The sequence below is a fragment of the Thalassospira xiamenensis M-5 = DSM 17429 genome, assembly GCF_000300235.2.
Taxonomy (GTDB): Bacteria; Pseudomonadota; Alphaproteobacteria; order Rhodospirillales; family Thalassospiraceae; genus Thalassospira; species Thalassospira xiamenensis.
Genome location: NZ_CP004388.1, coordinates 4,495,954 through 4,553,624 on the forward strand (window position 1 = coordinate 4,495,954; position 57,671 = coordinate 4,553,624).

The window sequence follows — 57,671 nt, forward strand, 5'->3', positions numbered from 1 at the left end:
TTCAGTGCTTGACGGGCAGGGTTTTCAAGACAAATACAGAGGCGACGGTTCCACATGGAACGGTCGCCCTTTTTTTACCTATGTGTGTGACAGCAACACCGCATATTTCAGACTTCAACGACAAAAAAGGAAGCCCGTAATGGTGCTCAAGGGAACACGGACCGAGGAACTTCTGCGTGCGGCATTCGCATCTGAAGCACAGGTCAATCGTCGTTATCTTTATTTCGCGCAGCAGGCTGATATCGAAGGCCATCCGGAAATTGCCGAAATGTTCCGCGCCACCGCCGAAGCCGAAACTGGCCATGCCTTTGGCCATCTCGAATTTCTTGAACAGGTCGGGGACCCTGCAACCGGGCAGCCGATTGGTACCACCAGGCTTAATCTTGAAGCCGCATTTGCCGATGAACAGAACGATGCCAGATCCCGATATCCCGAAATGGCCCGTATTGCGCGCGAAGAAGGTTTTAACGATATTGCCGACTGGTTTGAAAGCCTTGCGCGTGTCGAAGATGCCCATGCCGCCCGAATGGAACGCGCCCTGGCATCTTTTGGGACTGTTTCCGAACCGGTGGAATAAGGTTGAAGACAATCCGACGATGCCTTTACAGAAATAGCGCCTTTCTGCTTCTGGTGATGTTAATGGCACCGCTTGCGGCCAAGGCACAATCGTCGGTGGACCTTGACGATATCCTGACCCATGCGGGGCGTTTGGAGCCCTTGCAGGCCGTGATTATCGCCCACCGTGGTGACGTGATCGCGACGCAGGGCTACCATGGTAGTTCCCCCGATCAGGCGGCCAATATCAAATCCGCATCGAAATCGATTATTTCGGCATTGGTTGGCATTGCCATAGAACGTGATGTTTTGACCGGTACGGATCAGAAAATCGCCCTCTTGCTGCGGGATCAGTTACCTGCCGATCCCGACCCCCGACTGTTTGATATTACCATCGGGCATCTTTTGTCGATGCAGGCCGGCCTGGGGCGGACATCGGGGCAATATTACGGTCAGTGGGTCGCGCAATCGAACTGGGTGCGTGCTGCTCTTGCCCGCCCGTTTGCCGACGATCCGGGTGGTGACATGCTGTATTCTACCGGCTCAAGCCACCTGCTGTCGGCCATCCTGACACGCCAAACCGGAAAAACGACGCTGGAACTGGCGCGTGAATGGCTGGGGCCATTGGACGGTTTTGCTATTACCGCTTGGGATCGCGACCCTCAGGGTATTTACTTTGGTGGGAATCAGATGGCGATGAGCACCAGATCGCTTCTGGCTTTTGGCGAACTTTACCGGAATGGCGGGCGCACCGCGGATGGCAGACAGATCATCACGCAAAGCTGGATCGATCAAAGCTGGCAGCATCGGACAAATTCACGCTTTACTGGCGATGAATACGGTTATGGTTGGTTTATGCGCGATCTTGCCGGGCAGGATGTGGTCTATGCGTGGGGATATGGTGGGCAGATGCTTTACATCGTTCCTAGCCTTGAATTGACCGTGGCGATGACATCGGACGAAACAAAACCCTCGGCCCGAACCGGATACCGCGATCAGCTGCATGGCTTAATGGCCGATATCATCGACAGGATAGAAGCAGATACAGGCTGATCGCGGTGAGCGGACTTTTTACTGAGCCGCAATCCGTTCTGAAAGGTATTCGGCGGTGTGTCTATTGCCGGTGATCGGTCCGCGCAAAACAACATGCGGATGACCAAGCGAATTGCGTTCAACATGCCCATCAACCTGATACACATCACGCAAAAGATCACGATCAATCACATTGGCGCATTCGCCAAATGCCACCATGCGGCCATCGCGAATCGCCATGGCGTGATCACAATATTGCAGCGCATGGTTCAGATCGTGGATCGCGATCAGGACGATTATTTTCTGGCGCTTGGCGATATCGCGCATGAAAGACAGGACCTCCATCTGACGATGCAGATCAAGGGCTGAGGTCGGCTCGTCCATCAGCAGGATTTCGGGTTCACGCACCAGCGTCTGGGCAATGGCAACTAGTTGGCGTTGACCACCACTAAGTTCGCCCAGATTGCGGGCGGCCAGATCAGAAATCCGAAGGGCGGCCAGAATATCGTCAATCCGGGCCAGTTCATCGGTCTGAACGCGCAATGACGATCCCTGTTTGGCGGCAAGGATAACCGACTCGTAAACAGAAAGAACCGCGTTTGATCCGGTGTCCTGCGGCATGTAGCAAATCGTGTTGCGGCTATAATTCGCCGTTTCGACATGCACTTTTCCGCCACCTTTGGCAAGACCGGCGACCCGTTTGAACAGGCTTGATTTGCCCGCTGCATTCGGGCCGATGACGGCAATTACGTCGCCCCCCGTCAGAACCGGTGTACTAACACCGGAAACCACCTCGGCGCGGCCATAACGGGTGCCAAGGTCTTCAAGACGAAGTGTTGTTACCATGATTTTCTCCGGCTTGCGAAAATCAGCGAGAAGAAGAACGGCACGCCGACAAGCGCGGTAATTACCCCAATGGGCAGGATCGCGCCGGGGACCAGAAGTTTTGACAGAACCGACGTCGCCGACAGGATCAACGCCCCGCACAGGACGGATGCCGGCAGGAAGAAACGCTGATCCTCGCCCACCAGCATGCGGGCGATATGCGGCCCGACCAGACCGATGAACCCGATGGTCCCGACAAAGGAAACCGGGATTGCCGCCAGCATACTGACCAGCAACATCGTCTTCAGGCGCAACGACTGGACATTTACCCCAAAACTTTCCGCCTTTGCATCTCCTAACCGAAGAGCGGTCAGTGCCCACGCCTGGCGGGTAAACAGCGGAAGGGCGATGGCAACCGCTATGGCCGTGATGGCAACCTTGGACCAGGTCGCCTTGACCAGACTGCCCATGGTCCAGAATACGACCGCGGCCAATGCCTGTTCGCTGGCGAGATATTGCAGCAACGCCAGAAGCGCGTTGAAGGTAAAGACCAGCGCGATCCCCAGAAGGACGATGGTTTCAACCGTGACACCGCGCATACGGCTGAAGAAATGAATGATCAACGCGGTCGCCATAGCCATCAGAAAGGCATTGATCGGAATAATGAATTCGACAAAAGCCGGCAGGATCGCGACCCCGAGAACCAGTGCCAAGGCTGCACCGAAACCGGCCGCAGCCGAGATACCCAGCGTAAACGGGCTGGCGAGCGGGTTGGCCAGGATGGTTTGCATTTGCGCGCCTGCGGTCGAAAGGGCCGCACCCACGGTCAGCGCCATCAGGGCGACCGGCATGCGAATTTCCCAGATCACGACGCGCAACTGATCGCTGGCATCCGACGGGTTCAGCAGTGCGAAAATCACATCAGCCAGCGGATAATTGGCCGGGCCGGTTGCCAGATCAACAGCAAATGACAGGAACAGCGCAATTGTCATGCCGCTCAGGATCAGGATACGACGCAGGGAACGCGCCTTGTAATGCGCGCTCCCTGCCATAACGGTGGTTTGATCGGAGATCATGGAAATCAGTTCTGATCGCTGATGGAAATGAAGTAACCCGGCTGATAATCGATCGGTAGAAATCTTTCATGCAGTTCGCGGAATGATGCCTCCGGTTCGATATCGGCAAACAAATCCGGGTGGAACCATTTTGCCATTTGTTCGATCACCACGAACTGATAGGGGCTGTTATAGAATTGATGCCAAACGATGTGGATATTGTTGTTTTTGGTCGCCTTGATATCCCGGAATGCCGGGCGTTCTGTCAGGCCAATCAATTTGCGTTTGGCTTCTTTCATGTCAGCTCCGGGACCAACAGGAACCCAGCCCATGCCGGGTGCATATGCTTCCCAGTCACCGCCAGTACCGACAAATTGGTCGGGGTTGCTGGCAACAACCTGTTCCGGGTTAATTGTACCGAAAGTGCCCGGAATGATATCGGCTGCAATGTTTTTGCCACCGGCAAGTTCAACCATTTTACCGAAATTCTCATTACCAAACGACATGCAGCATTCGTCGGAATAGCCGGCGGCACGTTCGATGAAGACGTCGGGTATTTTGGGGTTGGCCTTGGCAAGGCGATCAGTGACCAGTTTGATATGATCGGCGCGGAATTTGATGAATTCCTCGGCGCGCGTTTCCAGACCGGTTAACTGACCAAGAATGCGCATACTGGTTTCCGTGTTCTTCATCGGTGATTCACGGAAGTCGATATAGACCAGCGGAATACCTACAGCAGCGAGTTTTTTGTCAAGGCTGGCATCATCGGTCGCACCCTTTGCTTCAAGGTTCATCACAATGACATCAGGTTTAAGCGATATGGCCTGTTCGACATCGAATGTCCCATCCTTGATACCGCCAAACGTCGGCAAGCTATCAATTTCCGGATACTTTGCTGCATATATGCCGTAACCTTGCGGATCGGCTTTTTTAAGATCATCGCGCCAGCCAACGACTCGCTTGAACGGCGCGTCGGTATCAAGCGTCGCGAGGCCATAAATCAGACGACCTTCGCCAAGAATAAGCTTTTCTGCCGGAACTTTGACCGAAACTTCGCGGCCTGCCACATCGGTGATCGTGACGGTTTCTGCTGCGTGAACGGTCCCCGCGACCATTAACGCAACGGCAGCAATAGCGCCAAAAATTTTCATCCCCGTACCCTTATTTAGGATTGCCTGACCGCGGCATTATCATTTATTGAGAATGCAAATCAATACTTTTCGCAATAATTGATTTTTTTATGGATTTGGTGATATTTGGCGCGGTATCTGCCGCCGTGTGATCCCCGCAAGATCGCGCGGCCTTTTGCAGAGACAGGCTATTGGGGATTCTTCGAACGATGACGACGCATTCAAGCAATTTCAATCTGCGTGACGAGATCAAGGAATACTGGTCAATGCGCGCCGACACGTTCGATCAACAGCCTGGGCACGAGATTTTTTCAGATCAGGAACGTCTGGCGTGGCACGACCTGTTTCGCCGTCATCTGGGCGACGGGACCGGCAAACGTGCGCTTGACCTTGCCAGTGGCACCGGCGTTATCAGCCATTTGATGCATGACATCGGTTTTGAGGTTACCGGGCTTGATTGGTCCGAAGCGATGCTGGAAAAGGCGCGCGCCAAATCGAAACAGCGTCAGTCCAATATCCGTTTCCTTCTGGGCGATGCGGAAAACACCCTTGAAGACGATAACAGCTATGACGCCATCGTCACCCGGCATCTGGTCTGGACGCTGGTTGATCCGGCTGCAGCCTTTGCCGAATGGTTCCGGGTTCTGAAACCGGGGGGCAAGCTGCTGGTGGTGGATGGTGATTTCGTCTCGCCCACTTGGATCAGTACGCTAAGCAAGGCGATGACGGGGTTCCTGCAATCCATCGGATTGAAGCGCGATGTTGCCGAAATCCCGCAACTCAAAACCCATCAAGATATTCTGTCGCGCGTTCATTTTTCGCAAGGTGCGCGGGCCGATGAAGTGACATCGATGTTGAAAACCGCCGGATTTGATCCGGTTGTTGCCGATTTCAACATGCGCCAGATTCACCGCGCCCAGTCAAAACACCTTACGCTTGCCAAGGGCTTGGAACGGGGAGCCCAGCACCGTTATGCCATCTGCGCGACCAAGCCGTAGAAGGTCACACAGAATTGACTGATTGCAGGCTACCGGAAAACATTGCGATGCGCCACGACATCGCATCCAGCAACGGGTGAAGCAGCGCAAGTTGCGCATCTTCCGTGTCCAGCTTAACCGTCAGGTAATTACCCTAATCAAGTTTGATGCTGATTTCGGTTTTGACCGAATTGGCAAGAAAGCAGGCCTCGTGGGCCGCGTGATGCAGTTCGGCCTCGACCTCGGCCGTCGGCGTTGCGGCGGCATAGGTGACCTTGGGGTAAAGTTCGACTTTGGTGATGACTGTTTTGCCGTCCTGCTTTTCCATGACACCTGTTGCAGCATCGACATAACTGTCGACGACGATTTTCCGGCGTGATGCGAAGTCAAGGAAGAACAGCATGTGACAGCTTGAAAGGGCCGCCACATAGGCTTCTTCGGGGTCGACATTTTCGGCGACGGAATAGGGCAGTGGCACGACATGCGGGGATGAGGATGCGGGGACTTCGACCCCGCCGTCAAATCGCCAGAGATGACCACGGCTATAGCGGCGGTCGGCAAAGTTTGCGCCGTCGCGTTGCCATGTGACTTCTGCACCGAAACTGCTCATTGAGGGGCTCCGCTTTCGGGGTGGACGACAAGTTGTCGTGATGTGATGCCGATGTGTTTTTCAATGATTTCGACGGCTTTGTTGACATCGCCAAGGCTGCATACGGCTAGCAAGTCATTATGTTCTTCATAAAACGCTTTGCGCGCCTGCGATCCTGCGGGTTGCCGGTGATAGGAACGGCGCGCTTCGCCGCGTAATTCGTCAATCATCTGCATCAGGCGACCATTACCACACGGGGCATACAGGGTCCGGTGAAACGCGATATCGAGTTCCTCAATGATCTTCGGGTCTTCTTCTTCAAAAAGTTCGTCGTTCAGGCGGATCCCCTTGCGCAGGTCGCGTTGTGTCAGATGCGGGATCGAGAGGATAAGAGCGGTTGATTCAAGTGAAATACGTATTTGCGACAGTTCGTGGGCCTCGTTGGCGCTTAAACCGTTTACTGCGAGGCTGCGGTCGGAACGTTTGGTCAGTAATCCGTTTGCCAGTAAGCGTTCCAGCGCTTGACGCACCGGCTGGCGGCTGACGCCAAATCGTTCGGCCAGCCGTTCCTGTTTCAGGATTGTGCCGGGCGAAAGGGTGCCGTTTTCGATTTCGCTTTGAAGCGTTTCTGTAATTTTATTTGGATCCATGGATCCAAAATCAAGCAGATTTGCCAAAGAGTCAAGTGGGTTCGTTGGGATGAATTCACCCGAAATTTGATGCGACAGCATCGTAAATCCCGGTCGCATTTTATTTGTATGAGGATTTAACCTGGGGCATTGTCGAGGTGGTGTGGACGTTGGGCGTTTGCCCGAGGGATGCTCAAGGGCTCCGGGGGCTAAGGGGCGGCGGCTTCGGCGGGCATTCCCTCGAGTTATTGGGCCGGGATGGCTGCGGTCAAGGTGCTGTCGGCCGGGGCGGTTTTGGAGACGAAGTCGATCACGCGATTGACCGCATTGTCGATATCCTCGTTCAGGATGCCGTGCCGGTCGGATGCGAGCATCTGGATATCCAGTTTGCTGCATCCTGTGGCGTGGCGTTTGATCAGGGTGGCACTGGCGGGGTCAACCACCTGATCGCCGTCGCCCTGCAAAATCAGGATCGGACAGGCGATATCGGGCAGACGGTTTTGCATTTCGGCAACCGCCTGGCGCAGATTGTGCAGGCCGCCAATCGGGATGTTGCGGTAATTGATATCGGGATGTTCGGATTCGTTAAGCCGGAAACTGAGCATTTCCTGTGCCGAAGGTACCCAGCCCATCAGTTTGTTCGCCCCATAAAGTAACGGCACAAACATAAGGTTGCGGTTTCGGAATTTAAGCGGTGTTGATGCCACGACGAGCCCGGCCAGTTTTTCGGGCCGGTCGGCTGCCAGAATGGCCGACAGCGCCCCGCCGGTTGAAAAGCCGACAATAATGATGTTGTCGCAAAAGGCCGACAGGATTTCATAGCCGCGCCGAACCGATGCCAGCCAGTCACCCCATGTGCGTTTTTGCAATTCATGCGGTGATGTGCCGTGCCCGGCAAGGCGCACCCCCATTACGGCATAATCGCGCGCGGCCAGCCGATCCCCAAGATTGCGAAGTTCGGCCGGAGAGGCAAGGAAGCCATGCACGACCAGAACGCCGGTGGTAAAATGTTCGTTGCCATTGGGCAGCAATAGATAGGGGCGGCTATCGGCGGTGGCGGTTTCCTGATCATTGATCGCGGCGTATTTCGGTTTTTGATATTTCGCGCGGTTCCATTGCCATGCACGGATTTCATCATCGAACCGGCGTTTGGCAAAATCGCGTGGTGTCAGATGATCGACTTCGTCCCGCGCCTTTTCAAGTGCAGTCCAGGCGGCGTTGATCGGGGCCATTTCATTGGCATAGACCATCACCGGATTGTCCATGCGGATCTGGTCAAAAGTGGCTTCTTCCTGCAATTTCGGCAGGAAGCAATATTTGCCATCAGCGCGTTCGATCAGGCCAAGTTGTACAGCGGCATCGATATATTCGCGGATCTGCGGGCATTTCAGATCAAAAATGCCAATATAATCTGCCGGGTTGCGCATGCCGCGATGCAGATGAACGCCTTCGGCCTGCTGGACATTTTTGATCGCCAGATAAAGGGTGCGGTCGAAATGGGCGATATCGACCTCGGTCACGCCATCGGCCAGCCACATCATGATCAGGCGCGATGCCAGATGACTGACATTGAGCGTGAGGTTCGAATACATCACCGCCATGCAATGATCGCGAAGCGGGCTGATATGGCGGGTAATGGCGTATTGCGTGATGCGATCCGGGATTTTTTCAAGCGTCTTGGCCGGGCGGAACAGATCATCGATGCAGGTCGCGGTTTCAACCCGATGGGCCAGCATGCGCCGATCAATCCAGTTGAATTGATGGCGTGGATCAACCGGATCGCCAAGCCGGATATCCATATCTGTGCGTTTGAACAGAAGATTGCCTTCGATGATCAGTTCTTCGGCCATCTTGGGGCTAAGCCCGCCGGCGAAAAGATCGGCACCGCGCGCCAGCAGGTTCTGATCAACGCGGAGCGGATGGAAGGTGATGTTGGCGGGAAACATCAGGGTCGGCTTGGCAAGGGCGGCTTTGAGAATTTCGGGCGTGGTATCAATCGCAGTCGCCCAGCGATCAAGTTCATCGTGTTTGCCTTTGTCCAGCAGCATCGACAAACCGGTTTTAAAACCATCGATGCAAAGTGCGAGCAGGGCCGCGCCGCTATGATGGGCGCGCCGTTGATCGGCGGAGCGGGAATAGATGCTGTAATCCGGGCGTTTGGGATGCGGTCGTTCGGCGGCCAGAACGCGCCGGTCCTTGACCATGCCGCCTTCGGGAAAGATCACCACCTTACCGCCGCGCAGGATTTCTTCGGCAAGGAACGGCAGCAGACGTTCGTAATCATTGGGCACACCGCCAAGAGCCCGCAAGTACCGAGAAAATTTGTTGTCTTCGACGAAAAACTCGCCCGACGCGATGGACCGGCAAAACACCCCGGTTTCAAGCGCGATCAGATATTGCGGGATAAAGGTTTCAAACCGGGCGAAATGGTTGAACATGAAAATGTCGCCCTGGGCCAGGTGATCGCGGTCGCCATGCATCTTGATGTTGATGTCGACCTTGGCGCGCAGTGCGGTCATGGCCCTGAGGGTCCATTCGCAAGTCTGGTTGCGGATCGCGAATTTTTCGCGCTCGATTTCCCGAAAGTTCTGATGCATGGCTGTTTCCGCCCCGAAGGCATGAATGCCGTGTTGATCGGCGTTATAATTAACTGCTGTTGTTTCCTTTAGGTCCTGATGCCTGAAACAGATATGTGTTTTCCCAACGGGTTTGAGAAGGCCAGATACACGCATCAGGCGAACAATCTGTGGCACGTATCTTTGCGTATCCCTATAATCGTTACGATACGTTAAATTACTGTTCTGTCCGGATAGCAGGCCATTTCGCCCCAAATATGGCCGTCAAATGCAACCGTCCGGTGCACCATGATCCCGCCCCGTCATGAAAACTGGAAAATCCGTGCTGCCACCAACCGCCGAGCCATCCCGGAAATCGATCTTTCAGGATCGCAACTTTGTCCTGTTTCTGATCGGGCAATGCATCACCACACAAGGACTTTGGGTGCAGAAAATCGCCATGTCGTGGTTGGCATGGTCATTGACCGGGTCGGCATTCTGGACAGGGTTGATTGCGGCACTTAATTTCGCCCCGGCTTTTATTCTGGGGCCGGTTTTCGGCGTGATGGCGGATCGGGTCAATCTGCGCAAAACGGCGGTTACCCTGAACCTGATGATGGCAGCAACCGCATTTCTGTTGATGATGCTGTCGATGGCAGGGCAAATCAACCTGTTCTGGATGGTGGTTCTGGCAGGGGCGAACGGGGTTCTGGCCAGTGCGATGACGCCTATTCGGCTTTCACTGGTGCCGGTGATTGTTCAACGTGAATTCATGAGCCGGGCGGTGGCCTATGCGGCGATGAATTTCAATATTTCACGTCTGGTCGGTCCCGCCATTGGCGGTGTCGTGATCGCGACATGGGGAACCGGGGCGGCATTCATGATCAATGCGGCGTCCTATATCCCGATGATCTTTGTTCTGGCGACTGTCAAAATCCATGTAGAACGGGCACCCGATGCCAAAAGCAAGAGGGTTCTGGCGGCCCTTGTCGACGGGGCCCATTACGCCCTTCATCATCCGATGATCCGGTCTGTTCTGGCGCTATCGTGTTTTGTCGCACTGGTCGGAACCGGGATGGTTGAACTGATGCCGGTCTTCGCCGAGGCGGTTTATGACCGCGGCGTCACCGGGCTTGGCATGCTGGCATCGGCAAGCGGGGTTGGCGCAGTTGCATCGACATTCATGTTGTCGCGGGTCAGATCCGATCCGGCCGCCTTTCAGCGGGTGACGATTATCGGGGCCTTTGCCGCCGGATGCGGCATGCTGGGGCTTGGTTTTGCACCGTGGTACGAGCTTGCCGTGGTTCTGGTTGCGATTACCGGTTTTGGTTTGACGGCGGTCGGGGTTGGGTCGCAAACCGCATTGCAATTGACGGTGGATAACAAGCTGCGCGGTCGGGTGATGAGCTTCTGGAGTGCGACAAGCTTTGGCGGGATTGCCTTGGGCGGCACGATGCTGGGTGCGATATCGGAGGCCGGACACATTCAATATACCGCACGTGGATCAGGGATATTGATTTTGTGCGCGGCGGTTTTCGGGTTTTGGCGCTTGTATCGCATTGCGACAAATAGTTCGAAACCTGCCACAGAAACGGCAAAATGATCTTGTTTTTCGGGGCTCTTTGTAAACGCTTGTTTAAAACTCGTCGGGTTAGGGTGACGGATCATTTTGCATTTCTTGGGGGAATATCGCATGCGGCTGGCGGTCGTTATCGGATTTTGTATGCTTGTATCGGGATGCTTTGCATCTGCAAGTACACCAAAACCCAATAGCGGCCTTGAAAGTGACGGCGTTTCGACCGTGACCAATGTCAGCTTGCCGTCATCGCGTCTGTTGCCATTTGCCCCCACCGACGAATTTTTGCAATGCGTGCCTTATGCGCGTGCTGTGTCGGGCATTGAAATTTATGGCGATGCCTGGACATGGTGGGATCAGGCGAAAAATACCTATAACCGGGGCAAAAAACCCGAAGTCGGTGCGGTTCTGGCGCTGAAGAAGACATCGCGGTTGAGATACGGGCATGTGGCGGTGGTTGCCGCCATCCTCGACAGTCGCAAGATCATGGTCAATCATGCCAACTGGGGCAGCGATTCGCGTACGCGGGGCAAGGTGCATTATCGCCAGCCGGTTGTCGATGTTTCGCCCAATAATGACTGGTCTGAAGTGCGGATGATGAACACGATCGGCACGTTCGGCCGGGTTTATCCGGCGCATGGCTTTATCTATCAGCCACACGAAACCGCCGAAGCCCACTAGATTTTCCGTCCTTTTCCTGCCTGCTTCCCTCTTCCCGCTTTCCTGGCCCGTTTATAAAAAAGACGAAGGCCCGACTGAGGGGCGCTTCGCCAAGGGGAACCTTGTGCGGGTGGGCCGCACAAGGTCGGGGGTTGATGTGGATATTTTCAGGCCGCCGATGCCGGAACCGGACCAAGCGCTGCAAACAGGGCGGTGTCGCAATCTTCTTCCGGGTTTGGTGTGGTCAAAAGTTTTTCGCCGTAGAACACCGAATTGGCCCCGGCCATCAGGCACATGATCTGGGCTTCGCGCGTAAGGTCGGCGCGCCCGGCCGAAAGGCGAACGGTGGATTTCGGCATGGTGATGCGGGCGGTTGCAACCATGCGGACCAGTTCAAGGGCATCGACGGGCTCGCGGTCGGCAAGCGGTGTTCCGGCCACTGGCACCAGTGCGTTGATCGGTACACTTTCGGGATGTGGCGCGAAACCGGCCAGAACATGGAGCATCGATGCCCGGTCCCGGATGCTTTCGCCCATGCCGATGATCCCGCCGCAACACAGGTCAATCCCGGCACCGCGCACGGCAGCCAGCGTATCGAGCCGGTCCTGATAGGTCCGGGTGGAGATGATCTGGCTGTAATATTCCGGGCTGGTATCAAGATTGTGGTTATAGGCGGTGAGGCCAGCCCCGGCGAGGCGTTCGGCGTGGCGGGTTTCGAGCATGCCAAGGGTCACGCAGGCCTCCATGCCGAGGTTGCGGACACCGCGTACCATTTCGATCACCGCGTCAAAGGCCGCACCATCGCGCACGCGACGCCATGCGGCCCCCATGCAGAAACGATCCGCCCCAGCAGCCTTGGCACGCGCCGCCATTTTCAAAACCATACCGGGGTCCATCAACTGTTCCCTGCCCAACTTGACCTCGCGGTGGTGGGCTGATTGCGGGCAATAGGCGCAATCTTCGGGGCAGCCGCCGGTTTTGATCGACAGCAGGCTGGCCTTTTGCACTGCATTGGGATCGTGATGGGTGCGATGGACCGCGCTGGCGCGGCCCATCAGTTCAAGCAGGGGCAGGCGATAGATCGCCTCGATCTCGTCCACCGTCCAGTCGTGACGGAGGGTTTGATCGATTGCCGGGTTTTGTGCGGGAAGGCTGTTCATCAGGCGGTGCCGCCTTTGTTGTGTTTGATGAAGCGGGTGCAGGCCGCACTGCCAAGGGCAACGAGGGCGATTTTGATGGTGTCGCCCAGAATGAACGGGGTGAAGCCATATTCAGCAACCTTTTCAAGCGGCACAAAGGCGGCAAGCCATGCCAGACCCAGAAGATAAACCGGGATCATACCGGCCATCATGATGCCAAATCGCGCCAGCGTACCGCGCCCCTGAGCAAGCGCACCGACCAGCCATGAGGCAATCAGATAACCCAGCAGATAGCCGCCGGTCGGCCCGACCATATAGGCAAGCCCGATGCCACGTTCCGGCGTTCCGGCAAAGACCGGCAAGCCAGCCGCACCCGCCGCCAGATAACTCAGCATGGTGGCACAGGCGACGCGTGGGCCGGTGGCGAGTGCAATAGCCATGATCGCCATGGTTTGCAGGGTCATTGGCACCGGCCAGAAGGGAACGGTGATTTTGGCGCTGGCGGTCAGGATGGCGACACCGGCCAGAACCATCAGGCTATATTTCATTCCTGTCGAGATGCGGGTTTCGGCCGGTTTGGAGACTGCATTGCTCATGGTGATTTCATCCTCCTCTGGATCGCATTCAAAATTATAGATAAAAAACGAATCTCATCTATTAATTACGCCGTGATCGGAGGGTGAAATCAATCCCCAAAATAGATAATCGGGTGGAATTGGCCGATGTTTGAGGAAATGTATCGTTAATATGTTGATTTATATGTTATATTTTTATCTATAAAATTGGAGATTTGCACATAAGCAGATGTCCTGCATTGCCAAAACGCAGGCAGGATCAGGTTCGGACCGTGGATTTCGGGTTCGGGAGACAGTTCTGGAAGGGGTCAGGAAAGGGTTTGCGGGCGGGTTTTGGTGCCCGGCTTGGTGCCAATCCATTTGACGTGGCGTGCAAGGGTGGCGGCGGCGACGTCGAACTGTCTTTCGCGCAGAGCTTTCAGGATGGCGCGGTGATCCTGATCGGTCGGGGCTTCCCATTCCATGCGGAAGCCGGAAAACAGGAAGCGGGCACTTGCGGCATGCAGATCGTCAATGGTTGCCAGCAGGCGGGGCATGCCGCACGGGGTCAGGATGAGGCGATGGAAGGCGCGATTGGCTTCTTCCCATGCCCGGACATCGGGGGCATTTTCGCCCGCACGGTTGATCGCCTCTGCCTCGTCGAGAATGGCGCTGGTCAGGTGCGGGGCGGCATGGCGAAGGGCGAGGACTTCGAGGGATGCGCGCATTTCAGCGACTTCGCGGACTTCTGCGATATCAAAGCTGGCAACCCGAACACCGCGGCGCGGTTCGCTGACGACCAGCCCCTGTGCTTCGAGGCGACGAAAAGCCTCGCGAACCGGCACGTGGCTTGCGCCGAATTCCTCGGCAAAATGGTCCTGCCGCAATTTCGTGCCCGGCGCGATATGCCCGGCGATGATGCGGTCAGCCAGTTCGCGGGTGATCCTGCCGGTAACGGTATTATCAATGCCACTTTTCATGATTTTATAGATAATTTGCGCGCCCGATTTTGTCGAGCACGCATATCCGTAACCGGTAAATTAATCGTGCGATATCAGGTTTAACAGTCCGGCGCACAATGTTCGTCGGGCATATCGGCGAATGCTTCGCGCAATGCCTGCGACCAGGCGTCCGAAAGGGCCTTGAACCCGGCATCTTCGGCATCAATCCGGCGATGTTCGGAGAATTGGCACGATCCATCGGGCAGGACGGCAAGATCAAGCGGCATGCCGACTGAAAGGTTCGAACGCAATGTTGAATCCATCGACAGCAATGCGGCTTTGACGCCATCGGCAATTGGCGTTTCCGGGGTGATCACGCGATCAAGGATCGGTTTGCCGTATTTATGTTCGCCGATCTGAAGATAGGGGGTGTCTTCGGTGGCCTCTATAAAGTTGCCTGCCGCATAGACCAGAAACAGGCGCTGAGCTCCGCCCTTGCGCTGCCCGCCGACCATGATCGAGGCGGAGCTGCTTTCCTTGCGCTGTTCAAGGGTGTCCTGATATTTGTGCTGAACTTTCTGCATCGCCTCGCCCATCAGTTCAGCGACGCGAAACATGCTGGGCGCGCTCAGGATACAGTCGCCCGGTTCGGTTTCCGGGTTGTCGATGGCTTCCTGCAGGGTGCTCATGACTGCCTGCGTGATCGCGAGGTTGCCCGCCGTCAAAGCCACGATGGCGCGTTCGCCGGGGACTTCCCAGGTGAACATCTTGCGATAACGCGAAATGTTATCAAGCCCGGCATTGGTTCGGGTGTCGGAGAGGAACACCATCCCCTCATCAAGCATCAAGCCCACGCAGTAGGTCATATTCTATTCTCGGGTCCGGCTATTGCTGTGATTGCGCAACGATGACTGTTACATCCAAATCCTCGTTTGCACCACCAGTATGTACACCCCGTATAGGTGTGGCACCCTGTGCATCAAGTCCAGACCCCAGACGAATATAATAATCGGTCGGGCAGCAGCGGTTTGCCGGGTCAAACCCGACCCAGCCCAGTTCGGGCAAATGCAGTTCCGCCCACGCATGGGATGCTTCGTGTGATTTGCCATCCTGATCGGCAAACAGATAACCCGATACATAGCGTGCGGGAATGCCAAGATGGCGGGCGGCCGAAATCATGACATGGGCGTGATCCTGACAGACGCCCTGACCATCGGCCAAGGCATCGGCCGCGGTGGTATGGACATGGGTGCTGCCCGGGACATAGGCGACGGCATCGGACACGGCTGCCGAAAGGGCGTGGGCCCGTTCAAGCAGGTTATCCGGGCTGGTTTTCTTTTCGACTTTGGCGGCGAGTTTGCGGATCGCGGCACTGGATTTGGTGACCGGGGTCGAGCGTAGGAACACCGCAGGAAAGGCGCGTTCCTTATGCCCGCGAAGCATGCCGGTGGTATCGGTGGTTTCGACTTCGCCGGACACAACGACATCAACAGAATCAACTGGCCCGGTTGCGGTCAGCGTGCTGATGGTGTCGCCATTGCCATCGACAAATTCGGAATTGATGACGCATCCCTCGGCCTTGATCGACCAGCGGATGATTTTCTGTCCGTCAAACAGGGACGGCGTAAGCTTTAGACTTTGCACGACATAGCGTGCCGACGGGGAAAACCGATAATGGGTGCGGTGTTCAACAGTCAGGCGCATCTTACTGGCCCCCGAAATAATAGGTTTCGGCAATTGCCGATGACAGGGTCTGATTTCGTTTGAGAAAATCAGACAGGAATTCGTGAAGGCCCTGGCTGAAAATTTCGTCCATGCGGGTTTGGGTCAGCAGGGAATATGTTTCTACTGCCAGGCTGTGCACCGGGCTTCGTTGGCCGTAATGGCGGGCCAGATGTTCCAGATGGTTGGTGATCTGTTCCGAACAATGGGCCAGCGACCGGGGGCTGAAAGGATTGAGGATCAGGAAGTGCGCGATGTGATAGGGTGAATAATCATCGCGATAAACCCAGTGGAAGGCACGCAGGGATGATGCCGCCCGCAGAACCGTCGTCCATTGGTAATTATCGACACCGTCGCCGACCATACTGGTTTCGGGTAGCAGGACATAATATTTCACGTCAAGCAATCGTGCGGTGTTATCGGCGCGTTCGATAAAAATGCCAAGACGGATGAAATCGTACCCGTCGTTGCGCAGGATTGTTGAGTCGGTCGCGCCGCGAAACAAGGCACCCTGCCGTTTGACCCAGTCGATGAATTCAGGCAGATCGGTTTTTGCAAGGTTATGCATTGCCGTTCGGCGCAATTCCATCAGGGCATTGTTCAATGCTTCCCACATTTCGGCGGTGATGGCGGTACGCATGGCGCGCGCGTTGGCGCGTGCATTTTCAAAACAGTTCAGGATCGAAGACGAATTATCGCGATTGAAGATCAGGTAATCGGCAACTTCGGCCTGACGGAGTGGCATGTCGGGATCATAGCCCTGTGCGCAGCCCGAGGCCGAGAGAACCGACGCCCATTCTGACCGGTTGCCGTCGCCGGCGGCCGGCATCAGGGCCATGCGATAGCCCATTTCCATCAGTCGGGCCATGTTTTCGGCCCGTTCCACATAACGCGACAACCAGAAAAGGTTGTCTGCTGTACGACTAAGCATGTGACTTCCCTTTCTTCTCTACTCGGCCATGATCCAGGTGTCTTTTACCCCGCCGCCCTGCGACGAGTTGACGACTAGTGATCCTTCGCGCATGGCAACGCGGGTCAGGCCGCCCGGCGTCAGCCGGATGTCATCGCCGACAAGGCAGAAGGGGCGGAAATCGACATGGCGCGGGGCGATACCGCTTTCAACGAAGGTTGGACAGGCAGAAAGGGCAAGGGTCGGCTGGGCGATGAAATCGCCCGGATCGGCCTTGATGCGTTCGGCATAGGTAGCCTGTTCTTCCTTTGTCGATGCCGGGCCGACCAGCATGCCGTAACCGCCCGAACCATGGACTTCCTTGACGACCAGTTCGCCAAGGTTTTCCAGAACATATTTCAGGTCGTCCGGGTTGGCGCATTTCCATGTCGGTACGTTATTCAGGATCGGTTCCTGCCCAAGGTAAAACCGGATCATGTCGGGCACATAGGTATAGATTGCCTTATCGTCGGCAACACCGGCGCCCGGTGCCGAACAGATCGCAACCCCGCCTGATCGATAGACATTCATCAGGCCGGGAACGCCCAGCACGGAATCGGGCCGGAAACAGAGCGGATCGATAAAGGCATCGTCGATCCGGCGATAAATCACATCAACCCGGGCGGGCCCGCGCGTTGTGCGCATATAGACGCGGCCTTCGGACACGAACAGATCCTGCCCCTCGACAAGTTCAACACCCATCTGGTCGGCAAGGAAGGAATGTTCGTAATAGGCGCTGTTCATTGCACCCGGTGTAAGGACCACGATATTTGGCTCGCGATCGCACCGTTTGGGCGCGATGCTTTTGAGCGTCTTATGGAGCATGTCCGGATAGCTTTCGACCGGTTCGATCCGTAATTTCGAAAACAGTTCCGGGAACATCCGCATCATGATTTCGCGGTTTTCCAACATATAGGAAACGCCAGACGGGGTGCGGCAGTTATCTTCCAGCACATAGAAATCATCCGGGCCGACGCGCACGACATCAACGCCGACAATGTGGCTATAGACCTTGCGCGGGGGATCGATGCCGATCACGGCCGGCTCAAACGCGGCGTTCCTGAACACCAGATCGGCGGGGATGATCCCGGCCTTGATGATTTCGGCGTTGTGATAGACGTCATACAGGAAGGTGTTGAGCGCGCGTGCGCGCTGCTTGACGCCGCGTTCGAGCTTGCGCCATTCCGTGGCGGTGAAAATACGTGGAATAAGATCGAACGGAATCAGCCGTTCCGGATCGCCACCTTCGCCATAGACCGCGAAGGTGATGCCGATTTTGCGAAAAAGAGTTTCTGCCTCTAGTCGCTTCTGCTGGAGGGTTTCGGGCCCGCTGGCCTCCATCCAGTCAACCAGTGCGCGATAAGGTTCGCGTACTTCATCGTTCATCATCATTTCGTTGAACATGCACACTCCCCTTGCTTATCCTTTGATTAAAGGCGGTGCTGCAAGGGGCGGTCAAGCATGTTCACGGTTGAAATGTTTCTTTTTTCAGCAAAAACAGGATTTGCTGAAAATATGGGCCGGGTCGTCTAACTGATTGTGCAAAAAACGGGCGTTTTACAGTTCGGTTACGGTTTTGCTGGCCGCAAAACATGGGTGTGATCGGCAGCATACAGGCGGGAATCGGTGAAATCCTTCCGCCCAAAGACCCCGCCCACCATGATGAGAGCCGTCCGGGTGATACCACTACCTTTGACCTTGGCGCGGATATCGCCAAGCGTCCCGTGGATGAATTGCTGATCGGGCCAGGTGACGCGATAGGCGACAACAACCGGGCAATCTTCCCCGTAATGCGGGATCAGATCGCGAACGACATTGACCAGATTATTGATCGACAGATGCACCGCAAGGGTGGCGCGCGAACGACCCAATTCGGCCAGACTTTCACCTTCGGGCATGCAGGATGATCGCATGGCTGTGCGCGTCAGGATGACGGTTTGCGAAATATCAGGCAGGGTCAGCTCCGCCCCCAGTTCGGCGGCAGTGGCGGCATAGGCCGAAACGCCCGGCGTGATGTCATAGGGGATGCCAAGGTCATCAAGCCTGCGGATCTGTTCGGCAATTGCGCCATAGATCGACGGATCGCCGGAATGCACGCGCGCGACATCCTGCCCCGCGGCATGTGCCATTTCAATCTCGGCCAGAATTTCATCAAGGTTCATCGGCGCGGTATCAATCACGCGCGCGCCATCGGGGGCGGATTTGACGATTTCCTCGGGCACGAGTGATCCGGCATAGAGGCAGACCTGGCATTTTTCGATCAGTTTAAGCCCGCGAACGGTGATCAGATCGGGGGCGCCGGGACCGGCACCGATAAAATGAACGGTCATCAGTTTGCCTTATCGTTTTTGGGGTCGTTTTTGGGATTATCGAGGCTGTGGACCGGGGCGTTTGCAGCGTCCGGGCCCTTTTTGGCATAGCCGCGTGGGGTATAGACCCAGCTGTTTTCACCGCGTGTGATATGGCGGCTGTTGCTGGAGCCGACCAGAACGGTGGTCAGCATGTCGACCATATCGACTTCAAGTTTCGCAAGCGGAACGACTGTTATCTGTTCGTCCGGGCGGCCAAGCTGCCGACCCAGCACGACCGGCGTTTCCGGCCCGCGATGTTCAAGCAGGATATCGCGGGCTTGTGCCAGAAGATCACGGCGGCGTTTCGATACCGGGTTATAGAAGGCGATGACAAAGTCGCCCTCGCCCGCGGCCTTGAGCCGAAGCAGGATATCCTCGCGCGGGGTCAGAAGGTCAGAAAGCGATATCGCGCAGAAATCGTGGCCCAGAGGCGCACCGATCCGTGATGCGGCGGCTTGCAGGGCGGAAATGCCTGGTGATACCTGAACCGCAACCCGGTTCCAGTCAGAACGATCTTCGCGATCCAGCAGTTCAAACACAAGCGTTGCCAGCGCATAAATCCCGGCATCGCCAGACCCGATCAGGGCGACGTCCCTGCCAGTGGCGGCCAGTTCAAGTGCGTGTCTGGCACGGGCTTCTTCAGCGCCAAGGTCGGAATGATGGCAGGATTTGCCGTCAATCAGTGGCCCCAGAAGATCAAGATACATCTGATAACCGACAATATCGGTCGCACGCGAAATCAGGCTGCTGGCTTCGGGACTGCGCCAGCCGGGCTGTCCAGGGCCGATGCCGACAATCGACAAACGTCCCTGCGGACGACCCGATTGCAGCGGGACAATATCATCGATTGAAAGCCCGATGGCACAGGTGGCCCGTTTTGATTTCTGTTTCGAAACGATCAGGGTGCCATTGCTGCCGATGGTGGCAAGGGCTGCACCCTCGGCAACGCCGTGACAGCCGGTTTCGGCAAAGACGATGTCGGAGGGATTGGCAAGGCGGGGGGCTTCGGCTTCCAGTGTGGCGGCGTCATAGAAACGTGCCGGGACGCCGAGATGGTCGGCCAGTGCGTGAACGGCGGCTTCGTCTGCCTTGAGGTCGATGGACACAACGCACGCAACGTTTTGCGCACTCAGGCCATTTGCGACAAGGGTTTCGGTGGCGAGTTTGATCAGCTCGTCGGGAGCGCAGTGACGTTCGCAACCGACGCCAAGCGCCAGGACCGGCGGGCGATAGACGATTTCGTGATTGTTCTTGTCGTCGCCAATCGTATTTGTGGCTTTTGCGGTAGCGCGAATAACCACCGTGCCGGTGTCGCTGCGTTCGATATTGCTGTTGGTCAGCCAGGCGGCCGATCCTGCCTCGATCTCGAACCGGGCGGTTTCACCGGCCAGAAGGGCGGCGGTGGCCGGTTTGACGGCTTGCGGATTGGCAAGATGCCAGCCGACGGGGGGCTCATCAAGGGCCAGTCCCAGCATCGCATCGCCGGGCGTGGTGATCGCCGCCTGCCCGCCCAGTCGTTCGGCCAGATCGCGCGCCAGCCGGTTGCCACCGTGATGCCCGCCCAGAAGCGGGATGAAGGTGCTACCGGCTTCATCGACAGCGATGACGGCGGCGTCCTGCCATTTATCGGCCAGAAGCGGTGCCAGAGCACGGATCAGGATGCCCGATGCGCAAACACCGATGATCACATGGTCGGCCGAAAAAGTTCGTTGCAGATGTGCAATGGTATCGTCAAACGCCACATCAACGTCACTTGTTGAAACGCGTGTGCGCAGCCCATGCACCGATGCCCCCTGCAGGTTGGCAGCGATGCGTTTGGCGGTGGCAAGGGCGCGTTGCGTCAGGCAGACAACCGCAATTGGCGCAATCGGGTCCGTCGGCAGGATCGGGTTGGTGTTGCTGGCGGTGGGGATATTCGGGGGCGTCATCGCCATGCGTCTCCGCGACGGTGGATCAGGATCATCGAGAAATAGGGGGCGGTTGCATCCGCCGGAAGATCACCCAGCGGGATCATTTTCTGGGTTTCAAGTGTTGCGCGTTCGATATAGCGCGCCCGGTCGGTCAGGCCAAGTTCTTCGATCACCTTGCGGACTTTGGCGAAGTGACGGCCAAGTTTGATGATGGCGGCCGCATCGGTGTCGCCAAGTTGCGCGCGCAGGCGTTCTTCGGACAAGGGTCCCGGAATGACCTGCAACACATCGTTTCTGGCGGCAAGCGGTGCGCCAAGCTGGGCGGCGCAGGCCATCATCGAACTGACACCCGGCACGGTTTGAACCGGGTGGCCGGCCTCGGCCAGGCGACCAAACAGATACATGAAGCTGCCGTAAAAGAACGGATCGCCTTCGCACAGGACGGCAACGTTTTTTCCGGCTTTCAGATATTCGCCGATTTCAAGGGCGGCGGCATCATAGATCGGGTCGGCGGGTTGGCCCATGGTGATGCGAATGGCAATTTCGATCCGGCCATCAGGGACATGCTGGGCCACGATCTGGCGGGCCAGACTGGCACCGTCTTCGAGGGCCGGATAGGCAATCACATCCGCCTTTTGCAGGATGTTATAGGCTTTGAGCGTGATCAGGTCGGGTTCGCCCGGACCGATGCCAAGGCCATAGGCCGTACCCGCCACGGGTAATGCGCTGGCGGGTGTTGTGGCCGCGTCGCTCATGCTTTTACTCCGACATAGTGGGTGACGGGGGCAAGGTTGCTCCAGCCCCTGAAGCTGCCGCGTGGAACCAGCCGGGAAACCGACAGGCGCGACAGGGTGCCACCGTTTTTATTGTAAAATCGTAATAATTGTTCTTCGCCTTCCAGCGTGACCGTATTGGCCACCAGCCGCCCATGCATCGGCAGGATATCCCAGCACCGATCCATCAGACCGGATGTCGTGATGCCGCCGCCGACGAAAATCGCATCGGGTGTCGGAAGTTGATCGGCGAAGGCAATCACATCCTCGATCCCCTTTTGGCGGATCATCAGATCGGGTGTACCAAGGCGGATGGCATTTTTTGCGATCAGGTCGCAGCGTTTTGCATCGCGCTCTATGGCGATGGCCTGCCCCCCGGCGCGCATCCATTCGATTGAAACCGAACCGCATCCCGCCCCCAGATCCCAAAGCATGGCATCGCGCCATGGGGCAAGGGATGACAAGGTTTGGGCACGGATTTCGGATTTGGTGATCATCCCGTCATGGATGAAGGCATCATCGGGAAGACCGGCCCCATTGCCCAGAACGCGGCTTTTGGGACCGGCCACCAGATCAATCATGATCAGGTTCAGTGGATCAACCGGTTTGACATCGGGCATTGAGGTTGCCGTGGACTGCCATGTTTGGGCGGTCTGGGTGGTAATGCGTTCTTCTGTACCGCCCAGCCGTTCGCAAATCGTCATATGGCTTTGATCGTAGCCGGCTTCGCACAGCATGACGGCAACCAGTGCCGGGGTACTGCCATCGGCACTAAGCGCGATCAGTCTACCGCGCGATCGCAGGTGCGATCGCAGGATTTCCGGTTCGCGCCCATGCAGCGTGATCACATCGCATTCGGCAAGCGCCCAACCCATGCGGGCGGCTGCCAGACTGATGCTGGACGGGTGTGGGATCACGGTAATTGATCTGGATCCGAAATAATTGACCAGTGTATTGCCGACACCAAAGAACATTGGGTCGCCACTGGCGAGAATAACCGGGTTCTGATCAAGGCAATCCTCGATCAGGGGCATATTGGCCTCGAACGGGGTGATCCAGCTGTTCTGGGTGGCAATATTTGATCCGGGCAGCATGGCGATGTGGCGTTTGCCGCCAAAAATCACGCTGGCGGTTTCCAGAATCTGACGGGCAATCGTGCTTAGTCCGTCATAACCGTCTTCGCCAATGCCGATCACGGTGATTTTGCCGTTCAAGGGCGATTGTTCGTTCATTTGCCATTCCCCTTGTCAGGGTCGGTGGGTTTTGTGGCCGTGCCATCCGGTGTCTGCCCCGGCGATGCGAGGCGCGCCAATGCGTTAAGCGTTGCCGCGGTGACCGCACTGCCGCCAAACCGGCCGCGCAATGTGACGAACGGGATGTCACCGGCATGGGCAATCAGGGCTTCTTTGCTTTCCTCCGCACCGACAAAGCCCACCGGCATGCCGATGATCAATGCCGGTTTCGCCAGACGGTTCGAAATCAGGGCCTCAAGCAGATGAAAAAGCGCCGTTGGCGCGTTGCCGATGGCAATTATTGCACCATCGATATGATCTGCCCAATCTTCGATGGCGGCAGCCGACCGTGTGGTAGCAAGCTTGGCTGCGCGTTCGGCGTTGCCATCTGTATTCAGGGTGCAAATGACCGGGTTCTGTTGGGGCAGAAGGCGGTAAATGATCCCGTGACGGACCATTTCCGCATCACACAGGATCGGTTTGCCATTTTGCAGGGACCTGATTGCTGCGGTCACCACGTCGCCGCCAAAAGCAATCAGATCTCCCTTTTCAACCATGCCACAGGCATGAATGATCCGTACGGCAACCGACCGCAATTCTTCGGGAAAGCGGGCGAGATCGGCTTCGGCTTCGATGGTTGTAAAGCTTTGCCGATAGATTTCCTGCGGGTCCCGCAGATAGTCGAACATCGCCACACCTTTCGCAGGGAACAAAGGGCGACCGGTCAGGAACCGGTCGCTTTATTGGTTTCGTGGCTGTGATCGTGGCTGTGCCCGTGATCATGGCTGTGGTCATGAGAATGATCATGAGAATGCCCATGATGATGGTGCCCGTGATCATGGCCATGACTGTGGCCGTGACTATGCCCGTCGGTGCCAATCCCCATCACATGATGATGATGGCCGACCTGCGGGGTTGCAACGTCGCCTTCATATCCAATGATCTGTTCGCGATATTTGCACAGCTGGCAGTTCATATTGTTGTCGCCGGTGTCAATTTCGGCCAGGCGTTCGGCAAAGCTTTCCAGCACCAGCGGATGATCGCGCAGATATTCCGCCTTAATGAATTCAACATCTTGGAATTCGGCCGCGATTTCGTCGGTATGGGCGTAAATCCGGTCGATCAAAATGCCTGCAAACAGGAAATACGGGAATACCACCACACGCTTGTAGCCAAGCTTCATGGCTTCGCGCAGACCGGCATTGACGCGCGGATGCGCAACCCCGGAATAGCTGATTTCGGTACGCCCGAAACCAAGCCCTTCCTGTAACATGCGTGCGACCTTATAGACGTTTGAATTGGCATCCGGGTCATTGGTGCCACGCCCGACGACCATCAAAAGCGTATCCTTGCGCGAGATGCTGTCATCAGCGGTTGCAAGGGCTTCTTCGATGCGATCAGCACTGGCACGCAGAAGTTTCGGGTCAATCGCCAGATCACGTCCGAATTTAACGTCGATATCCGGGTTTTCATGGGCGAAATTGTTCACTTCGCTTGGCAGGTCATTTTTGACGTGACCGGCGGCAAACAGCATGCCCGGCAGGGCGTAAATCTTTTTGTGGCCCATGGCTTTGAGTTTTTCAAAGCCATCGCGCAGGATCGGGTGCGCAAATTCGAGAAAGCCGCTTTCGACATCATAATCGGCCAGATGGGTCTGCTTCATTGTTTCAACCATGGCGTTGAACTGTGAAACAGCGCGCTCATCACGCGAACCGTGTCCGCATATCATTACGGCGCCTTTGGGGGACATAAAAGGCTGCTCCTTTGTCTCTCTCGTGTTTTGGTGCGCGACGGTCACAAACCGCCACGGTACCCGATGCCACCCCCGTTTTCACCGATTGGCCTGCGGAATGCAAGCCACAGCTGATTGGATAATCGTCGTAAGGGCGGGTCGGATAGAAAATACAAACTGTTGTGGTTTGTTTTACGGGCGATTGCAGATGTTGTGGTCACAAATCTTGCTACCCGAAATGATGGAATGGGTAAGTAACAGGTTTGAGGCCTCCTGATCTGGATGCTGAAGTGTTGTATGAGGAAAAAAATAAAAGTATGAATTTCTTTTATCAAAGCCCGTACCGATTGGCAAATCGTGCTGTTTGTTCGGTAATTTTCCCATGTAATCCCGGATGATGATTGACGGGCATGTGCCTGCGACGCACATTGCCGCAATGGAAACCATGATTCTTGAATTTCTGATTCCGCAGCCCGGTTTCATGGGCCCGCTTTTCACCGTGCTGGTTCTGGCACTGGTGCTTGATGCGGTTTGTGGGGATTTCCCGTGGCTGTTCGGGCGGGTGCCGCATCCGGTGGTCTGGATCGGCAATCTGATTGACTGGTTTGAAAAGCGCCTGAACAAACCGCGATATGGTAACAGTAATCGCTTTTTACGCGGAAGCCTCACCAGTCTGGCGGTGATTGCCTGTGCGGCGTCGTTTGGCGGCATGATCCAGCTGATATCGTCATTTGGCGATGTTTTCCGGTTTGCCGATATTCTGCTGCTTGCCATCCTGATTGCGCAAAAGGGGCTTTATCAGCATGTCAAAGACGTCTCGGTCGCGTTAAAGCGCGATGGCCTTGCAGGCGGAAGGGCAGCGGTTTCGATGATTGTCGGACGCGATCCGCAATCACTTGATGATGCCGGGGTCAGCCGGGCGGCGATTGAAAGCTGTGCGGAAAACTTTTCGGACGGCGTGGTCGCGCCGCTGTTCTGGTACGTGCTGGTCGGGCCGATTGGGCTTTGTGCCTATAAGGCGATCAATACGCTTGATTCGATGATCGGTCATCGCAGTGACCGTTATCTTTATTTCGGCAAGTTCGCGGCACGTCTTGATGATGTTGCGAACTTTGTCCCTGCACGGATTGCCGGTGGGGTGATCTGCCTTGCCGCTGTGATGGGCCGCAAAACTTCCGGCGCGCATGCCTGGAAAATCATGCTGCGCGATGCGTCAAAACACAAATCGCCCAATGCCGGGTGGCAGGAAGCTGCCTTTGCCGGGGCACTTGACCTGTCGCTTGCCGGACCGCGTCAATACGGGGCGGAGCTGGTTGAAGACCCCTATATCGGGGATGGCAGGCGGGATGCCGATGCCAGCGATATTGACCGTGCGCTTAAACTTTACACGACAGCATGCATTCTTAATGCCGCGTGGCCGGTGGTGTTGAAGATGATGTGGGTTTCGCTATGAGCTCAGGGAATGCCGTTGATCAGGTTGAGCAGGGGCAGCTGTTTCTTGATCTGGTGTTACGTAACCGTTTCAATCGGACAATCCTTGATCGGTTTGGTGATTTGGGAATTGATGACTGGTGGTTAACGGCTGGGTGTCTGGCGCAATCAATATGGAATATTTCAGCAAACCGTCCTGCTGAAGACCGGATTGATGACTATGATCTATTCTATTTTGACCCTGACATCCGTTGGAATGCTGAAGATAAGGTGATTGCACGAGTTGCTGATTTGTTCTCAGATCTGCCCATTCGGATCGAAATTCGCAATCAAGCAAGGGTGCCGATTTGGTACCGGAAGAAATTCGACATTGAATATGGTGATGTATCAGCTGCGTGCGACGGGATTGATCGATTTGCTTATCGAACAACTGCAATCGGGCTGCGCAAACTGCATGACGAGTATCGTATATACGCGCCATTTGGGCTTGAAGCGGTTTTGGAAGGCACAATCATTCCGAACCCCGTCCTGCCGATCCGGGATGTGTATGCGGCCAAAGTCATGCGATGGCGGAAAAAGTGGCCCTGCCTTAAAGTGATGCCATGGCCCGATAACCCGGAATAATCTGGATTATTTCTTGCCCTGATTGATCCGCGCAATGGTGGAGGTCGTCGAAAAACCGTCGGCGAGATTGGCCAGAACGACCTTGCCGCCATAGCCCTGAACGATATTTGCGCCGACAACCTTGTCGATGGTGTAATCGGCACCCTTGACCAGAATATCGGGTTTGAGGGCCTCGATCACCGTGATCGGGGTGTCTTCGCCGAAAATCACCACACCGCTGACGGTTTCAAGAGACCCCAGGACAGCCGCACGGGCAGCCTCGGATTGCACGGGGCGTGCTTCGCCCTTAAGGCGTTTGACCGATGCATCGGAATTAAGCCCGACAATCAGCCGGTCACAGTTGGATCGCGCCTGTTGCAGCAGGCTGAGATGGCCCGGATGCAGCAGATCGAAACAGCCATTGGTGAAGCCGACCTTATAACCCTTGCGGCGCCAGCGTTCGACACGGTCCACCATGCGGTCAAGCGGCATCAGTTTGGCTTCGCCGATCATCAGGTCGTGATGATGCAGAACAGAAATCAGTTCGTCCGGATAAACAACAGCGGTGCCGATCTTGCCAACCACGATGCCCGCGGCAACATTGGCAATACGCGCAGCGTCTGAAAGTGATGCGCCCCCGGCAATCGCCGATGCAAGGCAGGCAACGACCGTGTCACCGGCCCCCGATACATCAAATACTTCGCGTGCTTCGGTCGGAAGGTGGGTTGCCTCACCTTTGCTGGTGACAAGCGTCATGCCATCCTGGCTTCGGGTCAGAAGGACGTTTTCAATACCGCATTCGGTGATGATTTTGGTGGCTGCGGCAATTGCATCCTCGTCACTTTGAATGTCGATGCCGGTTGCGGCCTGGGCTTCGGCTCGGTTCGGGGTGACGACCGTCGCACCGCGATAGATGCTGTAATCTGTACCCTTGGGATCGACAATAACCGGTTTTCCGGCCTTGCGCGCGGCAGCAATGGTTGCGGCGACAACGTCACCATGCAAAACGCCCTTACCATAATCGGAAAGGATAATGGCACTGACATCGGGCGCTAGTTGTGCAGCCAAGGCAGACAGGTTGCTGATGGTTGGGGCGGCAAGCGTTGCGGTGGTTTCGTTATCAGATCGTAACAATTGTTGTCCGCCCGCGATATAGCGGGTTTTGATCGTTGTCGGGCGGTTGCGTTCAATCTGGATATAGGGCTCGACACCCTTGTCATTGGCGACATATTCCATCACCTCCCGGCCTGGAAGATCATCACCGACAAGGGAAAGAAAACGAACCGATGCGCCAAGGGCCGTCGCATTGCGGGCAACGTTGCCCGCACCACCCAGCATTGCACTTTCGCGTTCGACCCGGATGATCGGGATCGGTGCCTCGGGCGAAATACGGGTGACCGAGCCATAGACAAACCGGTCAAGCATCACATCGCCGATGCAAAGTACCTTGGCATTGGGCAGTTGTTCAACCAGTTGGGCCAGATGGCTGAGATCGGTCATGTGCGTATCGTCTTCTGTTCGTTAAATCGAAAGTGGCTCGGATCAGGCCTTGGTCAGGCCAAGGGTATGTTCGAGTGCGCCAACAAGCATTTGCCCGAGCTGTATATGCATTTCCTGAATACGGGCGGTGGTGTTGCTTGGCACGATCATCAACGGATCACACAGATCAACCATGGCGCCACCGGTTTTACCGGTCCAGCCAGTGGAAATCAGCCCCATCTTGCGCGCCTTTTCAAGGCCGAGATTGACGTTTTTGCTGTTGCCCGATGTCGAAATACCAATTGCGACATCTCCTGGCCGACCCAGTGCCTCGATCTGGCGGGAAAACAGATAATCAAATCCGAAATCATTGCCGATTGCGGTCAGTGCCGAGCTATCGGTTGTCAGGGCAATGGCCGGCAATGCACGCCGGTCATTGATGTAACGAACCGTGAATTCGGTTGCGATATGCTGCGCGTCGGCTGCTGATCCACCATTGCCAAAGAACAGGAGTTTGTTGCCTTCGTTCAGCGCATTGGTGCAGATCGATACCAGTTTTGCAAAGGGCGCACGCGTTGCTTCGCGGGTTTTGTCGACCAGATCAAGATGCTCGTCAAATTCGGCATCGAAGAAGGCATTGATATCCATGTTTTGATCTCTGGAATGTTCGAGGCTGATGAAATCGGCCTGAAACTAGCAGCTTGGATGATCCATTGCCATGACTTATCGTTTTTAAAAGTGGTGTTTTCGGCAAATATCGGAACATCAGGAAATGACTGATTTTCGGGTTTGGTTTCAATTTGTCACAATGATAAATACATAAGCTGTTAACGGCCCGCGAACTATTGTATTTCAATCGGGACTTTCGCCGCGCGTTGCACATTGGAAAATCTGGTCATCCTGTATGTCTGAAAGCACGTTACCCTCACCCGAAGCCTTTTTGGTCGATTATGTGCGCCGTCTTGAGCGTCGCAAGGATGGTGTGGGGGCGGTTCATGTGCATTTTTCAAAGCTGCTGCCGTTCAACCGGCGCGATCACCATATCCGCACGGCAATTGCATCATTCGAAGAAATCGTTCCTGATGTGACCGGGCGTATTTTCACGCTGTCCAATCAGGATCTGATTTTCATCTTTGATGCGGCCGAGATTGACGAGGTCAATGCAGTCATATTCCGGCTCAAATTCCTTTTCAATGATGATCCGCTGATCAGTGACGGCAAGGATGAAAGCGGCGCGCCTGCGACCTTTACCGACTATTTCGATGTCGCACAGCAATACAAGGATTTCCTGCATCTGGCACAAACGCTTGTGCGCTCAAACGCCAACCGTCCGCGTCAGGTCAGCAAGGCGGCCGAGCGTCACAACGACAGCCCGATGCTTGAAGATGATCGTGCACCGCTGACACCCAAAATACTGGGGCGTATTGACGAGGCATTGCGCAGGGCTGATCTTTCGAACCTGATGCGCAGGCAGGCGATTTGTGCGGTTGTCGGTGATGCGAACCCGACGCCGGTTTTTCACGAATTGTTCATTTCGATCAAGGATTTACAGCAAACACTGCTGCCCGATGTCAATGTTTTGTCCAATCGCTGGCTGTTTCAGCATCTGACGGAAATTCTTGATCGTCGCATGTTGTCGTTGCTGACACGCAGCAATGACGCATCGGTGACCGGTTCGGTCAGTATCAATCTGAATGTTTCGACCCTGCTATCGCCGGATTTCCTGACATTTGACAGCAACGTCAAGGCAGGTCAGCGCGGAACCATCGTGCTTGAACTGCAAAAGATCGATATCTTTGCCGATCTTGGCGCATTCTTCTTTGCGCGTGATTTCTGCCGCGATCGTGGCTACCGGATTTGTATTGACGGGATCAGCCATCTTTCGCTGCCCTATATCAACCGCAACAAGCTTGGCGTTGATATGATCAAGATGATCTGGGATCCGGAAATGGAAAATCTGGACGAAGAGCACGGCAACGCCATGCGCGAAGCTGTGGCGCAATCAGGCGATACGCGCGTGATCATGTGCCGCTGCGATGATGAGCGGGCGATCAAATTTGGTCATTCGATCAATATCACCATGTTCCAGGGTCGCCATGTCGAGCATCTGCTGAGCGAGCGCACCAAAAAATAACGCCAGCAAACGGCCGGTACCTTTTTAATTCCGAAATCAAAACGATTACGCGTCGCGGCTTGTGACACCTGCCTTGGCAAAGGTTGCCATGCCGTTGTGGCATTCCGCCGATGCCCGCAATAGCGGAATGGCAAGGGCTGCACCCGATCCTTCGCCAAGGCGCATGCCAAAATCGAGAAGCGCCTGTTTTCCAAGCTTTTCGATCAGTCGTTTATGGCCCGGTTCGGCCGAAACATGCCCGATCAGACAATGGTCAAGGGCATCGCTGCGAATAGTGCCAAGGATTGCCGCAGCTGCACAGGAAACATATCCATCAAGAAGAACCGGTACCCGTTGGTAACGCGCGGCCAGAATGGCACCGGCCATCGCGGCAATTTCGCGTCCGCCGACACAGCGCAGAACGTCGAATGCATCATGGAACTGATTTTTGTGCAGGATGATGGCATCCCCGACCACGCGTGTTTTGCGTTTAAGCGTTTCATCGTCGATGCCGGTGCCGCGTCCGGTCCAGTCGGCGGCTTCACCGCCAAACAGGGCATAGGCAATGGCGGCGGCCGAGGTGGTATTGCCGATCCCCATTTCACCGGGCACAAAAAGGTCAATCCCCTTTTCGATGGCGCTCATGCCAAAGGCCATTGCTTCGGCGCAGCCTTCGTCATCCATGGCGGGTTCTTGCGAGAAATCGTTGGTCGGGATTTCAAGGGCGACTTCCATCACGCGCAGTTCCGCGTCAACCGTTTTGCAGATCTGGTTGATTGCCGCACCGCCATTGATGAAGTTTTCAACCATCTGCTGGTTGACCTCGGCCGGGAATGCCGACACGCCCTGTGCACAGACGCCGTGGCTTCCGGCAAAGACCGTGACACGCGGGCGTGTCATGTTCGGTCGTGAATTTCCTTGCCACCCGGCCAGCCAAAGGCTGATATCTTCCATCCTGCCGAGCGCGCCTGCGGGCTTGGTCAATTGTGGCTCGCGCGTACTTACGGCTGCCTGTGCCTCTGCATCGACACCGGGCAATTGGGCCATCAGGGTGCGGATTTCATCAAGACTTTGGGGGGGATGCTTGGGATCGAACATGGAAAATCTCCGGCTGGCGGACAAGGATGCAAAGCGTCTTCTGCTTGGCTTCTGTCGCGCCCATGATTAGTCTGATTGCGTGCAAAATGCCAGTTCGAATATCGGAACACACCCGTGAACAATGATCATAATCAAACCGGAATGAATTTGAAAAACCTTGATGATGATCAAGTTGATGCCAAACAGCCAGAAACCGGATCTGAATCAGAGCCTGAGCCTGACGCCCCCCCCAAGGGGATGCTTGCTGATTTTTGGCGTGCTCTTGCCCTGCTAAGCCGGATACCGGTTTTCATTCCATGTGACTTCAGCGCGCATGCGATGGCACGATCAGTTTGGTGCTGGCCGCTGGTTGGGTTGTTCATGGCCGGGATTGCGATCATTCCGGCCTACGTCATCGAGATTCTGACCGGCAATGTCGTGATTACGGCCATTGTCGCGACTTTTACCCTGATCGCGTTGACTGGGGCGATGCATGAGGATGGCATTGCCGATTGTGCCGACGGGTTTGGCGGTGGATTGGACCGTCAACGCAAGCTTGACATCATGCGCGATAGCCGGATCGGGACTTATGGGGTTGTTGCGCTTGTTTTATGCCTTGCGATGCGCATCGCCCTTCTGGATGCTGCGGGTGAAAGTGGCAGCATGGCCGCCATCCTGATTGTGATGGCGACACTATCGCGCGCGGCGATGCCGATCGTGACCTATGTGTTTGATCCGGCGCGTGAAGATGGTCTTGGCAAAAGTGCCGGGCGACCCGACATCAAAGTGGTGAGCGCGGGTATTGCCATCGCCTTGGTTCTGGTGGTGATTGTTGCGGGTGCGGTGACCGCGTTCATGTGTCTGATTGCCATGATGGTCGGGGCATCGGTTGTCGGATGGATCGCCCGGCATCAGATTGGTGGCCATACTGGCGATGTGCTGGGCATGACTCAAATCATCTCCGAGCTGCTTGTCGGTATTGCATTTATCGCGATACTTCAGATTGCCTGATGATAAGATCATGAAAAGAACCGTTTAAAACGGCGCCCAAACCCGGATCGTATTTTTCGACCGCATTTTTCCTTGGGGGAAGAATGAACAAAGCAGTGACAACCCGTTGGTGGCTTGTTCGCCATGCGCCGGTTCTCAACCCGGAACGGCTTGTCTATGGCCGAAGCGACATGCCGGTTGATCTTACCGATGAAAAGGCATTGCGTGCCCTGTCGCGCCATTTGCCAAACGACGCGGTCTGGATTACGAGCCACCTTTCGCGCACGCTTGATACCGCGCTTAAACTTCTTGAGCTGATGGATGAAAACATCCTGCCTACGCGTGAAACCGGCTTTGCGGAACAGCATTTTGGCGCATGGGAAAAGAAACACTGGAATGATCTGCCCAAAGGGGAAACCACCCGTTTCTGGGCCGATTTCGCGCGCCAGCATCCTCCGAATGGTGAAAGTTTCAGCGACGTTGTCGAACGGGTTGGGCCAATATTTGACCGGCTGACAAGATATTGGGCCGGGCGCGATATTGTGGCCGTTATTCACGGCGGGACGGTGCGGGCGGCCCTTGCCAATGCGCTTGGTCTGTCGCTTGAGGCAGCTTTATCATTTCATATCGATACGCTTGGCGTGACACGGATCGAACATATAACCGGCGTCGATCAGCCGGGCTGGCGGGTGACCGGTGTTAATCTGCGTTACTGATTAAAGGGGGCTGGGCAGTACCCATCTGCCGATACCCTGTGGGGCTTGAATGACATGCCACACAGGGTATCAGTTTTCAGGCGGATTTCCGTTGATCGGTTTCCTGCGCATCGACAAGCGCATACTCCGACAAAAAGCGATCTACCATATCGGCAGAGACATCGTATCTGCCACAGATTGACGCGACATCGTCGAGATAGGCTTCGTAGTAGGGAATAGGTCGGCTGCGCGATTTGCCGCGAAGCTCGTTGATTTCCTTAAAATCGGATGCAAATTCCGGTGCTTCGATAACCTGAATGATCGTGTCGTCGATGATGGCGGCGGGTTTGCCTTTGTATTTCTTGCCACAGGCTGAAAGCATTTTGCTGGCGGTCGGGATGGATATCCCAGGCTGGCCCAGAAGCAGTGACATTTGATCTTCGTCGAAATCGTCATTTTCGAACAATTCCACGAGTTTCGTCAGGTCACGAACCAGAAGCGAAAGCGCATTTACGCGGATGCCACGCGCATGCGACCAGATGATGGTCGCGACAACACCACAGGTCGGACGGTTGGCATAAATGTTTCGAACATCACGACGCGCCAATGATATTTCACCATTTACAGCATGATGTTGCAGGAATTCGGGAAAGGATTGATCATTATAGTTCAATCTATCCAGCAGCCCGCGCCACATGTCTTCGCGTGATACGGTTTGCCAGGTTGTTGATTTCAGATTCCGAATTCGTTGAATTTGTTCATGAATTGCCATTTGATCAGCAAATTTCCAATTAACCCCAAGAAGTTTTTCCGAAACCCTTTGCGGTTTCGGCATCCGGACTTTGTTTGTTTTGTAATGTCCGGCGGTCACGCGGGCGGCTTTTGTCGGCTCTGATCCAACGTGACAAAATTATGTTCTCCTAAAGAATAACCGCCGACAAGCAGTCAATTCTTACAAATACTGACCTTATGGCTAGGTCGGAGTTTGGGCTTTGGTCGTGGGGGTAAAGCTGCTAGGTTCGGCGCTGCCGTTTGGTGATGGGAAACCGGTGTGATGCCGGTGCTGCCCCCGCAACTGTAACGGGTTGGGTGATCCGGGTGATGTGATGTCACAAGCCACCGGTAATGTTGATTTGCAGACAACATGCCGGGAAGGCGGATTGCTTTCATGCCCGCAGCCAGAAAACCAGCCATCGGTATCCCTGTTCGTAAGGATATGGGGTAACGCAATCCGGCCTCGGTGGGAGGTCAAAGCGAAGGAAAACGGGCATGACCCAGAATATGGCTGATAACAGCCAGCTTGCCGGGATCCATCTGATCCTTGGCGGTGCCAGATCGGGCAAAAGCCGGTTTGCCGAAAACCGGATCAACCATGCAGGCGGCGGTATTTATATCGCGACCGGCCGGGCATGGGACGAGGAAATGGCAAATCGCATCGAACTTCACAAATCATCGCGCGGCGAGATATGGCAAACGATTGAGGAACCGCTTGATCTTTGCGCTGTCCTGTCTGCCTGCAATCATGACGGCAGCAAACCGGTGCTGGTCGATTGCCTGACGCTTTGGCTGACCAATCTGATGCTGGAAGATCGTGATATCGGGGCCGAGTTTGACCGGCTTTGCGACCTTTTGCCGGGGCTGGATATCCCAGTTCTTCTGGTTTCGAACGAGGTTGGTTTCGGGATTGTGCCGGAAAATGCCATGGCGCGCAGCTTTCGTGATCATGCCGGACGATTGCATCAACGGATTGCCGAGCTTGCCAATCAGGTGACGCTTGTGGTTGCGGGCATTCCGATGTCGGTTAAATAGATCAGAATTCATAGATTTAAGGGTAATTGAATATGGCACAGCTTGGAAAAATTCCGGCAACAGTGATCACCGGTTTTCTTGGTGCAGGCAAAACCACGATGATCCGCAATATGCTGGAAAATGCCGGGGGTAAGCGGATTGCGCTGATCATCAACGAATTTGGTGATCTGGGCGTGGACCGCGAAGTGATAAATGGTTGTGGCATTTCGGGATGTGCCGAGGACGACGTTGTCGAACTTGCAAACGGTTGCATCTGTTGCACGGTGGCCGATGATTTCCTGCCGACCATCAAGGGCCTGATTGATCGCGACACGCCGCCTGATCATATCGTTATCGAAACATCAGGGTTGGCACTGCCAAAACCGTTGGTCAAGGCGTTCAACTGGCCGGAAATCCGTTCACGGGTCACGGTAGATGGTGTGGTGGCTGTTCTGGACGGGGCGGCATTGCGCGACGGGCTGTTTGCCCATGATCATCATGCGGTTCAGGCCCAACGCGAGGCGGATGATAATCTTGATCATGAAAGCCCGCTTGAGGAACTGTTTGAAGAGCAGCTTCATTGCGCCGATATGGTGGTTCTGAACAAAACCGATTTGCTGAGCGCTGCCGAAGTTGCCAAGGTCGAGGCAGATATCCGGGCCGAGCTGAAACGCCCATCGGTCAAGATCATCGCGACCGCGCATTCGAAGGTCGAAAATGCTGTTTTGCTGGGACTTGGAGCGGCGGCCGAAGACGATCTTGATAGCCGCCCCTCACATCATGACGATGGTCACGAACATGACCACGACGATTTTGAAAGCTTTGTCGTGTCACTTGACGCGGTTGACGATGCGGCCTTACTTGAAAAACGCCTGATTGATGTCGTGCGTCAGTTCGATGTCCTGCGGATCAAGGGGTTTCTCGATATTCCCGGCAAGCCGATGCGCCAGGTTGTTCAGGGCGTTGGTGAGAGGTTCCAGCGTTATTTCGACCGGCCGTGGGCCGAAACCGAAACGCGCCGGTCGGAACTGGTGGTTATCGGCCTGCATGGCTTGGATCGCGGTGCCATCGAAGCGGCAATCAAGGCATCGTGACGTTTTGAAATTGTAAGATCATCCGGTCGACAACGTTGTGCGGGCGGATGATCTTGAACCAGCACACGATAAAAGAAACGGACATTTCCGATGCATCTGCTTGCCGCCCAGCCTGGGCTTGTTACCGATGGAAGCGAAGCCGTCGATTTGGGGCAAAGCCCGGGCGATGTCGTTATCCTGTCGGCGGCAGAGTCCGAGCTTGCCTGTCTGGCGGGGGCGCAGGCGCGATTGACTTCGGCATTTGGTGATGTGACACCATCGCTGCGATTGGCAAGCCTTTTGCAGTTGGGCCACAACATGTCGGTCGATCTTTATGTCGACGATGTTCTGGCCGATGCCAAATTCATCATCGTGCGCATTCTGGGCGGTCGGGGATATTGGGAATACGGGATCGAACAGCTGGTCGAACTGGCCCGTCGCAACGACGTGCCGTTGGTACTGTTGCCAGGTGACGATCAACCCGATGCGGAACTGTTGTCGTTATCGACGGTAAAGGGTGCAACGTATCAGCAAATCTGGCGATACCTGATCGAAGGTGGTCCGGGAAATGCTGAACATTTATTGCGTCTTATATATGAAAAGTTGAACCCGTCTGTCAGTTGGGACTGGAAGCCGGCGGCACCCTTGGTCAAGGCAGGCCTTTATTGGCCGGGGAAAATCACCGCAAATCTCGAAGAAATTGAACAGAATTGGAAACAAAATCATCCTGTTGTCCCAATCATCTTCTACCGTGCATTAATTCAGGCTGGTAATCTGGATGTAATTGATGCGCTGGTTGAGGAGTTGTTGGGTAATAGCCTCAATCCATTGCCTGTTTTTGTTGCCAGCCTCAAAGACCCGGTTGCGGCGGCCTTGGTTGAAGAATGGCTGGGGTCAACACGTGCGGATTTGATCCTGAACACCACCGGCTTCTCTCTTTCCGTTCCGGGTGTGGAACGAAAAGACGGGCCGTTTGATGTTGTCGATGCACCGGTTTTCCAGGTGGTGCTATCTGGCGGTGGTGAAGCATCGTGGCGGGATGGGGTGAACGGCCTTGCCGCGCGGGATATTGCGATGAATGTCGCACTTCCCGAAGTGGATGGCCGTATTTTATCGCGCGCCGTGTCGTTCAAGGGATCGGCGGGCAAGGATGCCCTGACCCAGATTGATCTGGTCAAATATATCCCGGTGCGCGATCGGGTGGCGTTTGTTGCCGAACTGGCGGCCAATTGGGTCAAATTGCGCAAGACGGATGCCCCGGTGCGCAAAGTTGCGATGATCATGGCCAATTATCCCAACAAGGATGCGCGCCTTGGCAATGGTGTGGGGCTTGATACACCGGCCGGGATGATTGAAACCCTTCGGGCGATGAAGGATGCCGGGTACAGGATTAATGAGCTGCCGGAAAATGGCGATGCCCTGATCGCGGCGGTCAAGGCCGGACCGACGAATGATTTCAAGTCGCTGGCGGATCGCACCGTTCGTGTGACGATCCCGGTTGCCGATTATCGCGCGGCATTTGCCGTCCTGCCCGCACGCATCCGTCAGCAGGTAACGGATGCCTGGGGAGAGCCGGAAAGTGATCCGTTTTATCTGCCGGATCGGTCGGCGATTGCCCTTTCGATCCTGCCGATGGGCAATGTTGTGGTTGGGCTGCAACCGGCACGCGGATACAATATCGATCCGCTTGAAAGCTATCATTCGCCCGATCTGGTGCCGCCGCATAACTATTTCGCGTTTTATATCTGGCTGCGCCATCATTTCGGGGCGCAGGCAGTCATTCATTTCGGCAAACACGGCAATATGGAATGGCTGCCGGGCAAGTCATTAGCGCTGTCGGAAGAATGCTTCCCCGAAGCCGTGTTTGGCCCGACACCGCATTTCTATCCCTTTATTGTCAATGATCCGGGGGAAGGCACACAGGCCAAGCGCCGTGCGCAGGCGGTGATCCTTGATCATCTGACCCCGCCTTTGACGCGGGCGGAAAGTTACGGACCGCTTAAGGATCTTGAGGCGCTGGTTGATGAATATTACGACGCAGCAGCAGTTGATCCACGCAGATTGATCATCCTGAAGCGTGACATCCTTGAACTTGCTATTCGTATCGGCCTTGATCGTGATTGCGGGATTGAGCCGGGCGAGGACGAGGAAAGTGCGCTTGCCAAGCTTGATAATTATCTGTGCGAATTGAAGGAACTTCAGATCCGCGATGGTTTGCATATCTTTGGTAAGGCACCGGAAGGGGATCTTTTGACCGATCTTCTGGTCGCACTGGCAAGATTGCCGCGAGGGGCTAGCGAGGGGCCAAAGGCGTCGCTTCATCGGGCCTTGGCCGCCGATATCCTTGGCGATCCCGGTTTTGATCCGCTTGATTGTGCCTTTGCGGAATTTTGGCCGGGGATAAAACCAGAAATCCTTGCGCAATATGACGTTGGGGCGTGGCGTACTACGGGCGATACGGTGGAGCGGATTGAGCTTCTGGCGCGTGATCTGGTGCGTGGGGAGGTGGTCGCGGATCAGGCATTGCTGCGGACAATTGAAGTTCTTTCCGATATCGAAATATCTATTCGCCCGGCGGTGACAGCCTGTGGAGAGGCTGAGATTGCCGGGCTTTTAGACGGTCTTGCGGGCAAGTTTGTCGAACCGGGACCATCGGGTGCGCCAACGCGCGGGCGGCCAGATGTTTTGCCGACCGGGCGGAATTTCTATTCGGTCGATACGCGGACGGTTCCGACCCCGGCGGCATGGCAATTGGGCTGGAAATCAGCCGAACTGTTGTTGGAGCGGCATGTTCAGGATCACGGTGAATGGCCCGCGGCCCTTGGTCTTTCGGTTTGGGGCACCAGCAATATGCGCACCGGGGGCGATGATATTGCCCAGGCGCTTGCCCTGATGGGGGTTCGGCCAACATGGGACAGCGCATCGCGCCGTGTGACCGGGTTCGAGATTATGCCCGCATCTCTGCTGGGGCGACCGCGCGTTGATGTGACGTTGCGCATATCGGGCTTTTTCCGCGATGCATTTCCCGGCCTGATTGACCTGTTTGACAGCGCGGTACGTGCGGTCGCCGCGCAAACCGACGAAGCGCCTGATATGAACCCGATTGCGGTTCGGGTGGCGGCAGAAACGGTAAAGCTGTGTGCCGCCGGGGCAAGTCCTGATCAGGCCAGAAAACAGGCGGCATTTCGCGTGTTTGGTGCCAAGCCCGGTGCCTATGGCGCGGGATTACAGGCAATGATTGATGAAGAGCTTTGGGAAGATGACGCCGATCTGGCGGATGCCTATCTGGCGTGGGGTAGTTATGCCTATGGCAACGGGGCGGAAGGTGAAGCCGCGCGTGATCTGTTTGAAACGCGGCTGTCGCGAGTAGACGCGATTGTTCATAATCAGGATAACCGCGAACATGATTTGCTCGATTCCGATGATTATTATCAGTTCGAAGGCGGAATGACATCGGCAGTTCGGCATCTGTCCGGCAAGCAGCCGACGGTTTATCACAGTGACCATTCCCGTCCGGAAAGCCCGAAAATCCGTACATTGGAAGAAGAAATTGCCCGTGTTGTCCGGGCACGCGTGGTCAATCCGAAATGGATCAAAGGCGTAATGCGCCATGGTTACAAGGGCGCATTTGAAATGGCTGCAACGGTGGATTATCTGTTTGCCTTTGCCGCAACGGCGCGCTGTGTTGCGGATCATCATTTTGATCTGGTTTATGATGCGTATCTTGGCGATCGCGATGTGCGTGAATTCCTCAGGGATCATAATCCCGATGCGCTTCGCGATATTCGCAACCGCCTGCGCGAGGCGATTGATCGTGGCCTTTGGCAGCCGCGCCGAAATTCCGTCTCGGCCGATCTGATGGGGAATAGCGCCCCATAACAGCGCATTATCCAATATTGCGAATCACGAGAATTTTACCGCTGGAACAAACCGGGCAGTTGAAACGTTTCGTTTTCGCACCATATCTCTTTTAACCAAGTGTTAATCTATTGGTTGAGGGACGGGGCACACCTATCGAGCCGATAACCGCACAAGACGGATCGGCAACAGAGTTAGGAGGCCACTATGGAAAGAACGAAACACGTTCGTTTGCCTGACTATCTGCGGACCCCTCTGCCGGTTCATGCCGGACATGCAGAAATTGTCGATTTCCTGCTTGCTGATGCCGACCTTCCTGACTGGTTACGTGCCGATTTGCACGGCCAGGGCCGTTATCGCCCGGCCCGCGGTGCGATCCGTTCGGTTCTTGACCTGCGTGAACGGTTTCACGGCGTTCATGCACCGGTCAGTATTGAAGAATTCCGTGATGACCTGGACGAACTTGCTCGCCATCTGCCGGGGCCGGATCAAACAACCATTAAAATTGATGCCAAGGTCCGGATTTACTGGCGTTACCTGCAAGGTGTTGAACGCCAGATATGGCGTGCAACCATTTCAAGGGCCCATGTGGCGTTAAATCATTTCCCGGTGGTTCGCGAATTGAAGTCACTGATTGCGGATGTGGTTTCGACGCGCAACTGGCTTGAGCGTCGGCTCGAAGTGATCGAAAAAAGCTTCCAGAAACCGGTTCATGCCCCGAATGATGCGGTGCGCAAGGCATTGCTTCGCCTACGTCAGATGTCGCCGGGCGACCGGTTGCAGTTATTTAACAAGGCGCGGATGCGTCGCCCCGAATTGCGTAATACCGACATGCGTGAGCCTGATAAATGGGCCGATTTGGTAACCGGCGACCTTGGTTTATCGTCAGGCTGAAGGGCTAAAAGATATATCGATTGACGACCGAGCCCGGCGGGTTTCGGGGGATCGCACCCGTTACGGGTGCAAGAGTGCGGCTGGAAACGGCCGCGCTTTCTTTTTGGGTGGTTGTCTATTGCCCGCCAGACGGGCAAACTCGCAAAATTGATTTTCCGGGGGTATGGATGCGCGCGTTTGTTGCCGTTGCTGGTTTTGTTTTGCAATTTTCTGCAGGGATCGGTATCGCGGCGGCGGATGACAGGCCAACGGTGCCGGACGGGCCGCTGCATTGGCAGTTGCAGGGTGACATTGATGTTAGCGGCAATATCCGCGTAATCGATAGCGATCTGTTTGAAACGACGGCCGATCAGGTTCGGGAATGGCGTGCGGCCGGTATTTTCCCGATTTGCTATATCAATGTTGGTGCGGTCGAGGAATGGAACGACGATTACGGACAATTCCCAAAGGGTGTCATAGGGAATCCCTATTGGGGGTGGGAAGGTGAAAACTGGCTTGATATCAGCCGGTTTGACCAATTCGCCCATATTATGGAGGCCCGGCTTGACCTGTGTCGGGAAAAGGGTTTTCTGGCTATTGAGCCGGACAACATTGATGCCTATGAAGCGGATACAACCAACAAGAAAACCGGGTTTGATCTGACACGTTCCGATCAGGTTCGATATATCGGATGGCTGATTGAGCAGGCGCATGCGCGCGGGCTTGCCATCGGGCAGAAAAATGCTGCCGAACTGGTGCCTGATCTGATCGACAGAATTGATTTCGCCCTGCTTGAATCATCCTATCGGTTTGGCTTCATGGATGCGTTTTTGTCCTATGTGCAGATGAACAAGCCGGTCTTTGCCATTGAATATATCGAAGAAGGGGTCAATCCGGACCGGTTTTGCCCCGAAGCCCGCAAATACGGTTTTCAGGGTGTCATCGCGCATGTCGAACTGGATCGAAAACCCGAAAACTGTCCTTGATCCGGCGTACGCTTCGCCGCATTGTTCGGGCAGAAATGCAAAGGGATGAAGCAATGACCGACACCAACACGCCCGATACCGATCTCAATACCCGCCACGACGAAAAAATGAAGAAGATCAAGGCCGCGCGCGACAAGATGATGGCGCAGAAGATCGACAAAAAGGGCCTGATCATCGTTCATACGGGTAAGGGGAAAGGCAAATCATCGTCGGCATTTGGCATGGCGATGCGCTGTGTCGGGCACGACATGAAAGTTGGCGTTGTTCAGTTCATCAAAGGCGGCTGGGAAACCGGCGAGGCAAAGCTTTTGAAGAAATTCCCCGATCTTTGCGAATTTCACGCCATGGGAGCGGGCTTTACCTGGGAAACCCAGAACAGGGCGCAGGATGTGGCTTTGGCGCGTGAGGCCTTTAACAAGGCGCTTGAGATGATGCGTGATCCAAGCTTTGCCATGGTGATCCTCGACGAGATCAACATCGTTCTGCGCTATGATTTCCTGCCGCTTGATGATGTTCTGGCAGCCTTGGCCGACAAACTGCCCGACCAGCATGTAGTCCTGACCGGGCGTAATGCGCCTGATACCCTGATCGAGGCGGCAGACCTTGTGACCGAGATGACAATGATCAAACATCCGTTCCGCGAACAGGGCATCAAGGCACAGATCGGTGTCGAGTTCTGATTTGCGATCTTGGCATACAGCCAGATAAAAGAAAGTTTTGAAACCGGAATGAGCGCGCGCCCTGTTCCTGCTTTGATGTTGCAAGGTACCGGTTCGGATGTTGGAAAATCCTTGCTGGTGGCGGGCCTGTGCCGTGCCTTTGCGCAGCGGGGGCTTCGGGTGCGACCATTCAAACCGCAAAACATGTCCAATAATGCGGCCGTAACCGAAGATGGCGGCGAAATTGGCCGGGCACAGGCGTTGCAGGCGCGGGCGTGCGGTGTGCCTGCGTCGGTTCACATGAACCCGGTTCTGTTAAAACCCCAAAGTGAAATTGGTGCTCAGGTCGTGGTACAGGGCAAGGTCCTGACCAGTGCCAAGGCACGGGATTATTATCGGCTGAAACGCGATTTGCTGCCGCGTGTGGTGGAAAGCTTTGATCTGGTTTCTGCTGATGCCGATCTCGTGCTGGTCGAAGGTGCCGGATCACCGGCCGAGGTTAATTTGCGTGCCGCCGATATTGCTAATATGGGCTTTGCCGAGGCGGTCAAAGTTCCGGTCGTTCTGGTGGGGGACATTGATCGGGGCGGGGTGATCGCATCAATCGTCGGTACGCATGCTCTGCTGTCCGAGGGGGACCGTCACTGGCTGCGCGGTTATATCATCAACAAGTTTCGGGGCGACGTATCGCTGTTCGAGCCTGCCTTGCAGATCATCCACGATCATACGGGGCTTGAAAGTTACGGTATCGCAACGTATTGGCAGGGCGCCAATCGCCTGCCGGCCGAGGATGGCGTGGCGCTTGAAAAAGCCGGGCGTTATGTGCGGTCGGGCGTGGATGAGAACCGGATCAGGATTGCAGTGCCGCACCTGCCGCGGATTGCGAATTTTGATGATCTTGATCCACTTGCCGCCGAACGAGATATTGATCTTCTGATCATTAAACCGGGCGAAGTTATTCCTGCCGATATTGATCTGGTACTTTTGCCTGGCAGCAAATCGACCACATCCGACCTTCGTTTCCTGAAACAGCAGAGCTGGGATATTGACATTCTGGCGCATTACCGCCGGGGCGGTCATGTGATTGGCATTTGCGGCGGATATCAGATGCTTGGGCGCATGGTCCATGATCCCGATGGTATAGAAGGTGCGGCGGGATCAGAAGCCGGGCTTGGATTGCTTGACGTTGAAACCGTGATGGGCGGTGACAAGACGCTGCGTCAAACCACCGGGCTGGCGGGACTTGGTGGGGTTATGGCCGATATCCCGGTCAGTGGTTATGAAATCCATATGGGCGAGACAACCGGGCCGGATCGTGACCGAAGCTGGCTTTGTCTTGATGGCGGGATTGTTGACGGTGCGCAAAGTGCCGATGGACGAGTTACGGGATGCTATTTACATGGCCTGTTTGGCAGTGATCCGTTCCGGTCGGCTTATCTGAGCGCGATCGTCAACCGGGAAAGGAACAGTACCATCGATTTTGAAGCTGGCATTGATGCCGCCCTTGATGAACTGGCCGATCATGTTGGGGCGTGCCTTGATCTTGACGGGCTTTTGGCATTGGCACAAAGCCGGTCAGGATGACAGGATGACAAAAAGCGCAAGATTGGTGCTGTTTGGCGCGACAAAGCCTTTACATCTGCGCATTTGCGTGGTTTGAGAGAATTTGAAATTCCGGTCCTGTAATGAATGGCGCACAGACGCCATATGGTATCAAACTGCCATATGCGGCCCGGTTTGCAAAACGTTCATCCTTGGTTGGGTATCTTCAATTCCATGCGTCAATTACATCATTTCTGGCTATCACCGTTTTCGCGCAAAGTGCGTCTGGTTCTGGCCGAGAAGAAGCTTGAATTCGAGCTTAAGGCAGAACCTGTCTGGGAGCGACGCGATGCGTTTCTGTCGCTGAATCCGGCGGGCGAAGTGCCGGTTCTGGAAGAAGAAGATGGCACGGTGTTGTGCGATTCAACCGTCATCTGCGAATATCTGGATGAAGTTTATACCGACACGCCGCTTTTGGGTTCGGATGCCAAGGAACGTGCGGAAATCCGCCGCCTTGTTGCGTGGTTTGATGGTAAGTTCAACCGCGAGGTCACCGATCATCTGCTCGGCGAGAAGTTGTTGAAACGATTCTTTTCGACCGGGACGCCGGATACCAAAATCCTGCGCGCCGGGCGGACCAATGCGGCCTATCATCTGGATTATATCGGCTGGCTGTTTGAACGCCGGAACTGGCTGGCTGGCGAACATCTGACCATGGCTGATATTGCTGCCGCGGCACAGATTTCTGTCATTGATTATATGGGTGACATCAACTGGTCGAAACATCCGCGTGCCAAGGATTGGTATATGCGGATCAAAAGCCGCCCCGCGATGCGCGATATTCTGGCGGACCGGCAGGCAAGCTTCCCACCGTCCCCGCATTATGCAGATCTGGATTTTGAATGACGGGTTCGTCGAAGGTCGACAGCTTTTACCCGCAAGGTGGCCTTAACGCCGCCAGCTACGATCTTCGTGCCGATCTTGATCGCAAATTATTCGAAGACCCGATTCCGTTTTATCGCGATATTGCCGTTAAAACCGGTGGCCCTGTTCTCGAACTGGGGTGTGGCACCGGGCGCATTGCGGCTGCCATTCACGAGGCCGGTATCGCGATTGAAGGACTTGATCTTTCCGATGCGATGCTGACCCAGGCACGGACGAAATATCCCGATATGGTCTGGCACAAGGGCAATATGTGCGACTTTGATCTGGGACGGAGATTTGCCCTGATCATCATCCCGTTTCGTGGTTTTCAGGAAATCACCGATGGCGAGGATCAGAAACGCTGCCTGATGACGGCCTCTGATCATTTGCTGCCTGGCGGGATGCTGGTTCTTGATCTGATTGATCCCGACCTTCGGTATTGCCTTCCGGAAGGTGATCCGGAAAGTGTTGAACTGCCGCTGTTTCCGATGCCAGAAGGTGTTGGAGCACAAGATAGCAGGTTGCGGATCACCGCAATGGAGCGCACAAGCGACCCCCTGACCCAGCGGTTTGAAGAACATTGGCGGTTCGAGGAAATTGATCCCTCAGGAAATGTTCTGCGATGCGAGGATTGCTGGCATCACATGCGATGGGTTCATCGTAGTGAAATGCGCCTGATGTTAGAGATTTCAGGTTTCATTTCGGTGTCGGAATTTTCGGATTTCAAAGGCAGCCCGCCGCGATATGCAGCCAATCAGGTCTGGATGGCAAAACGACCGGACTGATGTCCGGCCGTTTGTTCATCCATTTTGCGCGGGCTTAGTTCCCGACGAATTTCTTTGCCCCGGCAAGGGCGTCGGCACGTTCATCATCGGGCAGCGGGACCAAGCCATTTTCGGCAAGCAGGCCCTCCTCGCCAATCACCGTGTCCGAGGTATAGGTCGAAATGAACGAGCCAAGCGTTCTGACCAGTTGCTGGTGATCATCTTTAACATACAGGTAAAGGGCGCGCGATCCGGGATAGCTGCCGTCAAGGATCGTATCGTAATCGGGGGCAACGCCATTGATCGATACACCCTGCATGGTGTCGCGATTGCGGTCCAGGTTGTTGAAACCCATAATGCCGTAGGACTTCGGGTCTTTCTCAAGTTTGCTGATGACCAGACGATCATTTTCACCGGCAGCGATATAGGCACCGTCTTCGCGGATGGTGCGGCACAGAAGGCGGAAGCTTTCGGGGTCGCTGGCTTCGAGGCTGGCGATGTCACTGAAAGTTGCGCATCCCTTGTCCATGAGAAGCTGTCCCATCAGGTCGCGTGTACCCGATGTCGGCGGCGGACCATAGACGCGTATCGGAATATCGGGCAGGTCGGCATCGATATCGGACCATTTGACATTCGGATTGGGAACGCTTGCGCCCTGAACCGGGACAGTACGGGCCAGTGCCAGATAAAGCTGCCGTGCAGTCAATGACATGGTCGGTGCATTACGTCCTCCCATAAGCACGATGCCGTCGTAACCGATTTTTATTTCGCTGATATTGCGTACCGAATTGGCAGCACAGATGGCGGTTTCCGACCCGGTGATCTGGCGTGATGCATCGACAATATCGGGATATTCCGCACCGATCCCGCCGCAGAACAGTTTAAAACCGCCACCAGAACCGGTGCTTTCAACCACCGGGGCGGGTTCACCGGTGGTCTTGCCAAAATATTCGGCGACCTTGGTGGTCAGCGGAAAGATGGTCGAAGAACCGACAATTCTTATCTGGTCACGCGCCTGCGCAGTGTTTGCGGCAAGCATCATGGATATGGACGCGGCGATGGCGGTCGTGGCAATCAAACGACGCATGGGGTCCCCCGGCTGAAAATCTGGCGATATGGTCCCGAAACCGACGGGCACATATCAAGTACGGATCAGAACCTATTCCGATCCGGTTTGAACATCCATCTTTTCTATATTCGCTCTTGCTGCATCAGCGACAGGGGTTCCGTTTGAATTTTCTATGACAGTTAGATAATCCTGACGCGCAAGGTCATTGTCTTTGTTGATCCGGTGCAGGTTCGCACGTTCAAAAAGCGCCTGAATATTTTGGGGCGAGAGTTCCAGCGCGCGTTGAATATCGGTCATGGCAAGGTCGTATGTTTCAAGCATGCGCCACGCCGTGCCGCGATAAATCAGTGCTTCGACATTGTTTGGATCAAGATCAAGCGCATTGTTAAGGTCATCGATTGAATCCCAATACTGACCGGCCATGCCAAGTACCATTGCCCGATCAACCCAAAGGGTCGGATCGTTTTTAACAATGCCAAGTGCGCGGGACTGGTCGCGCCAGGCAAATTCCAGATTTCCCGCCATCATCCAGCTTTGTCCGGCCTGGGCCAAAAGCCCGGCGACAACCTGTTGCGGGGATGTGCTTTCATCGGCAAGTGCATCAAGGCGGGTTGCGGCTTCTTCGTATTTTTCAAGTGCAATCAGGGCGACCGCAACGCAATGTTTCGCCGGTTCACCGCCGCCCATATCGCGCCATGCGATGGCGCTTTCAAAACCGTCTTCGGGTTTCAGGCGGGCGAGTTTCAGGCAGTCCTGATATTGTTTGGCGTCCTCCGCGCTCATATCCGTGCCTTGCGCCAAGGCTTGCCTTTGCAGGCCGAGCGAAACCAGAACCATGCCAAACAAAGTCATCGTAATAAGGGATGATGCGCGCAGGGTTTTGCGTGCAAGCAGTTCAGACATGATGGGCCTTTCAGTTTGGCGTTGGTTGCAAGGCGGATCGATAATGATCAGCATAGGCGGCTGTTGTCGATTCTGATCTGACCAGAAGCCGTTTATAAGGGCCGCATTGCAAATCATGAAAGCGGCAAGAAAATGATTGTGATTTCAAAGTTTCCGAAAACCGACCGGAAAGCTTTTGTCATGCGCGTTCAGGGCCGATAGTGTTCCACACACAAAGATAGTCGCCCCGGCATATGGATTTGATAATGACCGAAAAGCTGTTTTGCTTCGGATTGGGATTTTCAGCGCGCCTTGTCGCAAATCAGTTACGCGAAGAAGGCTGGGAAATTGCCGGTACCACGCGTAGCGCAGAAAAGGCCGATAAACTGCGCGCAGAGGGGATTGAGCCGCACATTTTTTCCGATGACAAGCCGGTTGCCGATATTCGCGATGCCCTTAAAGATGTGACACATGTCCTGATTTCTGCGCCGCCGGGTGGAAATGGTGATCCTGTTCTGGCCCATCATGCCAGTGATCTTGCTGCGTTGCCGGGTGGTACATGGATCGGATATCTGTCGACAACAGGTGTTTATGGCGATTACGACGGTGCGACCGTCACCGAAGATGACGACCTGATGCCAAGCGGCAAACGTGGTCGCAGAAGGGTGGCCGCAGAAAAGGCATGGTTCGATCTGGGGCAGCGTCATGATCTTTGTGTGCAAAGTTTCCGATTGGCCGGGATTTACGGACCGGGACGTAATGCCCTGGAAACGGTTCGATCCGGACGGGCGCGGCGGGTTGTAAAGCCCGGACAGGTTTTTTCACGTATCCATGTCGAAGATATTGCACAGACGGTTCTGGCATCCATCAAACGTCCGAATGCCGGTGCGGCTTATAATGTGTGTGACGATGATGCCGCTCCTCCGCAGGATGTGATTGCGTATGCCTGTGGTTTGCTGGGTATGGACCCTCCGCCGGAGGAAGATTTCAAGACGGCATATCTGAGCCCGATGGCTGCAAGCTTTTATGAAGATAACAAGCGGGTTGCCAATGACCGTATCAAGGCCGAACTTGGTGTGAAGCTGCGTTTTCCCGACTACAAGGCGGGTTTGCTGGCGCTCCATGATGAAATATTGGCCAAAATCAACGGGGGCGGGACACATGCGCTTTAAAAGCGCATTGTTGACGCACCCTATGGGTCGTATATAACCGCTTAGGAATTTTGATCGGGCCGATATCCGCATTTGGCCCTGATGGTACCCAGCGCCGGATCGTGATGGCGGGATCATCGCGACATTACCGACCGGCAAGGAGAGAGCAAGCATGGATCGTCGTATCGTAACCGTTTTTGGCGGCACCGGATTTGTCGGGCGTCATATCGTCAAGCGCCTGCTTGAGCGCGACTTTATCGTCCGCGTTCCGACCCGCAGCTTTGAGCGCGTCAAGAAACTGAAGCCGATGGGCTATCTTGGGCAGGTGGTTCCGGTGCATTGCGATGTCCGCAATGAAGAGACGCTCAAAAGCGCGATCGAAGGTTCGGAAGCGGTGATCAACCTGCTGGGCATTCTGTATCAGCGCGGCAGCAGCAGTTTCATGAATATCCATGTCAAAGCGGCCAAGCGTATTGCCGAGGAAGCCAAGGCATGCGGTGTGAAAACCTTCCTGCATATGTCGGCGCTTGGTGTGGATAAGAACCCGCATGCGCTTTATGCGACTTCGAAACTGGCTGGTGAAAAAGCTGTTCGCGCAGCCTTCCCGGATGCGGTGATTTTCCGTCCGTCGGTTATCTTCGGCCCGGAAGACAAGTTCCTGAACCAGTTTGCCACCATGGCGCGCTATTCCTCGGTTCTGCCGGTCATTGGTGCGCCGGGCCTGCCGAAGGTTGAACTCGACAAAGGCAAGGTCGACATGCTTGGCGATGGCGGACCGAAATTCCAGCCGGTCTATGTTGCCGACGTTGCGGAGGCATTCGTGACGGCACTGGTCGAGGGTAAATCTGCGGGTAAAACCTATGAACTGGGGGGGCCGGAAGTCTATAGCTTCATGGGACTCCTGCGCGATATGCTACAGATCACCCGCCAGCGCGCCATTCTGATGCCAGTGCCGTTCTGGCTGGCGTCGATCAAGGCGTTTTTCCTGCAATTCCTGCCAAAACCGCTTTTGACCCCGGATCAGGTTCGTCTGCTTAAAACCGATAATGTCGTGTCTGACGGTGCCGAAGGTTTTGCCGAGCTTGGCATTACGCCCAACAGCGTTGAAGCAATTGCGCCGACCTATCTGAAGCGTTTCTGCCCGCCGCGCAAAAGCGGTGAGTTCCGGCGTTTCGTCTAAGCACTAAATCTTTCAGAACTGATATTAAAATCCCCGCCGATTATTTCGGCGGGGATTTTTGTTGATTTCAGGCATTCTCAAGCAGCCTAACCGGCGCGAACACGGGCTACAAAGCTGTTGGCTTCGTCCTGCAGACGATGGGCCTTTTGCAGAAGCTCTTCGGCAGTGTTGCGGGTTGAACCTGACAGGTCCTGAACTGCCTCGGCGGCACGCGATACATTGAGCATGTTTTCAGACACGTGACGCACACCGTTGGCGGCTTCTTCCGATCCGCTGGCAATCTCGGCCGTGGCAGAACCCTGTTGACGCATGGCGGCTGCGATCGAGCTTGAGATCGTATCGATTTCGCCGATAGTCCGGGCGATGGTCGAAATCATCTCGACGGCTTCGCTGCTGACCGAACGCATTTCTTCGATTTGCTTGCCGATATCCTCGGTCGCGCGCTGGGTTTGGGATGCCAGATTTTTGACCTCGTTTGCGACCACGGCAAAGCCCTTGCCGGCGTCACCGGCTCGTGCGGCTTCGATGGTAGCGTTAAGGGCCAGCAGGTTGGTTTGGTCAGCAATGGTCGTGATCAGTTCAATGACTTCGCCAATGCGATTTGCCGTGTCAGACATCTGGCGAACGGTTTCATCAGATTTGCGGGCTTCGGAAACGGCAGCGCGGGAAACTTCCTCTGCCTTGGAAACCTGTCGTTCGATTTCGGCAATCGATGCAGACAGTTCCTCGGTTGCGGACGAGACCGAGCTGACATTCTGGGATGCATTCTGGGATGCTTCGCTGACTTCGATTGCGCGGTGAACGTTGTCACCGGCGTTATGTGCCATGTTGTCGGCGGCATCGCGCATGTCACCAACCTGGGACAGCAGTTCCGTGACCAGCCCATTGACGGAACTTTCAAAGCCGTTCGCCATTTCCAGCAATGCTTCGCGACGTTGTTGTTCCGCACGAATTTCTGCGGCTTTGTTTTCTTCCCGAAGACGTTCTGCTTCCTTCGCGTTTTCCCGGAACAATTCGACTGCCGATGCCATATCTGCAATTTCGTCGCTGCCATGATCGGTTACCGGTGTTTCAAGGTCGCCTTTGGTCAAGCGATCCATGGCAACGTTCAATCCGATCAGACGGGCCAAAAGATTGCGTTGGACATAAAGCCATATGATCAGTGCAGAAATAATCAGTGCTGCGGTCGCAACCCCGATCATGATGTTTTTCGCAATGCCGATGGTGGTTGTAACCCCCTGATTGGCATCGTTGATTTTCGCGCGCATATCTTCCAGAAGTCGTTGCGCGGTTTGGGCCATTTGTTGGGATGTCTCTGTTGTTTGTGTCAACAGATCGGTCAGCAAAGCTTCGCTAACGAATTCGTTCTGACGCAAATTGAACAGATTGTTACTGCCGTTCGATGTCAGACCATTTGCAATTGTTTCAACCGACGATCTTGCCGTTTCGCGATCTTCATCCGACGGAATTTCATCTGAGCCACTTTGCATTTGGGGGATAAGCGGCGTTGATAAATTCTTGATCTTGTCGAGTTCTTCGGGGCTGCTTGCCGTGAAAGTCATGCGGGCCAGTGCGGGAATCTTAAGTGCCACCGCGCGCAGTTCCAGCATGTTCTTTGTTGTTGGCGCGTCCTCTCCGCGAAGCGTATTCAGCGTTTGAAAGACTTCTTTGGTTTTCTCCGGATTGCGGACCAGGCCATATAGCTGGCTTAAGTTGTTTTCCAGATTGCTGTTCGCCATGTCACTGGCGCTGATTGTGATCGATTCAATTTCATTCACGGCGCGAATGATGTCACTCATGATAAGTTGACGCGTTTTCTGCGTGTCAAATCGTGACTTCATGATATCGGACAAGCTATTAATATTATTGATCATCTTCCCTGTTTGTTGGGAGAATGAGCTTAGTATTTCGCCATCAATATCGTATCTGGCCAACTCGGCGATTTGATCGTTCATGCGATTTTCGATCATGCCGAGTGCTTTGGTCGTGTTTTCCAACTGTGCTTCTGATTGCGCAGTTGTGACACGACGCGCCATGCCGGTGACGGCATCGCTAAACGCGCTTAGTTCCTGGCCGGAAATCAGGGCCGGGATAGCTTCTTCTGCTACGACTTTTTGCTGTTGTTCTGTGATTTGGAAAGAAAAAACCGCTAGGGCGGCGGCACATACAGCGAGCAAGGCGATTGGCACAATTGCCAGCATCAGCCTTCCGCGCAAACCAATTTTGCCGGTCATGACAATTCCCATTAAGGATTTCAGGGTGTCGGCGGCTTATTTTGCCCTTCTCGACTGTTGTTACTTGGACCGCCCTGAAAGGTCCAAATCACGAGAAGAAATATCTTTTTGAGTCAGTGTTTTGCAAGCGTATTTCTGATTTTTTCTATTATTTCTTGTATTTTCTCTGCTTGTTCAACCGGAGCTGCACCGGGCCGTTCAACCATGATGATCGGTATGTTCAGTTCGCGGGCAGCCAGAATCTTGGCTTCGGTAGCATCACCGCCGCTATTTTTGCTGACGATGACATCGATTTTGTGGCGTTGCAGAAGTTCGATTTCCCCTTCGGCCGTGAAGGGACCACGGGCAATCAGCCATTCACCCAGAGTCAGATTGAATGGATCTTTGGGAGACTCGACAGTCCGCACAAGCAGCCATGTTTTTTCCAAGCCTTCGAAATGGGCAAGATCCTTGCGTCCGCTGGCGATCAAGGCGCGTTTTCCGTGTTCGGGCAGGATTTGAGCTGCCTCTGCGAGGCTTCTGACGATGATCCAGCGGTCTTTATCCGTTTTTTGCCATGCTGACCGCTGAAACTGAATGCAGGGTGTCGCCACCGCGTGACAGGCTTGGGCAATGTGGCTGGATATCTGTGTGGCATAGGGGTGAGTTGCATCGATCACGAGATCGATTTTTTCCGAACCCAGACAGGATATGATGCCTTCGGCTCCGCCAAAACCACCAATGCGGACGGGGATGCCATCCGGTAATCTTGGGGCACTGGTACGACCGGCAAGAGAGAGCTGCAGACGCACATCTGATCCGAATTCCTGTAACAGGTCAGCAGCGATACGGTTGGCATCCCCCGTGCCGCCAAAAATAAGAATGTTCAGCGGGGTTTCTGTGTTTCGAGGGGGAGTCATATGTTGCGGGCCTGTTCTTGTTCATTTTAAAGGTTCGGCTTTGTGCCTTCGGCGGGAAGAAAGGCGTCAAAATCACCATGTCCGGCACGGGCGATGATCCTGCCAACACGATCAACAACGACAATTTCGATGGCGGAAGCACCGTCGATGGTTGCGCGGGCGGTTTCACCAGCCTGAAGGGCAATGGTGCGTGCTATATCAACGTTTCTGGATGAGCAAAGTTCCAGAACCTGTTTGGCCGTATTGGCATTGGCAATTTCAGATACCAGTTCGGCATCACCGCCAAGTGCGGCAACTGTATCAGAGAGCTTGTTGAAATCGACTTCGGACCGGCTGCTATGCAGATCCATATGGCCCTGCGCCAGTTTGACCAGTTTGGCAAATCCGCCTGAAATTGTGATATAATCGACTGGATGGCGACGCAGATATTTTAGCATGCCGCCAACAAAGTCGCCCATATCCAGGATAGCCTCGTCCGGCAGATTATAAAATTGCCGAATGGCAGCTTCGGACGTTTTGCCGGTGGCCCCGGCAACATGTTTGCGGCCGGTGGCGCGCGCGACATCAATGCCACGATGGATGGAATGAACCCACGCCGAACAGCTGAACGGAATCACCACGCCGGTGGTTCCCAGTACGGAAAGACCGCCAACAATTCCCAGTCGCGGGTTCCAGGTTTTCAGAGCGATTTCCCGCCCGCCGGGAATGGAAATTTCAATTTCGACATCGGTAGTCGCGTTAAACCTGTTTGCCAGTTCGACGATCTGCTGTGTCATCATTTCGCGCGGTTTGGGGTTGATCGCGGCTTCGCCCACCGGGATGGGCAGGCCAGGTTTCGTAATCATCCCGACACCGTCGCCGGCATGGAAGGTGATGCCGGACCCCTGTTGTCCATGGCGGATTGTTGCAATGATTTCCGCGCCATGGGTGACATCGGGATCATCGCCTGCATCCTTGATCACGCTTGCCCGTGCCCAGCCATCGCCGGTTTCAGCCTTGATCAGGTTAAAGGATGGTGTTTCACCCCGGGGAAGGATGATGGTGACCGGATCAGGAAATTCGCCAGACAAAAGCGCTTGCCACGCCGCGCGGGTTGCCGCGGTGGCACAGGCCCCCGTTGTCCATCCCTTGCGTAGTGGTCCGTCCGGTTTTCGGGTCATGGGGCGGGCGATCCCGGTTTATGGCTTTGAAGATTTGGGTTAACCATTATTATGGCACCACGCATTTTTTGACAAAGCTCATATATTAAACATTATAAATGATGTGGTATTAGGTAAATAACGAAAAAAATACGGATTAATATGTTGGACGTAGCACCAAGATGCTGTTTAACATATCCATACGATCCGGTCCTGCACAGATGGACCAGTTGGCTGAGAGATAAAGAATTCCGCAATGACGACACTTGGTCTTGATTTTCCGGTATTTGAGCCGGGTTGGGTTTGGCTGGTCGGCGCAGGTCCGGGTGATCCCGGTTTGCTGACGCTTCATGCTGTCAATGCGATGCAGCAGGCCGATATTGTTGTCTATGATGCGTTGGTTGATGACCGGATTCTCAATCTTTTGCGTTCGGATGCCAAGCGTGTTTATGCCGGGAAGCGCGGTGGTCGGCCGTCTTCAAAGCAAACGGATATATCCCTGCAGCTTGTTGATTACGCCAAGCAGGGCTTAAGGGTTCTGCGGCTTAAGGGTGGTGATCCGTTTGTTTTTGGTCGCGGTGGTGAAGAAGGTCTGACGCTGGTTGAACATAATGTGCCGTTCCGGGTCGTGCCGGGTATTACGGCGGGGATTGCCGGTGCGGCCTATGCCGGGATTCCAACAACGCATCGTGATTGCAATTCATCGGTAACCTTTGTCACAGGCCACGGTTCAAGTGGCGAAATGCCCGATAACATTAATTGGGCGGCTCTTGCCAAAGGGGCGCCGGTATTGGTGCTGTATATGGCGATGAAGCATTTGCGCCGTATTTCATCGGAACTGATGGCCAATGGACGATCCGGTGACGAACCACTTGCGGTTATCAATCAGGCAACAACCCCCAATCAGGGCATTCTGATTTCAACGCTTGCCAATGCGGCCGATGATGTCGAAAAAGCCGGTGTGGAACCGCCGGCAGTTTGTATTCTGGGCAAGGTGGTCGACTTGCGCGACCGGTTGAACTGGCTTTCGCCGCAGGATGACGTCAAAGCCGTGCGCCATGTTCCGTTCGAACAGGTTCTTGACCTTATTACCATGCCGGTGGATACGAACGTTTCCAAATCCTGAGTTCCGGATTGATCTATATCGTTGTTCTCAATGGATCGGCGCGTCACAATCGACGCAACTGATCATTCCGGGTGGATCATGGACGAACAACAGATACTGATCCGCATCATCGAAAGCGGCTGGGCACAATGCGCCACTGTCCTTCAAGAGGACAGCGGCGTTTTGGCGACAGCATTGATTGCCGGACTTGTCGGCAGTGCCACGCACTGTGTCGGGATGTGTGGGCCATTTGTGATCAGTCAGGTCACGTCGCGCATGGAAAAGCTGCCGCTTGAAAAGATGAGCGAGCTTCGCCGACTTACCGGGGCCGCCTTATTGCCTTATCAGTTTGGCCGATTGACGACCTATACCCTGCTTGGTGTGATGGCGGGCTTTTTCGCCGATAGCATCACGGTGCTGACCAAAATCTGGTGGTTGGGGCCTATGTTGCTTTTGTGTGCGGCACTTTTCTTTCTGGTCTTTGGGGTAATCGGTCTGGTGCCACATCTTGCCGGGCTGTTTCCAAACGTGGCTGGAGGAAATGCTGCGGGGGCATGGTGGAACCGTGTGGTTGGTGACCGAACCAAACCGCTATTTGGTGCGCCATTTGGCTGGCGGGGTTATCTGCTGGGGATCATGCTTGGATTTATTCCCTGCGGTCTGATTTATGGTGCGCTGGTTCTGGCGGCCGCAGGTGGCAATGCATTGACCGGCGGGTTCGTCATGGCGGTATTTGGTCTTGGCACCGTGCCGATGCTGTTTGCAACGGGTGTGATCGGCCAGTATGCCACCCGACGTTTTCGTGCTTTTATGGCACCGGTTGGGCGGGGGCTTATGGTCGTTAACGCCATCATCCTTGCCATGCTGGCATTTCATCAGATCGGATAATTTTGCGAATTCGCAATGACGCTATTGTGAGCCATGGCACAGTCACGGGTCTTGCATGATCGTTTTGCGGATTTATAGTGCCCGCAAGACAGTGGGTTATTCATCCGGTTGATTGCGGCAAAGGTAATCCCGGGACAAAAGGAACAGGTAGCGGCGTGAGCAGGAAAACACTCGTAATCATTCTGGCGATTGCGCTGGTTCTCGGAATCGGATTGACCTATCGACTGATGATGATGGGATCGGAAACCGTATCTTCAAGTTCGGGTGCTGCGGCAATTGGCGGCCCGTTTGAACTGGTTGATCAAAATGGTCAGACCCGCACCGAACAGGATTTCCGCGGAAAATACATGCTGATTTATTTCGGTTATACCTATTGTCCGGACGTTTGCCCGACCGAATTGCAGGTGATGGGCAATGCGCTTGATGCCCTTGATCCCGAAATTGCCAATGAAGTAACACCGGTCTTTATTTCGGTTGATCCGGAACGCGATACAGTTGACGCGATTGCGGCTTATGTTCCCCATTTTCATGAACGTATGGTCGGCCTGACCGGAACGCTTGAACAGACTACAGCCGCGGCAAAGACTTTCCGTGTGTATTACGCCAAGGCATATGCCGACGGGGAAGCAAAGGATTCGGATGCCTATCTGATGGACCATTCGTCCTTTGTGTATCTGATGGGACGTGATGGGTCATTTATCCGTCACTTTAATTACGGAACAGCCCCGGAAGATATGGCAAAGGGCATTGCCGAAGTCGTTAAGAAGAACGGATGATTACCGCGTTTCTGTAGGGATCAGTTTGTGCGGCATTCAGGGAAACCGGAAGAATATGGAATTATCTGCAATGCAGCTTCCGGGCCTGATTATTGCCGCACCTTCGTCAAATAGCGGCAAGACGGTTCTGACGCTTGGCCTTTTGCGTGCACTTGCCAATCGGGGTGTTCGTGTAGCGGCGGCGAAAACCGGACCGGACTATATAGACCCGGCATTTCAGGCCGCTGCATGCCGAGAAAAATGTATCAATCTTGATCCCTGGGCGATGTCCGGTAATCAGATCGTTACGCTTGCCCAGCGGCAGGCCGGGGAGAAGTCACTTCTTCTGTGCGAAGGCGTGATGGGGTTGTTTGACGGGGCGGCGGACGGCAGTGGGTCGACGGCCGATCTTGCGGCGATGATGAATTGGCCGGTGGTGCTGGTTATTGACGTCAAGGGGCAGTCGGCATCGGCTGCCGCGGTGATCGCCGGGTTCGCCGGCTTTCGCAAAGATGTGAAAATTGCGGCTGTGATCCTGAACCGGGTTGGCAGTTATCGGCATCGTATGATGATTGAAACGGCATGCCGCGAACATCTTCCGGAAATTCCTGTGATCGGGGCGGTCCGG

Annotated in this window: 53 protein-coding genes and 1 riboswitch (1 of these 54 running past the window's edge); of the genes, 25 read left to right on the forward strand and 28 right to left on the reverse strand. The window is 55.0% G+C overall.

Going from position 1 to position 57,671, the window contains the following annotated elements; genetic code table 11:
- Positions 1-139: 139 nt before the first annotated feature.
- Together TH3_RS20815 and TH3_RS20820 are read left to right on the forward strand one after the other, a co-directional pair.
- Entirely contained in the window at positions 140-577 is a 438-nt protein-coding gene (locus TH3_RS20815) for a rubrerythrin family protein (RefSeq protein ID WP_007088410.1), read from the forward strand.
- A 62-nt stretch (positions 578-639) separates the two neighbouring features.
- The gene (locus TH3_RS20820) at positions 640-1,608 is read left to right on the forward strand and encodes a serine hydrolase domain-containing protein (RefSeq protein WP_007088409.1); all 969 of its coding nucleotides are present in this window, start codon (positions 640-642) and stop codon (positions 1,606-1,608) included.
- 18 nt (positions 1,609-1,626) lie between these two features.
- Here TH3_RS20820 and TH3_RS20825 read toward each other — a convergent pair whose 3' ends face one another.
- Genes TH3_RS20825 through TH3_RS20835 form a run of 3 tightly spaced genes read right to left on the reverse strand, consistent with a single transcriptional unit; the run spans position 1,627 to position 4,618 of the window.
- Complete coding sequence (locus TH3_RS20825; protein WP_007088408.1) at positions 1,627-2,433, reverse strand: ABC transporter ATP-binding protein; 807 nt, start codon at positions 2,431-2,433, stop codon at positions 1,627-1,629.
- On the reverse strand, positions 2,427-3,488 hold the full coding sequence (locus TH3_RS20830; RefSeq protein WP_007088407.1) for a FecCD family ABC transporter permease: 1,062 nt from the start codon (positions 3,486-3,488) through the stop codon (positions 2,427-2,429). Before TH3_RS20830 ends, TH3_RS20825 begins: the two co-directional genes overlap by 7 nt.
- Positions 3,489-3,493: 5 nt before the next feature.
- Positions 3,494-4,618, reverse strand: a complete 1,125-nt coding sequence (locus tag TH3_RS20835) for an ABC transporter substrate-binding protein (protein WP_007088406.1) — start codon at positions 4,616-4,618, stop codon at positions 3,494-3,496.
- A 188-nt stretch (positions 4,619-4,806) separates the two neighbouring features.
- On the opposite strand from TH3_RS20835, the gene TH3_RS20840 reads away from it, so the two are divergent.
- Positions 4,807-5,595, forward strand: coding sequence for a class I SAM-dependent methyltransferase (locus tag TH3_RS20840; protein ID WP_007088405.1), 789 nt, complete (start codon positions 4,807-4,809; stop codon positions 5,593-5,595).
- A 133-nt stretch (positions 5,596-5,728) separates the two neighbouring features.
- On the opposite strand, the gene TH3_RS20845 is transcribed toward TH3_RS20840, so the two are convergent.
- From TH3_RS20845 to TH3_RS20855, 3 genes are all read right to left on the reverse strand, one after another.
- Positions 5,729-6,184 carry an OsmC family protein gene (locus tag TH3_RS20845; protein ID WP_007088404.1) on the reverse strand — a complete coding sequence of 152 codons (456 nt, stop codon included), beginning with the start codon at positions 6,182-6,184 and terminating at the stop codon, positions 5,729-5,731.
- Positions 6,181-6,813 (reverse strand): GntR family transcriptional regulator, encoded by a 633-nt coding sequence (locus TH3_RS20850; RefSeq protein WP_040061370.1) that lies wholly within the window; start codon positions 6,811-6,813, stop codon positions 6,181-6,183. Before TH3_RS20850 ends, TH3_RS20845 begins: the two co-directional genes overlap by 4 nt.
- Positions 6,814-7,037: 224 nt before the next feature.
- Positions 7,038-9,389, reverse strand: a complete 2,352-nt coding sequence (locus tag TH3_RS20855; protein WP_139328083.1) for an alpha/beta fold hydrolase — start codon at positions 9,387-9,389, stop codon at positions 7,038-7,040.
- Positions 9,390-9,672: 283 nt separating this feature from the next.
- On the opposite strand from TH3_RS20855, the gene TH3_RS20860 reads away from it, so the two are divergent.
- Together TH3_RS20860 and TH3_RS20865 are read left to right on the forward strand one after the other, a co-directional pair.
- Positions 9,673-10,950, forward strand: a complete 1,278-nt coding sequence (locus tag TH3_RS20860) for an MFS transporter (RefSeq protein ID WP_007088401.1) — start codon at positions 9,673-9,675, stop codon at positions 10,948-10,950.
- Positions 10,951-11,070: 120 nt separating this feature from the next.
- Positions 11,071-11,604, forward strand: a complete 534-nt coding sequence (locus tag TH3_RS20865) for a CHAP domain-containing protein (protein ID WP_231858550.1) — start codon at positions 11,071-11,073, stop codon at positions 11,602-11,604.
- 146 nt (positions 11,605-11,750) lie between these two features.
- On the opposite strand, the gene bioB is transcribed toward TH3_RS20865, so the two are convergent.
- The 13 genes from bioB to TH3_RS20930 all read right to left on the reverse strand — a co-directional run bounded on the left by bioB (position 11,751) and on the right by TH3_RS20930 (position 24,904).
- Positions 11,751-12,743, reverse strand: coding sequence for a biotin synthase BioB (bioB, locus tag TH3_RS20870; RefSeq protein ID WP_007088399.1), 993 nt, complete (start codon positions 12,741-12,743; stop codon positions 11,751-11,753).
- The gene (locus tag TH3_RS20875; protein WP_007088398.1) at positions 12,743-13,318 is read right to left on the reverse strand and encodes a biotin transporter BioY; all 576 of its coding nucleotides are present in this window, start codon (positions 13,316-13,318) and stop codon (positions 12,743-12,745) included. The genes bioB and TH3_RS20875 overlap by 1 nt, the downstream gene beginning before the upstream one ends.
- Before the next feature lie 287 nt (positions 13,319-13,605).
- A complete protein-coding gene (locus TH3_RS20880) occupies positions 13,606-14,256 on the reverse strand; it encodes a GntR family transcriptional regulator (protein ID WP_007088397.1) in 651 nt (216 codons plus the stop codon).
- 80 nt (positions 14,257-14,336) lie between these two features.
- The gene (locus TH3_RS20885; protein WP_007088396.1) at positions 14,337-15,083 is read right to left on the reverse strand and encodes a proteasome-type protease; all 747 of its coding nucleotides are present in this window, start codon (positions 15,081-15,083) and stop codon (positions 14,337-14,339) included.
- A gap of 19 nt (positions 15,084-15,102) precedes the next feature.
- Complete coding sequence (locus TH3_RS20890) at positions 15,103-15,921, reverse strand: transglutaminase family protein (RefSeq protein WP_007088395.1); 819 nt, start codon at positions 15,919-15,921, stop codon at positions 15,103-15,105.
- Between the two features lies 1 nt (position 15,922).
- Positions 15,923-16,870: an alpha-E domain-containing protein gene (locus tag TH3_RS20895; RefSeq protein WP_007088394.1), complete on the reverse strand. Its 948-nt coding sequence runs from the start codon at positions 16,868-16,870 to the stop codon at positions 15,923-15,925.
- 18 nt (positions 16,871-16,888) lie between these two features.
- Positions 16,889-18,292: a circularly permuted type 2 ATP-grasp protein gene (locus tag TH3_RS20900; protein WP_007088393.1), complete on the reverse strand. Its 1,404-nt coding sequence runs from the start codon at positions 18,290-18,292 to the stop codon at positions 16,889-16,891.
- A 164-nt stretch (positions 18,293-18,456) separates the two neighbouring features.
- Positions 18,457-19,218, reverse strand: coding sequence for a precorrin-4 C(11)-methyltransferase (gene cobM / locus TH3_RS20905; RefSeq protein ID WP_007088392.1), 762 nt, complete (start codon positions 19,216-19,218; stop codon positions 18,457-18,459).
- Positions 19,218-21,167 carry a precorrin-3B C(17)-methyltransferase gene (cobJ, locus tag TH3_RS20910; protein WP_233421818.1) on the reverse strand — a complete coding sequence of 650 codons (1,950 nt, stop codon included), beginning with the start codon at positions 21,165-21,167 and terminating at the stop codon, positions 19,218-19,220. The genes cobM and cobJ overlap by 1 nt, the downstream gene beginning before the upstream one ends.
- Positions 21,164-21,904 (reverse strand): precorrin-2 C(20)-methyltransferase, encoded by a 741-nt coding sequence (gene cobI, locus TH3_RS20915; protein ID WP_007088390.1) that lies wholly within the window; start codon positions 21,902-21,904, stop codon positions 21,164-21,166. The genes cobJ and cobI overlap by 4 nt, the downstream gene beginning before the upstream one ends.
- Complete coding sequence (locus tag TH3_RS20920; protein ID WP_007088389.1) at positions 21,901-23,154, reverse strand: bifunctional cobalt-precorrin-7 (C(5))-methyltransferase/cobalt-precorrin-6B (C(15))-methyltransferase; 1,254 nt, start codon at positions 23,152-23,154, stop codon at positions 21,901-21,903. Before TH3_RS20920 ends, cobI begins: the two co-directional genes overlap by 4 nt.
- Complete coding sequence (locus TH3_RS20925) at positions 23,151-23,843, reverse strand: precorrin-8X methylmutase (protein ID WP_007088388.1); 693 nt, start codon at positions 23,841-23,843, stop codon at positions 23,151-23,153. The genes TH3_RS20920 and TH3_RS20925 overlap by 4 nt, the downstream gene beginning before the upstream one ends.
- A gap of 35 nt (positions 23,844-23,878) precedes the next feature.
- On the reverse strand, positions 23,879-24,904 hold the full coding sequence (locus tag TH3_RS20930; RefSeq protein ID WP_007088387.1) for a sirohydrochlorin chelatase: 1,026 nt from the start codon (positions 24,902-24,904) through the stop codon (positions 23,879-23,881).
- Between the two features lie 427 nt (positions 24,905-25,331).
- Between TH3_RS20930 and cbiB the strand changes: the two genes are divergently transcribed.
- Both cbiB and TH3_RS20940 read left to right on the forward strand, forming a co-directional pair.
- Positions 25,332-26,339, forward strand: a complete 1,008-nt coding sequence (cbiB, locus tag TH3_RS20935) for an adenosylcobinamide-phosphate synthase CbiB (RefSeq protein ID WP_051682203.1) — start codon at positions 25,332-25,334, stop codon at positions 26,337-26,339.
- On the forward strand, positions 26,336-26,941 hold the full coding sequence (locus TH3_RS20940) for a nucleotidyltransferase family protein (protein ID WP_007088385.1): 606 nt from the start codon (positions 26,336-26,338) through the stop codon (positions 26,939-26,941). Before cbiB ends, TH3_RS20940 begins: the two co-directional genes overlap by 4 nt.
- 6 nt (positions 26,942-26,947) lie before the next feature.
- Here the strand turns inward: TH3_RS20940 and rfaE1 are convergent, their stop codons facing one another.
- Both rfaE1 and TH3_RS20950 read right to left on the reverse strand, forming a co-directional pair.
- Complete coding sequence (rfaE1, locus tag TH3_RS20945) at positions 26,948-28,420, reverse strand: D-glycero-beta-D-manno-heptose-7-phosphate kinase (protein ID WP_007088384.1); 1,473 nt, start codon at positions 28,418-28,420, stop codon at positions 26,948-26,950.
- A gap of 42 nt (positions 28,421-28,462) precedes the next feature.
- The gene (locus TH3_RS20950) at positions 28,463-29,047 is read right to left on the reverse strand and encodes a D-sedoheptulose 7-phosphate isomerase (protein WP_007088383.1); all 585 of its coding nucleotides are present in this window, start codon (positions 29,045-29,047) and stop codon (positions 28,463-28,465) included.
- Positions 29,048-29,303: 256 nt separating this feature from the next.
- Here TH3_RS20950 and TH3_RS20955 point away from each other — a divergent pair, with 256 nt between their 5' ends.
- Entirely contained in the window at positions 29,304-30,533 is a 1,230-nt protein-coding gene (locus tag TH3_RS20955; RefSeq protein WP_007088382.1) for an EAL domain-containing protein, read from the forward strand.
- 45 nt (positions 30,534-30,578) lie between these two features.
- On the opposite strand, the gene cobT is transcribed toward TH3_RS20955, so the two are convergent.
- Positions 30,579-31,610: a nicotinate-nucleotide--dimethylbenzimidazole phosphoribosyltransferase gene (cobT, locus tag TH3_RS20960; protein WP_007088381.1), complete on the reverse strand. Its 1,032-nt coding sequence runs from the start codon at positions 31,608-31,610 to the stop codon at positions 30,579-30,581.
- A 237-nt stretch (positions 31,611-31,847) separates the two neighbouring features.
- Here cobT and cobS point away from each other — a divergent pair, with 237 nt between their 5' ends.
- Both cobS and TH3_RS20970 read left to right on the forward strand, forming a co-directional pair.
- Positions 31,848-32,600, forward strand: coding sequence for an adenosylcobinamide-GDP ribazoletransferase (gene cobS, locus TH3_RS20965; protein ID WP_040061371.1), 753 nt, complete (start codon positions 31,848-31,850; stop codon positions 32,598-32,600).
- Between the two features lie 83 nt (positions 32,601-32,683).
- Positions 32,684-33,295, forward strand: coding sequence for a histidine phosphatase family protein (locus tag TH3_RS20970; RefSeq protein WP_007088379.1), 612 nt, complete (start codon positions 32,684-32,686; stop codon positions 33,293-33,295).
- A 76-nt stretch (positions 33,296-33,371) separates the two neighbouring features.
- Here the strand turns inward: TH3_RS20970 and TH3_RS20975 are convergent, their stop codons facing one another.
- Positions 33,372-33,947, reverse strand: coding sequence for a hypothetical protein (locus TH3_RS20975; protein WP_233421819.1), 576 nt, complete (start codon positions 33,945-33,947; stop codon positions 33,372-33,374).
- 312 nt (positions 33,948-34,259) lie between these two features.
- A riboswitch (cobalamin riboswitch) is annotated at positions 34,260-34,483 on the forward strand.
- Between the two features lie 60 nt (positions 34,484-34,543).
- Here TH3_RS20975 and cobU point away from each other — a divergent pair.
- From cobU to TH3_RS21020, 9 genes are all read left to right on the forward strand, one after another.
- Positions 34,544-35,083 (forward strand): bifunctional adenosylcobinamide kinase/adenosylcobinamide-phosphate guanylyltransferase, encoded by a 540-nt coding sequence (gene cobU, locus TH3_RS20980; RefSeq protein WP_007088377.1) that lies wholly within the window; start codon positions 34,544-34,546, stop codon positions 35,081-35,083.
- A 32-nt stretch (positions 35,084-35,115) separates the two neighbouring features.
- Positions 35,116-36,156, forward strand: coding sequence for a cobalamin biosynthesis protein CobW (gene cobW / locus TH3_RS20985; RefSeq protein WP_007088376.1), 1,041 nt, complete (start codon positions 35,116-35,118; stop codon positions 36,154-36,156).
- Between the two features lie 90 nt (positions 36,157-36,246).
- A complete protein-coding gene (gene cobN, locus TH3_RS20990) occupies positions 36,247-40,014 on the forward strand; it encodes a cobaltochelatase subunit CobN (RefSeq protein ID WP_007088375.1) in 3,768 nt (1,255 codons plus the stop codon).
- Positions 40,015-40,200: 186 nt separating this feature from the next.
- Positions 40,201-40,887, forward strand: a complete 687-nt coding sequence (locus tag TH3_RS20995) for a hypothetical protein (protein WP_007088374.1) — start codon at positions 40,201-40,203, stop codon at positions 40,885-40,887.
- A 167-nt stretch (positions 40,888-41,054) separates the two neighbouring features.
- Complete coding sequence (locus tag TH3_RS21000; RefSeq protein WP_139328085.1) at positions 41,055-41,852, forward strand: endo alpha-1,4 polygalactosaminidase; 798 nt, start codon at positions 41,055-41,057, stop codon at positions 41,850-41,852.
- Between the two features lie 53 nt (positions 41,853-41,905).
- Entirely contained in the window at positions 41,906-42,532 is a 627-nt protein-coding gene (gene cobO, locus TH3_RS21005; protein ID WP_040061373.1) for a cob(I)yrinic acid a,c-diamide adenosyltransferase, read from the forward strand.
- A gap of 48 nt (positions 42,533-42,580) precedes the next feature.
- Positions 42,581-44,095 carry a cobyric acid synthase gene (locus TH3_RS21010; RefSeq protein WP_007088371.1) on the forward strand — a complete coding sequence of 505 codons (1,515 nt, stop codon included), beginning with the start codon at positions 42,581-42,583 and terminating at the stop codon, positions 44,093-44,095.
- Between the two features lie 192 nt (positions 44,096-44,287).
- A complete protein-coding gene (gene fzlA, locus TH3_RS21015) occupies positions 44,288-44,959 on the forward strand; it encodes an FtsZ-binding protein FzlA (RefSeq protein ID WP_037989310.1) in 672 nt (223 codons plus the stop codon).
- Positions 44,956-45,762, forward strand: a complete 807-nt coding sequence (locus TH3_RS21020; protein WP_007088369.1) for a class I SAM-dependent methyltransferase — start codon at positions 44,956-44,958, stop codon at positions 45,760-45,762. The genes fzlA and TH3_RS21020 overlap by 4 nt, the downstream gene beginning before the upstream one ends.
- 34 nt (positions 45,763-45,796) lie before the next feature.
- Here TH3_RS21020 and TH3_RS21025 read toward each other — a convergent pair whose 3' ends face one another.
- Both TH3_RS21025 and TH3_RS21030 read right to left on the reverse strand, forming a co-directional pair.
- Positions 45,797-46,828 (reverse strand): substrate-binding domain-containing protein, encoded by a 1,032-nt coding sequence (locus tag TH3_RS21025; protein WP_007088368.1) that lies wholly within the window; start codon positions 46,826-46,828, stop codon positions 45,797-45,799.
- A 72-nt stretch (positions 46,829-46,900) separates the two neighbouring features.
- On the reverse strand, positions 46,901-47,713 hold the full coding sequence (locus TH3_RS21030; protein ID WP_040061375.1) for a tetratricopeptide repeat protein: 813 nt from the start codon (positions 47,711-47,713) through the stop codon (positions 46,901-46,903).
- 245 nt (positions 47,714-47,958) lie between these two features.
- On the opposite strand from TH3_RS21030, the gene TH3_RS21035 reads away from it, so the two are divergent.
- On the forward strand, positions 47,959-48,864 hold the full coding sequence (locus tag TH3_RS21035; RefSeq protein WP_007088366.1) for an SDR family oxidoreductase: 906 nt from the start codon (positions 47,959-47,961) through the stop codon (positions 48,862-48,864).
- 151 nt (positions 48,865-49,015) lie between these two features.
- A complete protein-coding gene (locus TH3_RS21040) occupies positions 49,016-50,023 on the forward strand; it encodes a complex I NDUFA9 subunit family protein (RefSeq protein ID WP_007088365.1) in 1,008 nt (335 codons plus the stop codon).
- A gap of 86 nt (positions 50,024-50,109) precedes the next feature.
- Here TH3_RS21040 and TH3_RS23140 read toward each other — a convergent pair whose 3' ends face one another.
- From TH3_RS23140 to TH3_RS21055, 3 genes are all read right to left on the reverse strand, one after another.
- Entirely contained in the window at positions 50,110-52,257 is a 2,148-nt protein-coding gene (locus TH3_RS23140) for a methyl-accepting chemotaxis protein (RefSeq protein ID WP_167710594.1), read from the reverse strand.
- A gap of 113 nt (positions 52,258-52,370) precedes the next feature.
- Entirely contained in the window at positions 52,371-53,156 is a 786-nt protein-coding gene (locus tag TH3_RS21050) for a cobalt-precorrin-6A reductase (RefSeq protein ID WP_007088363.1), read from the reverse strand.
- 26 nt (positions 53,157-53,182) lie between these two features.
- The gene (locus TH3_RS21055; protein ID WP_007088362.1) at positions 53,183-54,316 is read right to left on the reverse strand and encodes a cobalt-precorrin-5B (C(1))-methyltransferase; all 1,134 of its coding nucleotides are present in this window, start codon (positions 54,314-54,316) and stop codon (positions 53,183-53,185) included.
- 235 nt (positions 54,317-54,551) lie between these two features.
- Here TH3_RS21055 and cobA point away from each other — a divergent pair, with 235 nt between their 5' ends.
- From cobA to TH3_RS21075, 4 genes are all read left to right on the forward strand, one after another.
- Positions 54,552-55,421, forward strand: a complete 870-nt coding sequence (gene cobA, locus TH3_RS21060) for a uroporphyrinogen-III C-methyltransferase (RefSeq protein WP_007088361.1) — start codon at positions 54,552-54,554, stop codon at positions 55,419-55,421.
- 78 nt (positions 55,422-55,499) lie between these two features.
- Positions 55,500-56,288: a sulfite exporter TauE/SafE family protein gene (locus TH3_RS21065; protein ID WP_040061380.1), complete on the forward strand. Its 789-nt coding sequence runs from the start codon at positions 55,500-55,502 to the stop codon at positions 56,286-56,288.
- A gap of 155 nt (positions 56,289-56,443) precedes the next feature.
- The gene (locus TH3_RS21070) at positions 56,444-57,064 is read left to right on the forward strand and encodes an SCO family protein (protein ID WP_007088359.1); all 621 of its coding nucleotides are present in this window, start codon (positions 56,444-56,446) and stop codon (positions 57,062-57,064) included.
- A gap of 55 nt (positions 57,065-57,119) precedes the next feature.
- Positions 57,120-57,671, forward strand: partial view of a cobyrinic acid a,c-diamide synthase CobB gene (locus TH3_RS21075; RefSeq protein WP_007088358.1) — the 5' portion only. 789 nt of this gene lie beyond the right edge of the window; 552 of the gene's 1,341 nt are visible here — the first part of the coding sequence; the start codon lies at positions 57,120-57,122; its stop codon lies off the right edge, out of view.

Bases quoted from the DNA above. Each gene is read 5' to 3' on its own strand.
- TH3_RS20815 (WP_007088410.1), top strand. From the start codon at position 140: ATGGTGCTCAAGGGAACACGGACCGAGGAACTTCTGCGTGCGGCATTC.
- TH3_RS20820 (WP_007088409.1), top strand. From the start codon at position 640: ATGGCACCGCTTGCGGCCAAGGCACAATCGTCGGTGGACCTTGACGAT.
- TH3_RS20825 (WP_007088408.1), bottom strand. From the start codon at position 2,433: ATGGTAACAACACTTCGTCTTGAAGACCTTGGCACCCGTTATGGCCGC.
- TH3_RS20830 (WP_007088407.1), bottom strand. From the start codon at position 3,488: ATGATCTCCGATCAAACCACCGTTATGGCAGGGAGCGCGCATTACAAG.
- TH3_RS20835 (WP_007088406.1), bottom strand. From the start codon at position 4,618: ATGAAAATTTTTGGCGCTATTGCTGCCGTTGCGTTAATGGTCGCGGGG.
- TH3_RS20840 (WP_007088405.1), top strand. From the start codon at position 4,807: ATGACGACGCATTCAAGCAATTTCAATCTGCGTGACGAGATCAAGGAA.
- TH3_RS20845 (WP_007088404.1), bottom strand. From the start codon at position 6,184: ATGAGCAGTTTCGGTGCAGAAGTCACATGGCAACGCGACGGCGCAAAC.
- TH3_RS20850 (WP_040061370.1), bottom strand. From the start codon at position 6,813: ATGGATCCAAATAAAATTACAGAAACGCTTCAAAGCGAAATCGAAAAC.
- TH3_RS20855 (WP_139328083.1), bottom strand. From the start codon at position 9,389: ATGCATCAGAACTTTCGGGAAATCGAGCGCGAAAAATTCGCGATCCGC.
- TH3_RS20860 (WP_007088401.1), top strand. From the start codon at position 9,673: ATGAAAACTGGAAAATCCGTGCTGCCACCAACCGCCGAGCCATCCCGG.
- TH3_RS20865 (WP_231858550.1), top strand. From the start codon at position 11,071: ATGCTTGTATCGGGATGCTTTGCATCTGCAAGTACACCAAAACCCAAT.
- bioB (WP_007088399.1), bottom strand. From the start codon at position 12,743: ATGAACAGCCTTCCCGCACAAAACCCGGCAATCGATCAAACCCTCCGT.
- TH3_RS20875 (WP_007088398.1), bottom strand. From the start codon at position 13,318: ATGAGCAATGCAGTCTCCAAACCGGCCGAAACCCGCATCTCGACAGGA.
- TH3_RS20880 (WP_007088397.1), bottom strand. From the start codon at position 14,256: ATGAAAAGTGGCATTGATAATACCGTTACCGGCAGGATCACCCGCGAA.
- TH3_RS20885 (WP_007088396.1), bottom strand. From the start codon at position 15,083: ATGACCTACTGCGTGGGCTTGATGCTTGATGAGGGGATGGTGTTCCTC.
- TH3_RS20890 (WP_007088395.1), bottom strand. From the start codon at position 15,921: ATGCGCCTGACTGTTGAACACCGCACCCATTATCGGTTTTCCCCGTCG.
- TH3_RS20895 (WP_007088394.1), bottom strand. From the start codon at position 16,870: ATGCTTAGTCGTACAGCAGACAACCTTTTCTGGTTGTCGCGTTATGTG.
- TH3_RS20900 (WP_007088393.1), bottom strand. From the start codon at position 18,292: ATGTTCAACGAAATGATGATGAACGATGAAGTACGCGAACCTTATCGC.
- cobM (WP_007088392.1), bottom strand. From the start codon at position 19,218: ATGACCGTTCATTTTATCGGTGCCGGTCCCGGCGCCCCCGATCTGATC.
- cobJ (WP_233421818.1), bottom strand. From the start codon at position 21,167: ATGACGCCCCCGAATATCCCCACCGCCAGCAACACCAACCCGATCCTG.
- cobI (WP_007088390.1), bottom strand. From the start codon at position 21,904: ATGAGCGACGCGGCCACAACACCCGCCAGCGCATTACCCGTGGCGGGT.
- TH3_RS20920 (WP_007088389.1), bottom strand. From the start codon at position 23,154: ATGAACGAACAATCGCCCTTGAACGGCAAAATCACCGTGATCGGCATT.
- TH3_RS20925 (WP_007088388.1), bottom strand. From the start codon at position 23,843: ATGTTCGACTATCTGCGGGACCCGCAGGAAATCTATCGGCAAAGCTTT.
- TH3_RS20930 (WP_007088387.1), bottom strand. From the start codon at position 24,904: ATGTCCCCCAAAGGCGCCGTAATGATATGCGGACACGGTTCGCGTGAT.
- cbiB (WP_051682203.1), top strand. From the start codon at position 25,332: ATGATTCTTGAATTTCTGATTCCGCAGCCCGGTTTCATGGGCCCGCTT.
- TH3_RS20940 (WP_007088385.1), top strand. From the start codon at position 26,336: ATGAGCTCAGGGAATGCCGTTGATCAGGTTGAGCAGGGGCAGCTGTTT.
- rfaE1 (WP_007088384.1), bottom strand. From the start codon at position 28,420: ATGACCGATCTCAGCCATCTGGCCCAACTGGTTGAACAACTGCCCAAT.
- TH3_RS20950 (WP_007088383.1), bottom strand. From the start codon at position 29,047: ATGGATATCAATGCCTTCTTCGATGCCGAATTTGACGAGCATCTTGAT.
- TH3_RS20955 (WP_007088382.1), top strand. From the start codon at position 29,304: ATGTCTGAAAGCACGTTACCCTCACCCGAAGCCTTTTTGGTCGATTAT.
- cobT (WP_007088381.1), bottom strand. From the start codon at position 31,610: ATGTTCGATCCCAAGCATCCCCCCCAAAGTCTTGATGAAATCCGCACC.
- cobS (WP_040061371.1), top strand. From the start codon at position 31,848: ATGCTTGCTGATTTTTGGCGTGCTCTTGCCCTGCTAAGCCGGATACCG.
- TH3_RS20970 (WP_007088379.1), top strand. From the start codon at position 32,684: ATGAACAAAGCAGTGACAACCCGTTGGTGGCTTGTTCGCCATGCGCCG.
- cobU (WP_007088377.1), top strand. From the start codon at position 34,544: ATGACCCAGAATATGGCTGATAACAGCCAGCTTGCCGGGATCCATCTG.
- cobW (WP_007088376.1), top strand. From the start codon at position 35,116: ATGGCACAGCTTGGAAAAATTCCGGCAACAGTGATCACCGGTTTTCTT.
- cobN (WP_007088375.1), top strand. From the start codon at position 36,247: ATGCATCTGCTTGCCGCCCAGCCTGGGCTTGTTACCGATGGAAGCGAA.
- TH3_RS20995 (WP_007088374.1), top strand. From the start codon at position 40,201: ATGGAAAGAACGAAACACGTTCGTTTGCCTGACTATCTGCGGACCCCT.
- TH3_RS21000 (WP_139328085.1), top strand. From the start codon at position 41,055: ATGCGCGCGTTTGTTGCCGTTGCTGGTTTTGTTTTGCAATTTTCTGCA.
- cobO (WP_040061373.1), top strand. From the start codon at position 41,906: ATGACCGACACCAACACGCCCGATACCGATCTCAATACCCGCCACGAC.
- TH3_RS21010 (WP_007088371.1), top strand. From the start codon at position 42,581: ATGAGCGCGCGCCCTGTTCCTGCTTTGATGTTGCAAGGTACCGGTTCG.
- fzlA (WP_037989310.1), top strand. From the start codon at position 44,288: ATGCGTCAATTACATCATTTCTGGCTATCACCGTTTTCGCGCAAAGTG.
- TH3_RS21020 (WP_007088369.1), top strand. From the start codon at position 44,956: ATGACGGGTTCGTCGAAGGTCGACAGCTTTTACCCGCAAGGTGGCCTT.
- TH3_RS21025 (WP_007088368.1), bottom strand. From the start codon at position 46,828: ATGCGTCGTTTGATTGCCACGACCGCCATCGCCGCGTCCATATCCATG.
- TH3_RS21030 (WP_040061375.1), bottom strand. From the start codon at position 47,713: ATGTCTGAACTGCTTGCACGCAAAACCCTGCGCGCATCATCCCTTATT.
- TH3_RS21035 (WP_007088366.1), top strand. From the start codon at position 47,959: ATGACCGAAAAGCTGTTTTGCTTCGGATTGGGATTTTCAGCGCGCCTT.
- TH3_RS21040 (WP_007088365.1), top strand. From the start codon at position 49,016: ATGGATCGTCGTATCGTAACCGTTTTTGGCGGCACCGGATTTGTCGGG.
- TH3_RS23140 (WP_167710594.1), bottom strand. From the start codon at position 52,257: ATGACCGGCAAAATTGGTTTGCGCGGAAGGCTGATGCTGGCAATTGTG.
- TH3_RS21050 (WP_007088363.1), bottom strand. From the start codon at position 53,156: ATGACTCCCCCTCGAAACACAGAAACCCCGCTGAACATTCTTATTTTT.
- TH3_RS21055 (WP_007088362.1), bottom strand. From the start codon at position 54,316: ATGACCCGAAAACCGGACGGACCACTACGCAAGGGATGGACAACGGGG.
- cobA (WP_007088361.1), top strand. From the start codon at position 54,552: ATGACGACACTTGGTCTTGATTTTCCGGTATTTGAGCCGGGTTGGGTT.
- TH3_RS21065 (WP_040061380.1), top strand. From the start codon at position 55,500: ATGGACGAACAACAGATACTGATCCGCATCATCGAAAGCGGCTGGGCA.